This is a genomic window from Embleya sp. NPDC050493 (genome assembly GCF_044458105.1).
GTDB lineage: Bacteria > Actinomycetota > Actinomycetes > Streptomycetales > Streptomycetaceae > Embleya.
Genome location: NZ_JBITHP010000012.1, coordinates 184,270 through 241,940, shown reverse-complemented (window position 1 = coordinate 241,940; position 57,671 = coordinate 184,270). Strand labels below are relative to the sequence as shown.

The 57,671-nt window shown below is 70.8% G+C and carries 17 protein-coding genes and 2 pseudogenes (1 of these 19 running past the window's edge); 5 read left to right on the top strand and 14 right to left on the bottom strand.

Annotation, left to right across the window (positions count from 1 at the left end; all coding sequences use genetic code 11):
* A protein-coding gene (locus tag ACIBM5_RS23935; RefSeq protein WP_396008674.1) for an SDR family NAD(P)-dependent oxidoreductase crosses the window boundary here: on the bottom strand, positions 1-969 show its beginning. Its footprint begins 10,968 nt before the window's first position; 969 of the gene's 11,937 nt are visible here — the first part of the coding sequence; the start codon lies at positions 967-969; its stop codon lies beyond the left edge, outside the window.
* Positions 970-1,083: 114 nt separating this feature from the next.
* Positions 1,084-2,685: an AMP-binding protein gene (locus ACIBM5_RS23930; RefSeq protein ID WP_396008709.1), complete on the bottom strand. Its 1,602-nt coding sequence runs from the start codon at positions 2,683-2,685 to the stop codon at positions 1,084-1,086.
* A 205-nt stretch (positions 2,686-2,890) separates the two neighbouring features.
* On the opposite strand from ACIBM5_RS23930, the gene ACIBM5_RS23925 reads away from it, so the two are divergent.
* Complete coding sequence (locus ACIBM5_RS23925) at positions 2,891-3,838, top strand: ACP S-malonyltransferase (RefSeq protein WP_396008673.1); 948 nt, start codon at positions 2,891-2,893, stop codon at positions 3,836-3,838.
* Positions 3,839-3,845: 7 nt separating this feature from the next.
* On the opposite strand, the gene ACIBM5_RS23920 is transcribed toward ACIBM5_RS23925, so the two are convergent.
* Entirely contained in the window at positions 3,846-4,094 is a 249-nt protein-coding gene (locus ACIBM5_RS23920; protein WP_391586229.1) for an acyl carrier protein, read from the bottom strand.
* A 113-nt stretch (positions 4,095-4,207) separates the two neighbouring features.
* On the opposite strand from ACIBM5_RS23920, the gene ACIBM5_RS23915 reads away from it, so the two are divergent.
* Positions 4,208-5,758 carry an AMP-binding protein gene (locus ACIBM5_RS23915; RefSeq protein WP_396008672.1) on the top strand — a complete coding sequence of 517 codons (1,551 nt, stop codon included), beginning with the start codon at positions 4,208-4,210 and terminating at the stop codon, positions 5,756-5,758.
* Positions 5,759-5,788: 30 nt separating this feature from the next.
* Here the strand turns inward: ACIBM5_RS23915 and ACIBM5_RS23910 are convergent, their stop codons facing one another.
* Positions 5,789-6,511: a TetR/AcrR family transcriptional regulator gene (locus tag ACIBM5_RS23910; RefSeq protein ID WP_396008671.1), complete on the bottom strand. Its 723-nt coding sequence runs from the start codon at positions 6,509-6,511 to the stop codon at positions 5,789-5,791.
* A 639-nt stretch (positions 6,512-7,150) separates the two neighbouring features.
* On the opposite strand from ACIBM5_RS23910, the gene ACIBM5_RS23905 reads away from it, so the two are divergent.
* Complete coding sequence (locus ACIBM5_RS23905) at positions 7,151-8,389, top strand: cytochrome P450 (RefSeq protein ID WP_396008670.1); 1,239 nt, start codon at positions 7,151-7,153, stop codon at positions 8,387-8,389.
* A 157-nt stretch (positions 8,390-8,546) separates the two neighbouring features.
* Here ACIBM5_RS23905 and ACIBM5_RS23900 read toward each other — a convergent pair whose 3' ends face one another.
* The 9 genes and pseudogenes from ACIBM5_RS23900 to ACIBM5_RS23860 all read right to left on the bottom strand — a co-directional run bounded on the left by ACIBM5_RS23900 (position 8,547) and on the right by ACIBM5_RS23860 (position 50,394).
* On the bottom strand, positions 8,547-9,413 hold the full coding sequence (locus ACIBM5_RS23900) for a mycofactocin-coupled SDR family oxidoreductase (RefSeq protein ID WP_396008669.1): 867 nt from the start codon (positions 9,411-9,413) through the stop codon (positions 8,547-8,549).
* A gap of 194 nt (positions 9,414-9,607) precedes the next feature.
* A complete protein-coding gene (locus ACIBM5_RS23895) occupies positions 9,608-10,042 on the bottom strand; it encodes a cold shock domain-containing protein (RefSeq protein ID WP_396008668.1) in 435 nt (144 codons plus the stop codon).
* A gap of 104 nt (positions 10,043-10,146) precedes the next feature.
* On the bottom strand, positions 10,147-11,712 hold the full coding sequence (locus ACIBM5_RS23890; RefSeq protein ID WP_396008667.1) for an MFS transporter: 1,566 nt from the start codon (positions 11,710-11,712) through the stop codon (positions 10,147-10,149).
* 229 nt (positions 11,713-11,941) lie between these two features.
* Positions 11,942-21,874 (bottom strand): annotated as a pseudogene (locus tag ACIBM5_RS23885) (type I polyketide synthase); the annotation flags it as partial.
* Positions 21,875-21,985: 111 nt separating this feature from the next.
* Positions 21,986-22,885 (bottom strand): proline iminopeptidase-family hydrolase, encoded by a 900-nt coding sequence (locus ACIBM5_RS23880; protein ID WP_396008666.1) that lies wholly within the window; start codon positions 22,883-22,885, stop codon positions 21,986-21,988.
* A gap of 150 nt (positions 22,886-23,035) precedes the next feature.
* Entirely contained in the window at positions 23,036-29,029 is a 5,994-nt protein-coding gene (locus ACIBM5_RS23875) for a type I polyketide synthase (protein ID WP_396008708.1), read from the bottom strand.
* A gap of 28 nt (positions 29,030-29,057) precedes the next feature.
* Positions 29,058-44,597, bottom strand: coding sequence for an SDR family NAD(P)-dependent oxidoreductase (locus tag ACIBM5_RS23870; protein WP_396008665.1), 15,540 nt, complete (start codon positions 44,595-44,597; stop codon positions 29,058-29,060).
* A gap of 51 nt (positions 44,598-44,648) precedes the next feature.
* Positions 44,649-49,484: pseudogene (locus ACIBM5_RS23865) on the bottom strand (type I polyketide synthase); the annotation flags it as partial.
* 49 nt (positions 49,485-49,533) lie between these two features.
* On the bottom strand, positions 49,534-50,394 hold the full coding sequence (locus ACIBM5_RS23860; RefSeq protein WP_396008664.1) for a sugar phosphate isomerase/epimerase family protein: 861 nt from the start codon (positions 50,392-50,394) through the stop codon (positions 49,534-49,536).
* 263 nt (positions 50,395-50,657) lie between these two features.
* Here ACIBM5_RS23860 and ACIBM5_RS23855 point away from each other — a divergent pair, with 263 nt between their 5' ends.
* The gene (locus ACIBM5_RS23855) at positions 50,658-51,311 is read left to right on the top strand and encodes an O-methyltransferase (protein ID WP_391587419.1); all 654 of its coding nucleotides are present in this window, start codon (positions 50,658-50,660) and stop codon (positions 51,309-51,311) included.
* A gap of 79 nt (positions 51,312-51,390) precedes the next feature.
* Here the strand turns inward: ACIBM5_RS23855 and ACIBM5_RS23850 are convergent, their stop codons facing one another.
* Positions 51,391-54,075, bottom strand: a complete 2,685-nt coding sequence (locus ACIBM5_RS23850) for a LuxR C-terminal-related transcriptional regulator (protein ID WP_396008663.1) — start codon at positions 54,073-54,075, stop codon at positions 51,391-51,393.
* A 665-nt stretch (positions 54,076-54,740) separates the two neighbouring features.
* Here ACIBM5_RS23850 and ACIBM5_RS23845 point away from each other — a divergent pair.
* The gene (locus tag ACIBM5_RS23845; RefSeq protein WP_396008662.1) at positions 54,741-57,536 is read left to right on the top strand and encodes an AAA family ATPase; all 2,796 of its coding nucleotides are present in this window, start codon (positions 54,741-54,743) and stop codon (positions 57,534-57,536) included.
* The last annotated feature ends 135 nt before the right edge of the window (positions 57,537-57,671 follow it).

Here is a 57,671-nt window from a genome sequence, read left to right as displayed (position 1 = left end):
CTCGCCCCGGCGCAGCGACTGGACGGCCAGGTGCAGCGCCGCCAACGAGCCGGAGCACGCGGTGTCGACCGTCAGCGCGGGCCCTTCCAGGCCCAGCGTGTAGGCGATCCGGCCGGACACGATGCTCGGCGCGGTACCGGTCATCAGGTGGCCGTCCAGGCCGTCCGGCGCCTCGTGCACGCGCGGTCCGTACTCGTGTGGCTCGACCCCGATGAATACCCCGGATCGGGTGCCGCGCAGCGGGCCCGCGTCGATCCCGGCCCGCTCCAGCGCCTCCCAGCAGGTCTCCAGGAGCACCCGCTGCTGCGGGTCCATCGCGGTGGCCTCGCGCGGGCTGATCCCGAAGAATTCGGCGTCGAACTCGGCGGCGTCGGGCAGGAATCCGGCCTGCCGTACGTAACTCGTCCCGGGGGTATTCGGGTCCGGGTCGTACAGCGCGTCCAGGTCCCAGCCCCGATCGTCGGGGAAGGGGGCGATCACGTGCCGGCCGTCCGCCACCAGGCGCCACAGGTCCTGCGGTGACGCCACGTCCCCGGGGAAGCGGCAGCCGATGCCGACGATCGCGATCGGCTCGTCGTCGGCCCGTGCGGTGGGCGCCGGTTCGGGATCATCCTCGGCGATGCCGAGGAGTCGGGCACGCAGGTGGCGCGCGAGTTCGGCCGGCGTCGGATGGTCGAAGCCGACCGTCACCAACAACTCCAGGCCGGTCGCCCCGACCAGCCTGGCGTGCAGTTCGACCAGGCCGAGCGAGTCCAGGCCCAGCTCCCGAAAGGGTCGGTCGGGACCCACCGGATCGCCGGTCCCCGGCGGGGAGTCGGCGTCCTCGGGCCGGATCTTGCGCAGCACCGCGAGCGTGTGCTCGCGGACCAGGTCGAGCAGTACGCCGGTCTGCTCGGGCCTGGACAATTCGGCCAACCGTCGGGCGAGTTCGCCGCCCGAAATCGTCGCAGCGTTCCAGGACTCAGTCATCCGCGCACTCCACACCTATTCTGACGGCGGCCGATCCGGTCTGCCCGGGTCAGGCTCGTCCCGCAGGTCGTTCCAACAAAACCGGGGAATTCGGGCGGTCGCGAGAACCGCCGCTCAGGACGGGCCGGCCACCCGGGTGGCGAGACTGGCGCGATCCACTTTTCCATTCACGGTCAGCGGAATATCGTCGACCGCGACGATATTCGCCGGAATCATGTAGCCGGGCAGCGTATCCGCACAGAACGCGCGCACCTTCGCCTTGTCGAAGGCCGCGCCGCCGGGTTCGGCGACCACGAACGCGTGCAACACCGGGTCGTTTTCCGGACGCGGCACGAGCAGCGCGACCGCGGCCGAGATGCCGGGGAATTCCAGCAACCGGCGCTCCACCTCGCCCGGTTCGACGCGGTTCCCGCGGATCTGGACCTGGGCGTCGACGCGGCCGGCGAAGTACAGTTCTCCGCTTTCGCCGCGATAGGCGAGGTCGCCGCTGCGCAGCACCGTGCGTCCCGAGCGCGGGTCGAGCGGATCGGGCACCAGCACGCGCGCGGTGGCCTCCGGGTCGTCCCAGTAGCCGCTGAACATCGAAGGCGCGCGCAGATGGATCTGCCCGGCGACGCCGCTCCCCTCGACCGGTCGCCCGTCCTCGTCGAGCAGGCTCACGTCGAACCCGGGGAGCGGGAAGCCGATGGACAGCCGCTCCAGGCCGTCCGGGATCGGCCGCGGCACCTCGGTGAACGAGCAGGCCATCGACTCGGTGGCGCCGTATCCGTTGACGATCCGCGCGTGCGGCAGCAGCCCCTGCAGGTGCCGCAGTTCCGGCAGTGGGAAGTCCTCGCCCGTGAACAGGATGCCGCGCACCCGGTCGAGGCCGGCGAGCAGTTCGGGCTCGTGCCGCAGCACGGGGCGCCAGATCGAGGGGACGCCGTGCACCTGGGTGGCGCCGGTGTCGCCAAGGTAGGTCAGAAAGCGCCGCGGCCAGTTCAGTTCCTCGCGCGGTACGGGCACCAGGGCCGCGCCGGTGCCCAGCGCCAGGCCGATGTCGAACAGGGCGAAGTCGAATTGCAGCGGCGAGGTGGTGGCGATCCGGTCCTCGGGGGTGATCAGGCCCTGTTCGAGGATGGCGCGGTAGAGCGAGACGACCGAGCGGTGGCTCATCACCACGCCCTTGGGGCGACCGGTGGTGCCCGAGGTGAAGATGATGTACGCGGTATCGGTGCCGACGATCTCGCGCCGGTGTCGCACGCGCGCACGGGGCGCCCGCTCCACCCGCAGCCCGCCGGCGCCGAACCGCGCGGTGCCCACCGCCGCCGGCAAGTCCGCACGGCCGCCCCCCTCGGCCTGCGCGTAGAGCGCGGGCTCGGCGGTATCCAGGATCGACCGCAGCCGTCCGCTCGGCGTCTCGGGACTGACCGGGATGAACGGCAGGCCGAGCAGGGAGCAGGCCAGGAGCATCGCCACGGCATCCGGTGTGACGTTCGCTTCGAGCACCACCCGGTCGCCCACGTCCAGGCCCGGTTCCGCCAGTGCCGCGGCGAATTCGTCGACCCGGGTCCGCAACTCCCCATAGGAGAGCGTCCGTACCCCACCTTCGCCGTCACGGGTCACGAAAGCCGGCGTATCGGGAGCCGAATTCGCCGCCGCGAGCATGAACCAATAAAGGTTGTCCACCGATTCGCGCGCGCGGGCCGCGCGTCGCCCGTTCGAAATCACACGCATTCCTTCCCGACGGCTCGCGCCGCGCGGACTAGGGCTTCCCAGCCCATTTCCTAACACGGTCGGGCGACCCTCGCAAGATTGCCGGACGCGAACTCCGGGAGGTTAGGGGCAGTTAGGGGTACAGCGATATCTCCGGGGCGCACACACTTGTCGAGACACCGTATCCAGCTGACTCGAATTCCGGAATGGATTGGAAAACAGACACATGGGATCTCAGCTCGAAGCCGGTTCCGCGGTCGTGTTTCCCGGCATCAGCCCCTGCCGCTTCGACGACGTGGCGAAGTTCATGCTGATCAATCCCGCCGCCCGCGCCCTGGTGGCCGAGGCGGACGACCGGCTCGGCTACTCGCTGGTCGATCGATATCGCGAAGCACCGGGTGATTACTCGGAGTTCGCGCGCGTGGCGTTCCTGGTCAACTGCCTGGCACCGGCGTACTGGGCCGAGGACGCGCTGGACATGCGGCCGGACGTGATCCTGGGTGCCAGCTTCGGCGGGACACCAGCGGCGGTGTACTCGAGGTCGCTGGACTTCGCCGACGCCGTGTCGCTGACCGCCCGGTGGGGGCACGCGCTGGACGCGTACTTCGCCCGGGAGCACGGCGACGTGGTCACCCAGTCGTTCGCCCGGACCCCCGCCGACCGGCTGGCCCAGGTGCTGGGCGAGTTGGACGAACGAGGCGAGTGGCACGAGATCGCCTGCCACATCGACGAGGAATTCCACATGGTCTCGGTGCGCGAGGCCGGCCTGGACCGACTGAACGAGCGGGTACGCGCAGTGGGCGGCCTGCCGTTGTCCACCATGCGTCCGCCGATGCACTCGCGCCTGTTCGGCCCGCTGCGTCGGCACATCGAGGACACCGTCTTCGCGGACCTGCGCTTTCGCGACCCGAAGCTACCGGTGGTCTCGGACCACGACGGAAGCGTGCTGCGTACCGGCGAGCAGATCCGCACGCTGCTCCTGGACGGCATCGTCCGCGCGGTCCACTGGCCGACCGCGGTGGCCACGCTGCGCCGGGCCGGGGTGGTCAGGGCCTACGTGGCCGGGCCGGACAGCCTGTGGGGCCGGGTGCCATGCACGACCCGAAGCTTCGAGGTCGTCCCGCTGAAGCCGCAGACCGCGATGCGCCCCCGGCGCCGGCTCACCGCCGCGTAGCACCGGCTCACGCGGCAGACGTGATCATTCTGGACAGCGTCGCCCACAACGCGTCGGGGGTGGCGAAGTTCTCCATGTTCAGCGCGTCGTCCACGAACCGGGCGCCGTACGCCTGTTCCAGTGCGGCCAACAGCTCGACGGTGCTCATCGAGTCGAGGCCGAGGTCGCGTAGTTCCGACCCGCCGCCGAGCCGCTCGTCGGGCCCGAGGAACGGTACGTACCGTCGCACGATCGCTTCGAACTGGTCGTCCCACACGGCGAACCTCCACGTTTCGAGGACTGTTGTCCCGGTGTCTTCCTCGCCGACAACGTAGGTCGGTCCGCGAAGGCGCCCCAACCCGTAACGACCCCTCTTTCCTGGGAGAGACCATGTCCGAAGCACCTGCGCACGCACTGCACGCGCGCTTCCTGCGCGGGCTCGCCATCGCCCCGGAGGGAACCGCGTTCCGGGTCGGCGCCGAGGCCGTCGGGTACACACGCGCCCACGCGGAGGCGCTGCGGTGGGCGGGGGCGCTGACGGCCGGCGCGACGAAGCCACCGGGAGCGGTGGCCGTCTTGGCGAACAAGGGCTTCGAGAGTTATGTGGGGATCCTGGCCGCGCTGTACAGCGGGGCCACGGTGGTACCGCTGCATCCGGACTTCCCGGCGAGCCGCACCCGGCACATGCTCGCGGCGTCCGGCGCCGGCGCGGTGATCGCCGACGGCGCCGGCCTTGCCGCGTTGGCCCGGGCCGAGTCGGACCTGCCCGTGCTCGCGCCGGCCTGCAGCGACGACGGGCGGTCGCGCCGGATCGCGCTGCACGCGCGCGACGCGCTGGACGAACCGGTGTGGGCCGACCCGTCCGATGTCGCGTACACGCTGTTCACGTCCGGGTCCACCGGTCGCCCCAAGGGCGTGCCGATCACCCATGCCAATCTGCATCACTACTTCGAACTGATGGACCGGCGCTACGACTTCACCGCCGAGGATGTGTTCTCCCAAGCCACCGAGCTGAATTTCGACTGTGCCGCGTTCGACCTGTTCTGCGCGTGGGGCGCGGGCGCGAGCGTGCACGCGGTGCCCGCGCAGGCATACCTGGACCTGCCCGCGTTCGTGGCCGAGCGGAGGATGACCGTCTGGTTCTCCACCCCCAGCGGCATCGCCATGGTCCGCCGCCTGGGCGGTCTCGCCCCCGGCGCGCTGCCGTCGTTGCGCTGGAGCTTCTTCGCGGGCGAGGCGCTGCTGTGCGCCGACACCGCGGACTGGCAGGCCGCCGCCCCGGGTTCGGCGGTGGAGAACCTGTACGGCCCGACCGAGCTGACCATCACCATCACCGGCCACCGCTGGTCGCCCGAGGTGTCACCGCGGTTGAGCGTCAACGGCATCGTGCCGATCGGCGCGGTGCACGAGCGGCACGACCACGTGCTGCTCGGCGAGGACGGCGAACCTCGGGACACGGAAGGCGAGTTGTGCATCGCCGGCCCCCAGGCGACGGCCGGCTACCTGGATCCGGCCGACGACCCGGGGCGCTTCCTGTGCCGCGACGGGCAAACCTGGTATCGCACCGGCGATCGGGTCCGCCGCCTGGCCAACGGGGAGCTCGCCTATCTCGGCCGGCTGGACGCCCAGGTCCAGATCCAGGGGTGGCGGGTGGAACTCGCCGAGGTCGACAACGCCGTCCGGACCTGCCCGGGAGTGGTCGACGCGGCCACCGTGACCAGGCCGAGCGAGTCCGGCCTGGAGCTCGTCGTGTACTACACCGGAGCCCCCACCCCGCCCGCGGTCCTCGCCCGGCACCTGCGCACCACCCTGCCCAGCGGCCTGATCCCCAAGCACTATCACCATCTCGACGCGTTCCCGCTCAACCCCAACCGCAAGGTGGACCGGCGCAGACTCGCCGAACTGGCCGCCGACGCGGCGCGGGTCGGGGTCGGATCCTAGTGCCGCGCCCGGCGGATCCCGGCCCAGGGTTCAGGCGTTGGCCCGGGCGGCGGCGGCGGCTCGCTCCTTGATCAGCACCCCGATGCCGTCGAGCACACAGCGCAGGCCGAACTCCTCGCCGTCCCCCTCGGCGGGCTCGAACGCCCCCGAGGACATCGCCGCGAGCAGCGCCGGGTAGCGGTCACGGTGCGTGCGCACCAACTCCCCTACGTCCGAACCCCATTGCTCGGCCATGTCGGAGGTGATCGGCTGCTGCTCCTCCTCCTTGCTGACCGAGCGGTAGATCCAGCTTCGGATCAGGCCGGTCAGGGCGAACACGGCGTCCAGCTTCTCCGCGCCGGTGAGCCCGGTCCCGGACAACGAGTCGACCGCGGCTTCCAGCCAGCTCAACTGGTTGGGACCCATCGGACCGGGCGCGGCGAGTTCGAACATCCACGGGTGTCTGTGGTAGACGCCGCGCAGCCTTCTGGCCCACTCCTCCAGCTTCGGCCGCCAGTCGTCGGCGACGTCGTCCAGGCTCGGCGACACGTCGATCGCCGCGTCGATCATGAAGTCGATCAGCTGCGCCTTGCCCGGCAGGTACCGGTACAGCGACATGGTGGTGAAGCCGAACTCGCTGGCGATCCGCTGCATGGAGACGGCGGACAGCCCCTCGCGGTCGGCGACCTCGATGGCGACCTCGACGATCCGCGCGGTGGACAGCCCGGGCTTGGGACCGCGGCTGGGCCGCTCCCGCTCGCCCCCCCACAACATCTCGACACTCCGTGCTCGTCCCCGTGGTCCGCCGTCCGATCCCGCTGCCATCTCCACTCCCAGCACTCGATCGACCCAACTATGGCGCGCAGCCTAATCATATGCCTCGTTATGCAACAGGGTTACGGCGGAGATCCGCACATCGCCCCACCGCAATCCCCGAGCGACCCACAGGCGCCTGGAGCGATAGTCATCCTCATGAACATAAGATTTAGGCTTTCTCGGCTCTTTCACAACTACAGCGGGTAGTGAAGTCCATTCGAAATTGCAATCCCGAACGGGATCGACGAGACGCCGACCACCTGCAGAGGCGGCCGCGGGCCTCACGTTACCGGACAAACCAGCCGGATGATGATCCGCCACGACACGTGAACGTGCTTGTGTGCCAAGAGAGTTCCCGAATCCGATTTAGGGGCGGCTAGGGGTACGGGCGGCTCGCGTCGTGTCATAGCGTTTCGCGAGGAATCCGCCGCCTCCGAGGCTCGACCACTATTCGCGCATATGTCGATTTCGCCGGCGCGAGCGGCACATCCCATTGCCCCGGCACACGGGATCACCTTCCCGGCCCGCAGCGGCACTGAACTCGCTCCGTGGGACTGTTCCCGGCGGAGAATCTTCCCGCCCAGATGGGAGTTCGCGATGACTTTGGATATCACCGTGCAGGAGGCGGAAGCCGCGATCCAGCGACTGGCCACACCGCCGATGATCCCCGATCCGTATCCGCTCTACGACACCATTCGACGGGTCGGGCGGGTATTCGAGAGCACCACCCTGGGCGGCGCCTACGCCGTGACCGGGTACAAGGAGGTGGCCGCGGCCGCGAAGATGGGCGGCATGCGCAACGGTGTCCGCGCCGCGGCGATGCAGCGCCAGGACTGGCAGGAACACGAATCGCTGCGGCTGTTCCTGCGCGCCCTGGTCAATCTGGACGCTCCGGAGCACACCGCCATGCGCGAGGTGGCCGCCGCGATCTTCACCCCCAACGCCATCAGGGCGATGCGCGAATCGATCGAGCAGTTGGCCGACCGGTACCTCGACGACCTGGCCGAGCACGCGAGCGGCGGCAACGCGGTCGACCTGGTCGAGGTCGTGTCGAGTCCGTTCCCGGTCGCGGTGATCTCCGAGATGCTCGGCGTTCCGGCCAACCAGGGCATGCTCTTCTACAAGCTCGCCAACGACTGGACGCGCGTGTGGGGCGGCGGCAACTACAGCGACGAGGACCTCGCCCAGGCGGACGCCTCGGTGACCGAACTGCGCGGCTACTTCGACGAGTTGATCCGCGAGCGGCGCTCTCGGCGACGGGACGACCTGATCTCGGCGCTGGTCGACCAGCACGAGGCCGGGCGGCTGGACGATGAGGATCTGATGGCGCTGGCCACGTTCTTGTTCATCTCCGGGTTCGAGACCACCACCAACCTGATCAGCATGGGCCTGTACACGCTGTTGGAGAACCCGGATCAGCTGCGGCTGTGGCGGGAGAACCCGGACATCACCCCGAGCGCGGTCGAGGAACTGCTGCGCCACGGCACGCCGATTTCCGGCACCATCCGGCTCACCGCGGAGCCGATCGAGCTGGGCGGCCTGCAGATCCCGCCCGGCAAGATGCTGTTCCTGATGACGGCCGGGGCCAACCGCGACCCCGAGCAGTTCCCCGATCCCGACCGCCTGGACCTGACCCGCGCCGACGGCGCACACGTCAGCTTCGGCGGCGGCGCGCACTACTGCCTGGGCGCCAACCTCTCGCGAATGGAGGCCCAGGTGATCTTCCCCGCACTGCTCCGCCGGTTCCCCACCATCGAGGTCGGTGGGACGCCGGAGTTCCGCACCGCGATCGGCCTGCACGGCTTCGAGCGGCTGCCGGTCGTGCTCGGGAAGTGACTCGACCGAAATGATCTCGGGGTCGGCGGGCCCGAAGCACTGCGACGGGCCCGCGACCCCGGGATCATTTTTGTGTGTCGGCCGTGCCCGTGCGCACATGCCGATGGGGCGTGCGTACGGTTCGTCGACCGTGTGCACGCCCCCGGCGGATCGAGGCTCAGCCCCGCGGATCGAACCCGGCACCGAGCTTGGCGATCAGGCCGCCGTCGATCTTGAGCTGCGCGCCGGTGACGTACCGGGATTCGTCCGAGGCGAAGTAGACGACCGCGTGCGAGATGTCGACGGGTTCCAGGTAGGCGATCGGCATGCCGTGCATGGGCCGCATCACCGCCTCGACGTCGGCCAGGGTGGGGGCCTCCAGGTCCGGCCGGAACGTGCGGTAGGCGGCCTCGTTCTGGATCAGCTCGGTCGCCACGTTGGTCGGGTGCACCACGTTCACCCGACGCCCCGAGGGCGCCAGTTGCACCGAGAGCCACTCGGCGTATTCGGCCAGGATCCGCTTGGAGAAGCTGTAGCCCGCGGCGCCGGGACCGACACCGGCGTTCCCGTCGTAGCGGGGCATCAGCCCCGACACCGAACCCATCAGGATGATCGACGCGCCCTCGCCCAGGTGCGGCAGCGCCGCGTGCACGGTATTGAGCGCGCCCAGGAGGTTGACGTCGAGGGTCTCGGTGAAGGCCGCGATCGGCAGGTCCGCGCCGAGCGGGCTGATGCCGGCGTTGGGGATCACCACGTCCAGGCGGCCGAGCTCGGCCACGCCCTCGTCGAGCGCCGTCCGCAGCGCCTCGCGGTCGCGTACGTCGGCGCGCTTGGCCACCGCACGGCGGCCGGCCTTCTCGATCAGGCGGACCGTCTCGTCCAGATCGGAGACGGTCGCCCCCGCGTACCGAGCGGTCGCGGCGTCCGCGCAGACGTCCAGCGCGATGATGTCGGCGCCCTCCTCGGCCAATCGCACGGCGTGACTGCGGCCGAGCCCGCGGGCCGCGCCGGTGATCGCCACGACTTTGTCCAGTACACGTTGCATTTTGGGGCCTCCGCCGACTGTTTCGAAAACTGTCCCGGTGAAACCGCCACCCACCCGACGCGCATTGTCGGAAGGAAGTGTCGGCCAGGTCCCTTCCTATCGCCGGATGCCTGTTCGAGGACACGGCGTGCGACCCCTACATTCGGCTTTCCGGCCCTTAATCCGGAACACGATCCGCGGTTACCGCGGCGGTCTCAGGTGAGCACCCAGCCATGGTTTCGGGCGACTTCGCCGAGGCACTCGCGGATCTGCGCGATTTGTTGGCCTGTGGTGGTGGGAGCCCCTTCGATGATCGCCTCGGTCACCTCGTGCATGAACTCGAACGTGGTGACGGTACGTTCCGTACCCGCGTGCTCGGTCCGGCCGAATCGGGTCCGGGTCGGCGACTTCTCCAGCGTGGGGGCGGGTTTGCCGGCGCTCGGCGCCGGGCCCTCGACGGTGCGCACGGCAATGGCACGCAGCCCGCGATCACCGGTGGCCGTGTCGAATTCGACCAGCGTCCCCGGCTTCAGGAACTGCTTGTCGGAGAGGAACTCGTTGGCGTGCATGAAAACATCGCTGCCGCCGGCGTGAGGCGTGATGAAACCGTATCCGCGGGCCTCGTCGAAACGAACCAACCTACCCACCATCACAACATTGATCCTTTCTCGATCCGCGCCTGTGCGCTGTCGATTCCGAATCGGCCGAGCCGCCGATGGCCTCACCCGTCGGCGGCCCGCCGGCCACAGCACTCCTAAGCGTGAGCCGCGGTACCACTTGCTTCGGACGCACCCACAGCCGTTTCCTCGTCGCCGTGCGCGAAGACCCGGGGCAGACCCCGCAGGGTGATCAGCGTGAAGACGCAGATCACGCTCAGGATGATGCCGTTGGTCAACAGCGCGTAGTGCATGCCGTCCATGAACGCGTCCTTGCCGCTCGACACGAGGTCGGCGGCGATCGCGGGCGGCTGGTTGGCGGCCACCTCGATCGCTCCGCCCACCGAGTCTCCGGCGGTGGACGCCTCCTTGCCGCTCAGACCGCTCGGGAGGTCGACCGCGTGCCGGTAGCCGGCGTTCAGGATGGTGCCGATGACGGCCATGCCCATCGCCGCGCCGAGTTCACCGCCGGTGGTGGCGATACCCGAGGCGATGCCCGATTTCTCCTTGGGCGCGCTGTTGATGATGATCTCCACCGTGCAGGCGAAGATGCAGGCCGCCGCCACGCCGTGGACCAGGGTCGGGATCAGCAACGCGGAGTAGCCCGCGTCGACGTCGGTCATCTGGTACAGGAACATCGCCAGTGCCAGCAGGCCCAGGCCGAGGGCCACCACCCGCCCCTGACCGAGGCGGGGGATCAACAGGCCGACGAACGGCGCTGCGAACATGCCCATCACGGCCGGTGGCAGCAGCGCCAGGGCCGCCTTCATCGGCGACCAGTCGTGCACGAACTGCAGGTACTGGCTCACCAGGAGGAGCGACCCGACGGACGCGAACATGGTGAAGGTGTTCGCGGTGAACGCCCCCGAGAAGGCCCGGTTGCGGAAGAGCGACACCTCGATGATCGGGTGCTCGATCTGCGTCTGCCGCCAGATGAACAGGGCGAGCGCGATCAGGCCGAGGGCCCCCGCAATCAGGATGCGCGGCTCGTCGAGGCCGTCGCGCACCGACTCCTGGATCGCGTAGACGATGCCGAGGATGCCCATCGCCGAGAGCACCACGCTCGGCACGTCGAGCCGGCCGGGTTGCGGATTGCGCGATTCCGGCACCAGGAGCAGACCGCCGAGGAAGACGATCCCCATCAGCGGCAGGTTGATCAGGAAGACCGATCCCCACCAGAAGTTGTCCAGGAGCGGACCGCCGATGATCGGCCCGAGCGCGGTGCCGCCACTGACCATGCCGGTCCAGATACCGACCGCGATGGTCCGTTCCTTCGGGTCGGCGAACATGCTCCGGATGATCGACAGCGTGGTCGGGTAGATCGTGGCGCCCGCGATACCGAGCAGCGCGCGACCGGCGATCAGCCAGTTGGCGTCCGGCGCCCAGGCGATCAGGGCGGACGCGCCGGCGAAGCCGACCGAACCGAGCACGAGCAGCTTCTTGCGCCCGATCCGGTCCCCCACGACACCCATGGTGATCAACAGGCCGGCCATCGCCAGACCGTAGATGTCGGCGATCCACAGGATCTGACTGCCGGTCGGGGTCGGGTCCAGTTCCTTGGTCAGGGACGGGATGGCGAGCTGGAGGACGGTGAGGTCGACGCTGATGACGAGCGCGGCGACACACAGGACGGAGAGCGCCAGCCATCTGCGCGACGAACTCATTAAGGGTGCGTTGATATGGGTCGACTGCGACCCATCCGAGGGACTGGTCATGTTCGTTCTCCACATGATCTATCGGATCTATCGGGCAACTGTATACGCCATAGACGCTTGTGTTTATGTTATACGCAGATGCGGAGAGCGTGTCAACAGCCGCGGAATCCGCTGCCGAAGCGACGACGGGCACCCGCTCGCCGTGAGCGGGTGCCCGGATATCTTCGCGGCCGATGCCTCAGAGACCACCGAGTTCGTCGTCCAGGGCGTCGAACAACTCGTCGTCCGTGGCGGCGTGGAAATCCGGTTCCGGCCCGGGGTCCGACTCCGCCAGCGCGGCGGCGTCGTGCGCGGCGTGCCACTTGCGCACCAGGGCGTCCAGGCGCGCGGTGACCCGGGGGTGGGCCCCGGCTCCGGCCCCGGCGTGGGCCAGCGCCGCCTCCAGGCGGTCGAGCTCGGCGAGCAGCGGTCCGCTCTCGGCCGCGGCGGCGGGACTGATCAGCCCGTCCAGGTAGTCGGCGACGGCCCGCGAGGTCGGGTGGTCGAAGGCCAGCGTGGTGGAGAGCCGACGGCCGGCGACCACCCCGAGGCGGTTGCGCAGCTCCACCGCCGCGAGCGAGTCGAACCCCATTTCCTGGAAGGCCCGTTCGGGCTCGATCGCCTCGGCCGAACCGTGCCCCAGGACGGCGGCGACGTGCGTGCGCACCAGATCCAGGAGCATCCGCTCTCGTTCCTCGCCGAACAGTGCGGCCACCCGACGCTCGAACGCGGCGGCGACCGATTCCCCGTCGGCGCGCACCAGTTGCCGCATCGGTCCGCGGACCAGGCCGCGCAACAACACCGGGATGCCCTCCACCCGGCCCTGCGAGCGCACCACACCGGTGTCCAGTCGGGCCGCGACCACCGATGGCGCGGCGCAGGACAGCGCCTCGTCGAGGCGGGCCAGCCCCTCGGGTACGGACAGCGAGTCGAGTCCGTGCCGGCGCAGCCGCGCCCGGTCGACTTCGACCGCCCGGTCCCGAGCCGCCCACGGCCCGAAGGCCACCGACACCGCCGGCAGCCCCAGGGCCCGCCGGTGCGCGGCCAGCGCGTCCAGCGCCGCGTTCGCCGCCGCGTCGGCGGCCTGGCCGGCCGGGAACAGCATGCCGACGGCCGACGAGAACAGTACGAACGCGGCCAGGTCGAGGTCGCGGGTCAGGCGGTGCAGATGCCACGCGACGTCGGCGCGCGAACGCAGGGCCGCGGCGAACCGATCGGCGGCCGACGTGGCGACCATCCCGTCCTCCGCCGAGCCCGCGGTGTGCACCACTGCGGTCAGCGGATGGTCGGCGGGGATGGCGGCCGTCAGCGCGGACAGGGCGTCGAAGTCGGTCAGGGCACACTCGACGACGTGCACCCGGGGGTCGGGCTCGGGCGCGTCGGGACCTGCCGCCCCGGGTTCCACGGCCAACACCACGTGGCGTGCCCCCCGTTGCGTCGTCAGATGCCGGGCCACCAGCATGCCGAGCGCCCGATCGTCGGCGGTGACCAGGACCGTCCCCTCGCCATCCCAGGTCGGCGCGTCATCCGCCGGGTCCGCGAGCGGCACCCGGGCCAACCGGGGCACGAACGGCTCGCCCGCGCGGATCGCCGACTCCGGTTCGCCCGACGCCACCGCCGCGGGCAGCGCACGCCGCGACTCGGCCGAGCCGTCCAGATCGATCAGCACGAACCGGCCGGGATTCTCCGCCTCCGCCGCCCGTACCAGCCCCCACACCGGCGCGTGCCGAAGGTCGGCGCCGGTGGAGACGCCCTCGGTGACGACCACCAGTCGCGCGGCGGCGAACCTGTCCTCGGCCGACCAGAGTTGCACCGACCGGAGCACCTCGCCAAGGACCGTACGAGCGTCCGCCATCGGATCGTCGCCGGTGAGCACGGGGCAGGTGAGCAGCACCTGATCCGGGATGCGATCCGGTATCACGGCGGACAGCTCCGGGAGGTCCTGCGGTACGGGATGGCCCGCGTGGTCGCCGAGCGGCGTCCAGGTCAGCTGGAACAGCTCCTCCCGGGACCCGCCCGCGTCGACTTCGAGCGCGGCCGGCGAGACCGGCTCCCAACGAAGCGACGCCACGGTCGCCACCGGCCGACCGGCCTCGTCCGCCATGGTCACGGTCATGTCGTCGCCGGCGCCGGGCGTCGACCGCACGCGCAGGACAGCGGATCCGGCCGCGTGCAGGTGCACTCCGCTCCAGGCGGCGGCAGCCAGTGGTGCCTCCTCCCCGAACGTGACCAGGCCGACGTGCAGCACGGCGTCCAGGAGTGCGGGATGCAGCCCGTACCGACCGGCCTCGGCCTGCACCGACTCGGGCAACGCGACCTCGGCGAACACCTCGTCGCCGCGCCGCCAGGCCGCCCGCAGGCCCCGATGGGTCGGCCCGAGGCCGAGGCCGCGATCGGCCAACTCCGCGTATACCTCGCCCACGTCGATCACCGACGCCCCTACCGGCGGCCACGGCTCCGGATCGGTCGTGCCGGCGACCTGCGGTGTTCCTCGGTCCAGCAGGCCGGTCGCGTGCCGTGCCCAGGGGGCGTCCGGGTCGGTGTCGGGGCGCGAGTAGACGGTGAACGCGCGTCGTTCGCTCTCGTCGGCGCGACCGACCACCAGGTGCAGTTGTACGGAGCCGTCCTCGGGGAGGATCAGCGGCGTGTCCGGGGCCAGCTCCGCCAGGATGCCGCAGCCGACCTCGTCGCCTGCGCGAATCGCCAGGTCCACCAGAGCCGACGTGGAGAGCACGACGCGACCCTGCATGCGGTGATCGGCCACCCAGGCGTGGGTGCGGGCCGACAGCCGAGCCGTGAACGCGACGCCGTCGGACTCGGGCAGGGGAACCATCGCGCCCAGGAGCGGGTGTTCCGGCGAACCCAGGCCCATGGACGCCGGGTCGCCCCCGGTCGGGGCATCCAACCAGTAGCGCTCCCGTTGGAAGGCGTAGGTCGGCAGTGCGACGCGGCGGGCGCCGTGGCCGGCGAAGAACGCGTCCCAGTCGACGAAGACCCCGTTCACGTGCAACTCGGCCAGTGCGGACACCAACGACTCCGCCTCGGGACGACCCTTGCGCAGCGCCGGAAGCACCACGACATCCTCGTCCGCGACGCACCCGCGCACCATCGCCGACAACACGCCGTCCGGGCCGAGTTCGACAAACCGGGAGACCCCGCGCGACCGCAGGAATGCCACCCCGTCCGCGAAACGCACCGCCTCGCGCACATGCCGAACCCAATAATCCGCCGACACCGGCCCATCGAACAGTTCACCCGTCACGTTCGACACGACCGGAATGGACGGCGCCGCATACGACAACCCCTCGGCCACCGCCCGGAACTCGTCCAACATCGGGTCCATCAACGCCGAGTGGAACGCGTGCGACACCACCAGCCGACGCGTCCGCCGACCCTCACCCGCGAACTTCGCCGCCACCCGTTCCACGGCATCCTCGACACCCGAAAGCACCACCGAGTCCGGGCCGTTGATCGCCGCCAACCCCACCCCGTCACCCAGGAAGGGTCCGATCTCGGTCTCACTCGCCCGCACCGCAACCATCGCCCCACCCGACGGCAACGCCTGCATCAACCGCCCACGCGCCGCCACCAACCGCACCGCATCACCCAACGAGAACACCCCGGCCACATGCGCCGCCGCGATCTCACCGATCGAATGCCCCGCCACGAAATCCGGCCGCACACCCCACGACGACACCAACCGAAACAGCGCCACCTCCACCGCGAACAACGCGGCCTGCGTGAACACCGTCTCGTTCAGACCCTCACCCGAACACACCACACCCCGCAACGACCCACCCAACAGCGGATCGAACAAAGCACAAACCTCATCGAAAGCCGCCCGGAAAACCGGAAACGCCCCACACAACTCCACACCCATCCCGACCCGCTGCGCACCCTGACCCGAGAACACGAACGCAACCGGCCCGTCCGAGGCGACACCCCGCACCACGCCCGCCCCGACACCACCCTCGGCAACCACCGACAACCCACCGGCCACATCACCCGCAACCACCACCGCACGATGCGCCAACACCGCACGCGAGTTCGCCAACGAGAAACCGACATCGAGGATGCTCGGATCACCGCTACCCGCAACCGCCCGGACCCGCTCGGCCTGCGCACGCAACGCCGCCTCGCTCTTGGCCGACAAGAGCCAAGGCACCGGAACACCCTCCGGCCACTGCGGCTCCTCCTCCGCAACAACGAGAGGTTCGGGCTCTTCCAGGATCACGTGCGCGTTCGTGCCGCTGATCCCGAACGACGACACCGCCGCCCGCCGCGGCCGACCGACCTCGGGCCACGCCCGCGACTCGGTCAGCAACTCCACCGCGCCGGCGGACCAATCCACCTCCGGCGTCGGCTCGTCCACATGCAACGTCATCGGCAACACGCCGTGCCGCATCGCCTCCACCATCTTGATGACACTGGCCACACCCGCCGCGGCCTGCGTATGGCCGATGTTCGACTTGATCGACCCCAACCACAACGGCCGACCCTCCGGCCGATCCTGCCCATACGTCGCCAACAACGCCTGCGCCTCGATCGGATCACCGAGGGTGGTGCCGGTCCCGTGCGCCTCCACCGCGTCCACATCGCCCGACACCAGTCCGGCATTCATCAACGCCTGCCGAATCACCCGCTGCTGCGCCGGACCATTGGGCGCGGTCAAGCCGTTCGATGCCCCGTCCTGATTCACCGCCGAGCCGGCCACCACGGCGAGCACCTGATGCCCATTGCGCCGAGCATCCGACAGCCGCTCGACCAGCAACCAACCGACCCCCTCCGCCCACCCCGTACCATCCGCCGCCGCCGCGAACGACCGACACCGACCATCGGGAGACAGCCCCCGCTGCGCGCTGAAGTCGACGAACGTCTCGGCAGTGGACATCACGGTGACGCCGCCTGCCAGCGCCAGCGAGCACTCCCCCGACCGCAGCGCCTGGATCGCCAGGTGCAACGCCACCAAAGAGGACGAACACGCGGTATCCACCGTCACCGACGGCCCCTCCAGCCCGAGGGTGTACGACACCCGGCCGGACAGGACGCTGCTCGCCCGGCCGATGCTCGAATAGCCGGCCAGTTCCTCGGGCAGCCGAGTCAGGCCCGCACCGTAGTCGTAGTACGAACCGCCGGCGAACACTCCGGTCGCGCTGCCGCGCAGCGACGCGGGGTCGATGGCGGCCCGTTCGAGGGTCTCCCAGGCGGTCTCCAGGAACAGCCGCTGCTGCGGGTCCATCGCCAGCGCTTCCTTCGGGCTGATGCCGAAGAAATCCGCGTCGAAGTCGGCCGCGTCCGCCAGGAATCCGCCGTCCCGGGCATAGGTCGTCCCCGGGTGCCCCGGCTCCGGGTGGTACAACGACGCCAGGTCCCAGCCCCGGTCGGTCGGGAACGCGGAGATCGCGTCGGTGCCCTCGGCCACCAGGCGCCACAGGGTTTCCGGCGAGGTCACGCCGCCGGGGAAGCGGCACGCCATCGCCACGATCGCGATCTGCTCGTCGTCCGTCACCGCGACCGGCCGCGACCCGGTCGCCGCCGCCGCGTCGTCCGGTCCGTACATCTGCGCCCGGATGTACTCGGCGAGCCGCCCGGCCGTCGGGTAGTCGAAGACGGTGGTGGCGGGCAGCCGCAGCGCGGTGGCCCGGCCGAGGCGATCACGCAATTCGACGGCGGTCAGCGAGTCGAAGCCCAGCTCGCGGAACGCGCGGTCGGCGTCGACGGCGGCCGGCGAGGCGTGCCCGAGCACCGCGGCGGCCTGCTCCCGCACCAGATCGAGCAGGGCCACGCGCTGTTCGGCGGCGGCCCGGCCGTCGAGCAGGTCGCGGAGTTCGGCCGCGCCGGGCCCGGCCGCGGGGCTGTCCCGGGTCGTGGCGTGCAGCGCTGCGACCTCGGGCAGATCGCCGATCAGCGGACTCGGCCGCGCGGCGGTGAACGCGGGTGCGAACCGGGCCCAGTCCACGTCCACCACGGTCAGCGTGGTCTCGTCCGCGTCCAGGGCCCGACCGAGCGCGGCGATCGCGGACGCGGGCGTCATCGGCGCGAGGCCGTACCGGCGCAGGCGTTCCTCGTCGTCGCCCTGGGCGGCCATGCCCCCCTCCGCCCACGGTCCCCAGGCGACGGCCGTGGCGGTGACTCCGCGCGCTCGGCGGTGCTGGGCAAGCGCGTCCAGGTAGGCGTTCGCGGCAGAGTACGCCCCCTGCCCGCCGCTCCCCCACACGCCCGCGATCGAGGAGAACAGGACGAACGCGTCCAGGTCGTGGTCGGCGAACAGCTCGTCCAGGTTCGCCGCGCCGCCGACCTTCGCCCGGATCGCCTCGGCGACCTCGTCGAGCGTGGTGAGCGCCGCCGCGCCGGTACTGTCCACGCCCGCCGCGTGTACGACGGCCCGGATCGGCTTGCCCTCGGCGGCCATCCGCTCCACCAGGGCTGCCAGTTCAGTGCGCTCGGCGACGTCGCACGCTGCCATCGTGACCTCGACACCCAGTGCGGACAACTCGCCCGCCAGTTCCTCGGCGCCCGGCGCCGCGCCGCCCCGGCGGCTGGTCAGCACCAGGTGTTCGGCGCCGTTGCCGGCCAGCCAACGGGCCACGTGAGCACCGAGCGCGCCGGTCCCGCCGGTCACCAGTACGGTGCCGCGCGGGCGCCAGGTCCCGATGGCGGCGTCGCTCGGCGCCGCCCGCACCAGCCTGCGAACCAGAACGCCCGACGTACGGATGGCAACCTGATCCTCGCCGCCCGCCAGTACGCCCGCCAGGCGCGCCCCGGCGCGCTCGTCCAGCACCTGCGGTAGGTCGATCAGGCCGCCCCAGCGCTGCGGTTGTTCCAGGGCGAGCACCCGGCCGAGGCCCCAGGCGAGGGCCTGTCGGGGGTGCGGTAGCGACTCCGTCGGGGCGACCGCCACCGCACCGCGCGTGGTCGTCCACAAAGGCGCGTCGATGCCGGCGGCGGTGAGCGCCTGGGCCAGCGTCAGGGTCAGCGCGAGCGCGCCGGCGTCGCCTTCGGCCGGCAGCGACAGTACGCCCACGACCGACGCGTCACCGCCGACCGCTTCGGTCAGGCGGGCGGTCAGCGTATCGACGTGCGGTTCGGCGTCGACCACCGCCAGCGGTACGACCCGAGCGCCGTGTGCGCGCAGGGCCCGTACCTCGGCGTCCGCCTGTTCGGCCTGGTGGACCACCAGCCAGGTGCCCGCCAAGGCGGCGGGGCAACCGATCGCCCGGTCGGTCACCGGCTGCCATCCCACGCGATAGAGCCGCCGCTCGACGGCGGCCCGCTCGCGTCCCCGCCGTCGCCAGGCCGCGAGGGCGGGCAGCAGTCCACCGAGTGACTCGCCGACGTGGTCGGCCGACGGGTCACCGCCGGTCAACTGGGAGGCCGCGGATGCGACATCGCCGTTCTCGACGGCCTGCCAGAACGCTGCGTCGACGTCGGGCTCGCCCGCACCGGCCGGCGCGACGACCGGCTTCGTCCAGTAGGACTCGCGCTGGAAGGCATAGGTCGGCAACTCGACGCGCCGCGCGCCGGTGTCGGCGAACAGCGCGGCCCAGTCCACGGCCACGCCGCGGGCGTGCACTCGGGCCAGCGCCCTGAGCAGGGACTGCGGCTCGGCTCGGTCGCCGCGCAGTGTCGGGACGAACGCGGCCTCGGTCGCGGCCTCGCTCAGGCAGTCCGCTCCCATCGACGAAAGCACGCCGTCCGGGCCGAGTTCGACATAGGTGGTGACCCCCGCGCGTTCCAGCGCGCGCATCCCGTCCAGGAAGCGGACCGGCCGGCGGACGTGCCGGACCCAGTAGTCGGCGGAGCCCAGTTCGGCGGCGGACGCCGGTTCGCCGGTCAGGTTCGAGATGATCGGAATCCGAGGCTCGCCGAAGGACACGCTCTCCGCGACCCGCCGGAAGTCGTCCAGCATCGCCTCCATCCGGGGCGAGTGGAAGGCGCGCCCGACGTTCAGCCGCTTGGTCTTGTGTCCGCTCGCTCGGAGCGTGGCCACGATCGCCTCGACCGCGTCCTCGTCGCCGGCGATCACCGTCGAGGTGGGTCCGTTGACCGCCGCGACGGACACCCGCTCGGTGAGCAGCGGCAGCACCTCGTGCTCGGCGGCGCGCACCGCGACCATCGCGCCGCCGCTGGGCAGCGCGTGCATCAATCGGCCTCGGGCACCGACCAGTCGGGCCGCGTCGTCCAGGGAAAGCACGCCGGAGACATGCGCGGCGCTCAGCTCGCCGATCGAGTGTCCGACCAGGAAGTTCGGTCGCAGACCCCAGTGTTCGAGCAGGCGGAACAACGCCACCTCGACGGCGAACAGCGCGGCCTGGGTGAATCGGGTCTCGTGGACGGTTTCGGCGTCCGCCGATCCGGGGGCGGCAAAGAGCACCTCGCGCAGCGGACGGTCCAGGTGCGGGTCCAGACTCGTGCACACCGCGTCGAAGGCGGCCGTGAACACCGGATAGTCGCGGTGGAGTTCGCGGCCCATGCCGATCCGCTGACTGCCCTGTCCGGTGAAGAGGAAGGCGAGTTTGCCCTCGGTAACCGTCTCGCGGACCAGCCCCGGAGTGCTCTCACCGTTGGCCAACGCCTCGATGGCTGCGCCGAGTTCGTGCGGCTCGTCGATGACCAGGACGGCCCGATGCTCGAACGCGGTCCGGGAGGTGGCCAGCGAGTAGGCGAGGTCGAGCGGGGACTGGTCCGGGTGCGCGGCGAGGTGGGCGCGCAGCCGCAGGGCCTGATCCCGCAGCGCGGCGGCGCTCTTCGCCGAGATCGGCACGGGCAGCGGGCGGGGCGCGGCGCGCGGGGCCTCGATGCCCGTGCCGGCGGGTGGGGCCTGTTCGAGGATGACGTGCGCGTTGGTGCCGCTTGCTCCGAAGGAGGACACGCCCGCGCGGCGCGGGTGGTCGCTCTGCGGCCAGGGCCGGCCCCGGGTCAGCAGTTCCACCGCGCCCGCCGTCCAGTCGACGTGCGGCGTGGGTTCGTCGGCGTACAGGGACTGCGGCAGTACGCCGCGGCGCATCGCCTGGAGCATCTTGATCACGCCGGCGACGCCGGCGGCGGCCTGGGTGTGGCCGATGTTGGATTTCACCGACCCCAGCCACAGCGGCCGATCCGCCGGCCGATCCCGGCCGTACGTCGCCAACAACGCCTGTGCCTCGATCGGATCACCGAGCCGGGTGCCGGTACCGTGCGCCTCCACCGCGTCCACGTCTGCCGACACCAGTCCGGCACCGGCCAACGCCTGCCGGATCACCCGCTGTTGCGCCGGGCCGCTGGGCGCGGTCAGGCCGTTGGAGGCGCCGTCCTGGTTCACCGCGGAGCCGCGGATCAGACCCAGCACCTCGTGGCCGTTGCGCCGGGCGTCGGACAACCGTTCCAGCAGCAGTACGCCCGCGCCCTCGCCCCACGCGGTGCCGTCCGCCGCGGCCGAGAAGGGCTTGCAGCGGCCGTTCGGCGCCAGGCCGCGCAGCGCGCTGAACTCGACGAATGTCTGCGGGGTGGCCATCACCGTCACGCCGCCGGCCAATGCCATGGTGCACTCGTCGCGTTGCAGCGCCTGGATGGCCCAATGCATCGCCACCAGCGAGGAGGAGCAGGCCGTGTCCACCGAGACCGCGGGGCCTTCCAGACCCAGGCTGTAGGCGACGCGCCCGGAGACCAGACTGCCGTTGCCGGTGGTGGCGTCGTCCCCGGAGGCGGTGCCGTAGTCGTGGTAGATGACGCCGGCGAACACACCGGTACGGCTGCCGCGCAACTCGGCCGGATTGATCCCGGCCCGCTCGATCGCCTCCCACGAGATCTCCAGGAGGAGCCGCTGCTGCGGGTCCATCGCCGCCGCCTCGCGCGGGCTGACCCCGAAGAACCCGGAATCGAACTCGGCCGCGTCGTGGAGGAATCCGCCCTCGCGTACGTAGCTCTTGCCCGGCTTGCCGGGCTCCGCGTCGTACAGCCCCTCGACGTCCCAGCCACGGTCGGCCGGGAACGCGGAGACGGCGTCCGTCCCCTCGGCCACCAGACGCCACAGGTCGTCCGGCGACGCGACGCCGCCGGGGAAGCGGCAGGACATGCCGACGACGGCGATCGGCTCGGTGGCGGCCGCGGTCAGCCGATTGTTCTGCTGCCGCAGCCGTTCGTTCTCCACCAGCGAGTTGCGCAGCGCCTCGACGATCTCCTCGACCGATGCCTCCACGGTGACCTTTTCCTTCGTTCGACGGAATTTCGAGTGAATGGGTGGGGCGGGCCCGATCCGGTAACCTCAGTGCAGGCCCTTCAGGAAATCGACCATGACCTGGTGAAAGCGTTCCGGTTCCTCGAGATGCGGAACATGGCTCGACTCTTCGAAGATCTCCCAGCGCACGTCCGGGATGAGATCGTGAAACGGCTGCACCGCTGCGGGAGTCGCCTCGTCGTGCCGCCCCGAAATCAACAGGGTGGGCACCCTGATGTCCGCTACGCATTCCGCCACTCCCCAGTCGCGCAGGGTTCCGGTGACGTGGAATTCGGTGGGGCCGTTCATCGATTGGTACACGGTGGGGTCGTTGTGGATTTCCATGAATGTGGCCAGGTAGTCACGCGGCCACGGGTCGAGACGACAAACGTGCTTTTGGTAGAAGATCAGCGACGCCTCCAGATATTCGTCGCTGTCGGTGGTACCGGCGGTCTCGTGCCGAAGTAGCGTCTCGTCCACGCCGGGGGGCAGGAGATCGCGCAGCACCCGCATCTCCCGCAGCCACACCGGATAGGAGACGGGGGAATCGGCGATGACCAGTCCGCGGAGTCCCGCCGGCCCGGCCGCGGCGTGCTCGGCGGCCAGCAGGCCACCCCAGGAATGGCCGAACAGGACGTAGTCGTCCGCGATGCCGAGGCCGCGCAGCAGGTTGTCCAGCTCGTCGAGGAACAGCCCTACCGTCCAGAACTCGGCGCCCCGCTGCGGCAGATGGCTGGATCCGCCGTTGCCGAGCTGGTCGTAGTGGACCACCGGCCAGCCGGCCTCGACCAGGGAGGTGAGCCCGAGCAGGTAGTCGTGGGTGGCGCCGGGGCCGCCGTGCAGGGCGACCACGGCGGGTCGATCCGCGCCGACCTCGCCGGTGACGCGATACCAGGTCCGGTGTTCCCCGAAGGGCAACGTTCCCTTGGCGCTGGGGGTCGGCGACATTTCAACCACCTCGATCGGATCGTTCCTGCACCGACACGCACGCGCGCATGGGTGGTCGACGGGGCTCACCCGTATTCAGGACACCGCTGATATTGGCGACAGTACTGCGGGGGGCGGGGGCCCGAAGCCCCTAAGCTGGGGCGACGACCCCTACAAGCGCCGGTCGGTGGGAGCCGAGTCCGCGCCGACTTCCGCCAACCAGTCCTCGATGATCCGCGCGGTCGATTCCGCGTCCTCCTCGACCAGTCCGAAGTGGTTTCCCGGCGAGAGCCGCAAGGTGTGTGCGGCGTCCCAGGGTCGGGCTCGGAGGAATTCGCCGTCCCGCACGACGTCCCCGGTCTCCGGCTTGAAGGACTTCCCGGCGCCGACGAACAGGACGGGTGCGCCGACGCTTTCCCGGGTGAAATCCGGCAGCAGGTGGAAGTAGCGGGCCATGGCCGAGAGTTGGGCACTGTCGTACGGGCCGAAGGCCTCCTCCATCGCCAGCATTCGGTACGTCATGTGCTCGAAGCCCTCCGGCATCTCGTTGTCCACGACGGCGTACGAGTCCAACAGGACGACGCCCGCGGGTCGAATGCCCAGCGCCTGCTCCAGGTGGTGTGCCGCCGCATAGGCCAGGACGCCGCCGGAGGAATACCCGACCAGGACGAACGGCTCGCCTTCGGCCGCTTGGAGGACGCTCTCCGCGACCACCTGCGCGGCTGCGGCGGCTGTGGCGGGCAGCAGTTCCCCCCGGGCGAAGCCGACCAGCGGCAAGGCCCGTACCGGCCTGATGCCTCGGAAGTGCGCGGCCAGGCGGGCGTGTTGATGCACGCCCCCGGCGACCATCGGGGTCGACACGCAGATCAGTCGTGTTCCGCTCGTCCCGTCGGCGAGGCCGGCGGGCTCCGGGAGCCGTTCGAGTTCGGTATGTGCGCGGAACTGCGGTCGGATGTCGGCGATCGCCCGCAACATCGTGAACGTCCTGGGGATGTCGCCTGTCTCGACGCCCGCCCGGAACAACGCGGTCAGCGTGTCCGCCGAGCCGGCATCGTTGCTCGTCGATCCCTGCGGATCGCCGACTTCCGGGCTCGCGGCCAGCTCGGTCCGGACGAGCCGGGCGAGTTCGGCGGGGGTCTTGCTGTCGAAGACCACCATCGCGGGCAGTCGCAAACCCGTCGCGGCATTGAGGGCGGCGCGCAGTTGCGTCGCGCCGAGCGAGTCGAAGCCGGTCTCCAGGAAGGTCCGGTCCGGGTCCACCGCCGTGGGGTCGTCGTATCCGAGCACCTGTGCGGCGTGGACCAGCACCAGGTTCCGCGTCTCGCGCTCCTGTTCGGTCTCCGAGAGCCGGTCCAGGCGCCGGCGCAGCGAGCGGGGATCGGTCCGATGCCGGGCCGCCGTCCGGCGCCGGGTCGCAGGGACGAGGCCGCGAAGCAACTCGGGGACGTCGGCAAGGTTGGCGACATCCAGGCGAATGGGGGCCACGGTTGCCTGGTCGAGAGTTGCGGCGGTGTCGAAGAGCGCGAGCCCCTCCGCCACGGACAGCGGCAGGACCCCACCGCGCGCGAGGCGTGCGCGGTCGTCGGCGGCCAGGGAGCCCGTCATGCCGCCGTCGGTGTCCCACAGGCCCCAGGCCAGCGAGAGCGCAGGCAACCCGGCGCCCCGGCGGCGGGCGGCCAAGGCGTCCAGGAAGGCGTTTGCCGATGCGTAGTTGGCCTGTCCCGCGCCGCCCAGCACACCTGCCGCCGAGGAGAACAGGACGAATGCCGAGAGCTGCATGCCCCGGGTCAACTCGTGCAGGTTCCAGGCCGCGTCGACCTTCGGGCGAAGGACCGCGTCGAGGCGCTCGGGAGTCAGGGAGGAGATCACGCCGTCGTCCAGGACCCCCGCCGTATGCACGACACCGGACAGGGTGCGACCCGCCAACAGCGCTGCCAGCGCGTCGCGGTCGGCGGCGTCACAGGCCACGACCTCCACCTGGGCGCCCAGTTCGGACAGCTCGACGACCAACTCCGCCGCCCCCTCGGCCGCCGGGCCGCGGCGGCTCGTGAGCACCAGGCGACGGACGCCGTACCGGGTCACCAGGTGTCGCGCGAACAGAGCGCCCAGGGTGCCGGTGCCACCGGTGATCAGTACTTCGCCGTCCGAGTCGAACAGGGTTGTCGTCGCCGCCTGTTCGGCCATCGCGACGCGGGCAAGACGGGCCGCGTGCACCACGCCGGCACGGATCACGACCTGCGACTCACCCGAGTCCAGCGCGAGCGCGACATCCGCCCGGTCGCCATCGAGCAGCACGATCCGACCCGGCTCCTCGGACTGGGCCGATCGCACCAGGCCCCAGACCGCGGCACCCGCGAGATCGGTAACGGCCTCTTCCTCCAGCGCCATCGCGCCGTGCGTCAACACCACCAACGTGGCATCCGCGAAGCGGTCCTGGGACAACCACGACTGGACCACGTGCAAGGCTCGACGCACTTCCGCGCGTACGGCATCGGCCGTACATCCCCCGGCGAAGCGCACGACGACAACCGGCGGCACCGCACCTTCGGGCGTCAACGCCTCCCACTCGACCACCTCGCCGGACACCCCCGCCGTAGCGGGGACCTGCCGCCAGTCGATCCGGTACAGCGACTCGTGAAATCCAGTGGGGAGCACTCCCCCGGTGGTGATCTCGCGCAGGGTCAGCGAGGCAACCGACGCCACCGGCAAGCCTGCCGCGTCCGCGATCTCCAGAGACACCTCACCCGGACGAACCGGGGTCACCCGTACGCGCAGCGCCGAGGCCCCGGAGGCGTACAGCTCCACGCCGGACCACGAGAACGGCAACGCCGCCCGCTCACCGACCGCCGAGGTCAGCGTCACCGCGTGCAGGCTCGCGTCCAGCGCCGCGGGGTGCAGGCCGAAGCGGTCGGCGTCGCCATGCGCCGGTTCGGGGAGGACGACGTCGGCGAACACCTCGTCCCCGCGTCGCCAGGCGGCCCCGAGCCCCTGGAACACCGGGCCGTAGCCGAGCCCGGCGTCCGCCAACGCGTCGTACAGCCCGTCCACGTCGATCGGCACCGCTCCCGGCGGAGGCCATGCGGTCAAGTCGTCCGGACTGTCGTCCCGACCGGCGCCTTCCTCCAGGAGGCCGGACGCGTTCGTGGTCCAGGGGCCGTCCAGGGAGTCGTCGGGACGCGAGTACACGGTGAGCGCGCGTCGACCCGTCTCGTCGGGGCCGCCGACCACCACCTGAAGCTGCACCGGGCCTTCGTCGGGCAGCACCAATGGGGCCTGGAGCGTCAGCTCCGCCACCCGCCCACAGCCGACCTGGTCGCCGGCACGAACGGCCAGCTCCACCATCGCCGCACCCGGCAGCAGCACCACTCCGCCGACCTGGTGATCGGCAAGCCAGGCATGCGTGTGCACCGAGAGTCGGCCCGTGAACACGACGCCGTCGGACTCGGGCAGGGGAACCATCGCGCCCAGGAGCGGGTGTTCGGGTGAGCCGAGGCCCATGGACGCGGGGTCTGCCGCGTTCGGGGCATCCAGCCAGTAGTGCCTGCGTTGGAAGGCGTACGTCGGCAACTCCACGCGACGGGCGCCGTGGCCGGCGAAGAACGCGTCCCAGTCCATCGGCGCGCCGCTCACGTGCAGCTCGCCCAGCGCCGCGACCAGGGACTGCGCCTCGGGACGACCCTTGCGCAACACCGGCACCACCACGGTGCCGTCCTCGGGCACGTTCTCCCGCACCATCGCGGACAGGACGCCGTCCGGGCCGAGTTCGACGAAACGCGTCACACCACGCACGGTCAGGGCACGTACACCGTCCGCGAAACGCACCGCCTCGCGCACATGCCGAACCCAATAATCCGCCGACACCGGCCCATCGAACGGCTCACCCGTCACGTTCGACACGACCGGGACGGACGGCGCCGCATACGACAATCCCTCGGCCACCGCCCGGAACTCGTCCAACATCGGGTCCATCAACGCCGAGTGGAACGCGTGCGACACCACCAGCCGACGCGTCCGCCGACCCTCACCCGCGAACTTCGCCGCCACCCGTTCCACGGCATCCTCGACACCCGAAAGCACCACCGAGTCCGGGCCGTTGATCGCCGCCAACCCCACCCCGTCACCCAGGAAGGGTCCGACCTCGGCCTCACTCGCCCGCACCGCCACCATCGCCCCACCCGACGGCAACGCCTGCATCAACCGCCCACGCGCCGCCACCAACCGCACCGCATCACCCAACGAGAACACCCCGGCCACATGCGCCGCCGCAATCTCACCGATCGAATGCCCCGCCACGAAATCCGGCCGCACACCCCACGACGACACCAACCGAAACAGCGCCACCTCCACCGCGAACAACGCAGCCTGCGTGAACACCGTCTCGTTCAGACCCTCACCCGAACACACCACACCCCACAACGACCCACCCAACAACGGATCGAACAAACCACAAACCTCATCGAAAGCCGCCCGGAAAACCGGAAACGCCCCACACAACTCCACACCCATCCCGACCCGCTGCGCACCCTGACCCGAGAACACGAACGCGGTCCCCCCGGAACGCACCGCACCCACCGACGAACCCTCGGCCACCGCCGCCAAACCCCGCAACAACCCGTCCCGATCCGTCCCCGACACCACCGCACGATGCTCGAAGACCGCACGCGACGTCGCCAACGAAAAACCGACATCGAGCGCGCGCGGCCGAGCGTCGTCCAGGTACGAGCGCAGCGACTTCGCCTGTTCGCGCAACGCATCCGGGCTGCGCCCGGACAGCACCCACGGCACCGGGACATCATCGGGCCACGCCGGGACCCCGTCGTCCGGCCCGAGATCGGGCTCGACCTCGCCTTCCTCCAGGATCACGTGCGCGTTCGTGCCGCTGATCCCGAACGACGACACCGCCGCCCGACGCGGCCGACCCACCTCGGGCCACGCCCGCGACTCGGTCAGCAACTCCACCGCGCCGGCGGACCAATCCACCTCCGGTGTCGGCTCGTCCACATGCAACGTCATCGGCAACACGCCATGGCGCATCGCCTCCACCATCTTGATGATCCCCGCCACACCCGCGGCGGCCTGCGCATGCCCGATGTTCGACTTGATCGACCCCAACCACAACGGCCGACCCTCCGGCCGATCCTGCCCATACGTCGCCAACAACGCCTGCGCCTCGATCGGATCACCGAGCCTCGTACCGGTGCCGTGCGCCTCCACGACGTCCACATCGCCCGACACCAGTCCGGCATTCATCAACGCCTGCCGAATCACCCGCTGCTGCGCCGGACCATTGGGCGCGGTCAAGCCGTTCGATGCCCCGTCCTGATTCACCGCCGAACCCCGTACCGTCGCCAACACCCGGTGCCCGTTGCGGCGAGCGTCGGACAGCCGCTCGACCAGCAGCCAACCGACCCCCTCCGCCCACCCCGTACCATCCGCCGCCGCCGCGAACGACCGACACCGACCATCGGGAGACAGCCCCCGCTGCGCGCTGAAGTCGATGTAGGTCTCGGGGGTCGCCATCACCGCGACACCGCCCGCCAGCGCGAGCGAGCACTCCCCCGCCCGCAGCGCCTGCGCGGCCAGATGCAGCGCGACGAGCGACGACGAACACGCGGAGTCGACGGTGACCGCCGGTCCCTCGAACCCCAGGCTGTACGCGACTCGACCGGACGCGATGGCACCGGCACTGCTGTTGTGCGCGTAGTCGTGGTACATCATCCCGGCGAACACGCCCGTACGGCTCCCGCGCAACGAGGCCGGGTCGATGCCCGCTCGTTCCAGTGACTCCCACGCGGTTTCCAGCAGAAGCCGCTGTTGCGGGTCCATCAGCAGCGCCTCGTTGGGACCGATGCCGAAGAAGGCCGAGTCGAACTCCCCTGCGCTGTGCAGGAATCCGCCTTCCTTCACATACGTCGTATTCGGCCGCAGACCTTCCGGGTCATAGATCCGCTCGATGTCCCAGCCGCGGTCGGTCGGACACTCGGTGACCCCGTCCCGTCCTTCGGCGACCAGTTGCCAAAGACTTTCCGGCGAGGTGACACCCCCGGGAAAGCGGCAGGACATGCCGACGATCGCGATCGGTTCGCGGATCGTCGCCACGAGTTCCTGGTTGCGAGTGCGCAACAACTCGGTTTCCTTGAGCGACGCGCGAAGCGCCGCGACCAGCCTCGCGTCGGAACTGCTCATCGCCGAATCACGCTTCCTGAATCGCGTCGTCGGGGCCGAAGCCCTCGAGTGCCATGCTGATCAAGCTCTCGGCATCCATCTCGTCGATGGACTCCTTGTCCGCCGAGCCACCGGTGTCGAACCCGAGCCCCGGGTCGGCGACTCCGGCGAGCTCCAACAGCCGATCCAGCAGGCCGGCATCGCGAAGTCGCTGGAGCGGGATGTTCCGCAGAGCATCGTGGAACCGGTCCCGACCGGCCGCGAATTCGGCGTCGGCCTCCGGGTCGGGCGCGAGTTCGGTCCCGATGTGCTCGGCCAATACGAGCGGGTTCGCGTAATCGAAGACGAGCGTCGACGGAAGCCGCAGGCCGGTGGCCGCGTTCAAGCCGTTACGGAACTCCACCGCGGAGAGCGAGTCGAAGCCCAACTCGGCAAACGCCCGCTCGGGTTCGATCGCCTCCGCGTCGGCATGGCCCAGAGTCGCCGCCGCCTGACCGCGGACGACGTCCAGCAGGGCATTGTGGCGTTCGGCCGCCGACAACCCGTCCAGACGCCGACGCAGCGTAGCTCCCGCGTCCGAACGCACCATAACCGAACGCCGCGACGGGCCGCTGCGCCCGAGACCGCGTAGCAGGCTCGGCAGTTCCGTGCTCGACAGCGTGTCCGGGTCGAACCGAACCGGTGCCAGGGCGGCTCGGTCGAGTGTGGTCGCGGCGTCGAAGAGCGCGAGGCCCTCCGCCACGGACAGCGGCAGCACACCGCCACGTGCGAGCCGCGCCCGATCATCGGCGGCCAGGGAACCTGTCATCCCCCCGTCGGCGTCCCACAGTCCCCAGGCCAACGACAATGCCTGCCGCCCACCCGCCCGACGATGCACGGCCAAACCGTCCAGGAAGGCGTTCGCCGCCGCGTAGTTGCCCTGTCCGGCACCACCCAGCACACCCGCCGCCGAGGAGAACAGGACGAACGCGGAGAGGTCCATGTCCCGCGTCAACTCGTGCAGGTGCCAGGCCGCGTCCGCCTTCGGACGCAAGACGGTGTCCAGGCGCTCGGGAGTCAGCGAGGAGATCACCCCGTCGTCCAGGACCCCCGCCGCGTGCACGACACCGGTGAGCGAACGACCGGCCAACAGCTCGACGACCGCGGCCCGATCGGCGACGTCACACGCCACGACCTCCGCCTCGGCGCCCAGCTCCGACAGTTCCGCGACCAACTCCGCCGCCCCCTCGGCCGCCAAGCCGTGCCGACTGGTCAGCAACAGCCGGCGCACCCCGTATCGCGTGACCAGATGCCGTGCGAACAGGGCACCCAAGGTGCCGGTGCCACCGGTGATCAACACCTCGCCATCCGGATCGAACGGCACGGTGGCGTGCGGGACTTCCGCGACCGGCACCCGCACCAACCGCGCCGCGTGTGCCACACCGCCGCGCACGACGACCTGCGACTCGCCGGATCCCACGACGGCGAGAGCGTCGACGTCGGCACTTTCGTCGAAGTCCGCGAGCACGAACCTCCCCGGCTCCTCCGACTGGGCCGATCGCACCAGTCCCCAGACCGCGGCACCGGCGAGATCGGTGACGTCCTCCCCCTCCAACGCCACCGCGCCGCGCGTCACCACCACCAACGTCGCGTCCGCGAACCGCTCTTGCGTCGACCACGACTGCACTGCGTCCAGGACCCGAAGCAGGGCGGCACGGACGACGGCAGGCCCCGAACCACCCGACACGGGCAGCACCACCACCTCCGGAACGACCCCGCCGGAGTCGAGCTCGTCCCACCCGACCACGTGAGCGTCGCGAGGCTCGGAAGCGACCTTGGTCCAGGTCAGCTGATGCAGCGCGTCGTGGTGACGCGACGCGGTGGCGAGTCCCTCCGCTGCGACCTCGCGCAGAGTCAGCGACGCAACCGACGCCACGGGCAACCCGGCCGCGTCCGCGAGCCGCAGGGACACCGCGCCCGTGCGAACCGGGGTCACCCGTACGCGCAGTGCCGAGGCCCCGGAGGCGTACAGCTCCACGCCGGACCACGAGAACGGCAACGCCGCCCGCTCGCCCGCAGCCCCCGACAACGCGATCGCCTGCAACCCCGCGTCCAGCAACGCCGGATGCAACCCGAACCGCCCGGCATCGGCCCCCGCCCGCTCCGGCAACTCCACCTCGGCGAACACCTCGTCACCGAGCCGCCACGCCGCACGCAGACCCTGGAACACCGGACCGTAACCCAACCCCGCCGCCGCCAACTCCGGATAGAAATCGGCAAGATCGACCACCGCCGCACCCATCGGCGGCCAGGAGGTCGGTCCGAAGGAAGGCTCCTCGTGCTCGGCGGCCGACAGCACGCCCGTGGCGTTCCGCGTCCAGGTGGTTTCCGACGTCTGGTCGGGGTGCGAGTACACGGTGAGCGCACGTCGTCCGGTCTCGTCGGCACCGCCGACCACCACCTGGAGCTGCACCGCCTCCTGCTCCGACAGCACCAGCGGGGCCTGGAGCGTCAGCTCCTCCACCCGGCCACAGCCGACCTGGTCGCCCGCACGCACGGCCAGCTCCACCATCGCCGCACCCGGCAACAGCACCACCCCGCCGACCTGGTGATCGGCAAGCCAGGCATGCGTGCCCACCGAGAGTCGGCCCGTGAACACGACGCCGTCGGACTCGGGCAGGGGAACCATCGCGCCCAGGAGCGGGTGTTCGGGCGAACCCAGGCCCATCGAAGCGGCATCACCCCCGGCCGGGGCCTCCAACCAGTAACGCTCCCGTTGGAAGGCGTAGGTCGGCAGTGCGACGCGGCGGGCGCCGTGGCCGGCGAAGAACGCGTCCCAATCCACCGGCGCGCCGCTCACGTGCAACTCACCCACGGCCGACAGCAGGGTCGTCACCTCGGGCCGGTCCTTGCGCAGCGCGGGGACCACGACGACATCGTCGTCTGCGACGCACCCGCGCACCATCGCCGACAACACGCCGTCCGGGCCGAGTTCGACAAACCGGGAGACCCCGCGCGACCGCAGGAATGCCACCCCGTCCGCGAAACGCACCGCCTCACGCACATGCCGAACCCAATAATCCGCCGACACCGGCCCATCGAACAGTTCACCCGTCACATTCGACACCACCGGAATGGACGGCGCCGCATACGACAACCCCTCGGCCACCGCCCGGAACTCGTCCAACATCGGGTCCATCAACTCCGAGTGGAACGCATGCGACACCACCAGCCGACGCGTCCGCCGACCCTCACCCGCGAACTTCGCCGCCACGGCGGCGACGGCGTCCTCGGCGCCCGAAAGCACCACCGAGTCGGGGCCGTTGATCGCGGCCAACCCCACGCCGTCGCCCAACAGCGGCAACACCTCGGCCTCACTCGCCCGCACCGCCACCATCGCCCCACCCGACGGCAACGCCTGCATCAACCGCCCACGCGCCGCCACCAACCGCACCGCATCACCCAACGAGAACACCCCGGCCACATGCGCCGCCGCAATCTCACCGATCGAATGCCCCGCCACGAAATCCGGCCGCACACCCCACGACGACACCAACCGAAACAGCGCCACCTCCACCGCGAACAACGCAGCCTGCGTGAACACCGTCTCGTTCAAACCCTCACCCGAACACACCACACCCCACAACGACCCACCCAACAACGGATCGAACAAACCACAAACCTCATCGAAAGCCGCCCGGAAAACCGGAAACGCCCCACACAACTCCACACCCATCCCGACCCGCTGCGCACCCTGACCCGAGAACACGAACGCGGTCCCCCCGGAACGCACCGCGCCCACCGACGAACCCTCGGCCACCGCCGCCAAACCCCGGAGCAACCCGTCCCGATCCGTCCCCGACACCACCGCACGATGCTCGAAGACCGCACGCGACGTCGCCAACGAAAACCCGACATCCCATGGACGAAGCTCGGGACGTCCCCGCACATATGACGTCAACCGCTCGGCCTGAGCCCGCAGTGCCGGCCCGCTCTTGGCCGACAGGGCCCACACGGTCGGCGATACGACCTCGTCGTCCGCCGGCAGCGGGGCCGTGATGCTCTCGACCTGTTCCAGGATCACGTGCGCGTTCGTGCCGCTGATCCCGAACGACGACACCGCCGCCCGCCGCGGCCGACCCACCTCCGGCCACGCCCGCGACTCCGTCAACAACGCAACCGCACCGGCGGACCAATCCACCTCCGGCGTCGGCTCGTCCACATGCAACGTCATCGGCAACACGCCGTGCCGCATCGCCTCCACCATCTTGATCACCCCCGCCACACCCGCGGCGGCCTGCGCATGCCCGATGTTCGACTTGATCGACCCCAACCACAACGGCCGACCCTCCGGCCGATCCTGCCCATACGTCGCCAACAACGCCTGCGCCTCGATCGGATCACCGAGGGTGGTGCCCGTCCCGTGCGCCTCCACCACATCCACATCGGCCGCGACCAACCCGGCACTTCGCAACGCCTGCCGAATCACCCGACGCTGCGCCGGGCCATTGGGCGCGGTCAAGCCGTTCGATGCCCCATCCTGATTCACCGCCGAGCCGGCCACCACGGCGAGCACCTGATGCCCATTGCGCCGAGCATCCGACAGCCGCTCCACCAGAAGCATTCCCACGCCCTCGCCCAGCGCCGTGCCGTCGGCACCGCCGGCGAAGGACTTGCACCGCCCATCCCTGGAAAGCCCCTGCTGGGCGCTGAAGTAGACGAACGTGTCCGGTGAGGCCATCACCGTCACGCCGCCGACCAACGCCAGCGTGCACTCCCCCGACTGCAGCGCCTGGATCGCCCAGTGCAGCGCGACCAGCGATGACGAGCACGCCGTGTCCACCGTCACCGCCGGGCCCTCCAGGCCCAGGACGTATGAGACGCGACCGGAGGCGATGGCACCCGAGTTGCTGCTGTAGGCGTAGTCGTGGTGCATCATCCCGGTGAACACACCGGTGCTACTGCCGCGCAGGGTGGCCGGATCGATGCCGGCGCGTTCCAACACCTCCCACGAGGTTTCCAGCAGCAGCCGCTGCTGCGGGTCCATCGTCGACGCTTCGTTCGGACTGATCCCGAAGAAGTCGGCGTCGAACTCCGCCGCGTCGTAGAGGAATCCGCCCTCCTTCACATACACCGAGTCGACGCGTTCGGCCTGCGGATCGAAGAGCCGGCCGAGGTCCCAGCCGCGATCCGCGGGGAACTCGGAGATGGTGTCCCGTCCCTCGGCCAGCACCTGCCACAGGTCCTCCGGCGAGCGCACGCCGCCCGGATAGCGGCAGGCCATGCCGACGATCACGATCGGGTCGTCGGTCGCGCGCACCGACCCGGCCGCCGGCGCCGCCTCCCGTTCGTCGAGCCGACCGGAGAGTTCGGCCGCCAGATACCGCGCAAGCACAATCGGCGTCGGGTGGTCGAATACCAGCGTCGCCGGAAGCCGGAGTTCGGTGGCCTCGTTCAGCCTGTTTCGGAAGCCGACCGCGGCCAGCGAGTCGAAGCCCAGGTCGCGGAACGCCCGTTCGGGCTCGATCGCCTCGGGTCCGGCGTGCCCGAGGATCGACGCGGCCTGCGCGCGCACCATGTCGAGCAGCAGAGCCTCCTGCTCCGGGTGGGGCAACCGCGCCAGCCGGTCCCGGAGGCCGTCCGCCCACAGGGCGGTGGCCTCGACCGTGCGGCGCGCCACACCGCGGACCAGGCCGCGCAGGATCGGCGGAACCGCCTCGCCTACGCCCAGCGCACGTGGGTCGAGCCGGATCGGCACGAGCGCGGCGTCGGGGAGCCCGGCGCCGGCGTCGAACAGCGTCAGCCCGTCCTCGGTTGCGAGCGGCAGCACGCCGCCCCGGGAGATCCGGGCCCGATCGGTCGAGTCCAGCGTCCCGGTCATCCCGCTCGCCTGATCCCACAGGCCCCAGGCCAACGACGTGGCGGGCAGCCCGTGCGCCCGCCGATGGGTGGCCAGGGCGTCCAGGTACGTGTTCGCCGCCGCGTAGTTGCCCTGGCCGGGGGCGCCGAGAACGCCACCGGCGGACGAGAACAGGACGAACGCCGACAGGTCCATGTCCCGCGTCAACTCGTGCAGATTCCAGGCCGCGTCCACCTTCGGACGCAGCACCGTGTCCATCCGCTCGGGAGTGAGGGAAGCCAACAGTCCGTCGTCCAGGACGCCCGCCGCGTGCACGACGCCGGTCAGCGAACGACCTGCCAGCAACTCCGCCAGCGCCTCACGATCAGCGACATCACACGCCACCACCTCCGCCGTGGCGCCCAGGCCGGACAACTCCTCGATCAACTCCGCCGCACCGTCGGCCGCCACGCCACGCCGACTCGTCAGCAACAGTCGACGCACGCCGTACCGCGTGACCAGATGCCGCGCGAACAGGGCGCCCAGCGTGCCGGTACCACCGGTGATCAGCACGGTGGCATCCGAACCGAACGCGTCCGGGGTCTCCCCGATCGGCACCCGCGCCAACCGCGCCGCATGCGCCACGCCCTCACGCACCACGACCTGCGGTTCGCCCGACGCCAACGCCACCAGGAGGTCGTCGTCTCGACCATCCAGATCCGCCAGCACGATCCGCCCCGGCTCCTCCGACTGGGCCGATCGCATCAGACCCCACACCGCCGCACCGGCCAGATCGGTGACGTCCTCGCCCGGCAGGGCCATCGCACCACGCGTCACCACCAGCAACGTCGCGTGCGCGTACCGCTCGTCCATCGACCACGATTGCGCGATCCGCAACACCCGGTGCGTCTCCGCATGCACGGCGGCGGCATCACGCCCACCGCCGCAGCGCAGCACCACGCACGCGGGAACCACGCCGTCGGGCGCCAACGCGTCCCACTCCACGAAGTCCCCGGTCACCTCGGCCGTGCCGGAAACCACCGGCCACTCCACCCGGAACAGTGCATCGCGCAGCACGGACCGCCCCGCGGCCGGCGGCCCGACCGGCACCGGCCGCAGCGCCAACGACTCGACGGCGGCCACCGGCCGGCCGCTCACGTCGGCGATCGCCAGGGCGACCCCACCGTCGGCCGCGGCCCACACTCGCACCCGCAGCGCCGAGGCACCCGCCGCGTACAGTGCCACCTGCGACCAGGCGAACGGCAGCGAAGGCCCGGTCGGCAAGCCGTCGGTCAGCCCGATCGCGTGCAACGCGGCGTCCAGCAGGGCCGGGTGCAGACCGAAACGTTCCGCGTCCGCGTGCGCCGACTCGGGCAGCGCGACCTCGGCGTACACGTCGTCGCCGTGCCGCCAGGCCGCCCGCAGGCCCTGGAACACCGGCCCGTAGCCGAGCCCGCTCTCGGCCGCCTCCGAGTAGAAGCCGGCCAGGTCGATCGCGGTCGCGCCGGCCGGCGGCCACGCCGTGAGGTCGAACGCCGGCGGCGGCGCGCTCGCCGTCAGCAGACCGGTCGCGTGCCGCGTCCAGTCCAGGTCCGCGGCGGCGGACTCGTCCCGCGAGTACACCCCGAGCGGCCGCACACCGGACTCCTCGGCCGCGCCCAGGACCACCTGTACGCGGACCGCACCCCGTTCGGGCAGGAGCAACGGCGTCTCCAGGGTCAGCTCCGCCACGTTCGCATAGCCCACCCGGTCGCCGGCCTGGGTGGCGAATTCCACGAACGCCGTCCCCGGCAGCAGCACCGTGCCGCCCACCGCGTGCTCGGCGAGCCAGGTCTGGGTGCCCAGGGACAGCCGTCCCGACAGGACCACGCCATCCGAATCGGCCGCGGACATGGTGGCACCGAGCAGCGGGTGATCCGCCGCGTCCAGTCCGGCGGAGGCAATCCCGCCGGCGTCGGCGGGCGGCCGAAGCCAGAAGCTCTCACGCTGGAACGCGTACGTCGGCAGTTCGACCGGCCGCGGCGCGGCCTCGGCGAACAACGGCCGCCAATCCACGCCGGCGCCCTGCACGTACGCCTCCGACAGCGAGGTGACGAACCGGCGCAGCCCGCCCTCGTCCCGCCGCAGCGAACCCACCGTCGCCGCCGCCGCGCCGGCCGACTCGACGGTGTCCGCGAGTCCCACGAGCAGCCCCGGGTGCGGGCTCGCCTCGACGAACAGGCCGAAGCCGTCGGCCAGGAGCGCCCGGGTGGTCTCCTCGAAACGGACCGTGTTCCGCAGGTTGGTGTACCAGTATTCGGCGTCCAGTCCCGAGGTGTCGAAGAGTCCGCCGGTCACCGTCGAGTAGAAGGCGATCGATCCCGTACGCGGACGCACGTCCGCCAACGTGTGCAGGAGTTCGTCGCGGATCTCCTCCACGTACTTCGAGTGCGACGCGTAGTCCACCGGAATGATCCGGGCCCGGACCCCCTCCGACTCCAGTTGCGCGTGCAACTCGGCCAGCGCGTACGGGGCCCCGCAGACGACCACCGAGGTCGGACTGTTCACGACCGCGAGCTGTAGGTCGTCCCGACCCTCGATCCGCTCCAGGGCCCGCGATCGGGACAGTGCGACCGACATCATCCCGCCCCGCCCGGCCAGGCTCCGGCGAATGATCCGGCTGCGCAACGCGACGACGCGGGCACCGTCTTCGAGGGTCAGCGCGCCCGCGACACAGGCCGCCGCGATCTCGCCCTGCGAGTGACCGACCACGGCGGCCGGTTCGACCCCGAAGGCCCGCCACGCCTCGGCCAGCGAGACCATCACCGCCCACAACACCGGCTGTACGACGTCCACGTGCTCCAGCGTCGGCGCGTCCGGCTCGCCGCGTAGAACCGCGAACAGATCCCAGTCGACGAACGGTGCGAGCGCGGCGGCGCATTCATCCATGCGCTGGGCGAAAGCAGGTACTTCCGCCGACAGTTCGAGCGCCATACCCGACCACTGCGATCCCTGGCCGGGGAAGACGAAGACCGTCCTGGCCTCACCCGCCGCAATGCCGTGCACGACGTTGTCGGCAGGTTCGCCCGCCGCCAATGCCGCGAGGGCGGACAGGAGTTCGGCCGGGTCCGTACCGACCACCGCGCCACGGTGCTCGAAGGCGCCGCGCGATGTCAGCAGCGCGTGGCCCACGTCGACCGGGGTCCACTCGCTCCCGCGCAGGTACTCGCTCAGCCGGGCCGCCTGCCCGCGCATCGCCTCGCGTCCGCGCCCGGAGACGACGAGCGGTACGACGGGCGGTGCGGCAGGTGTGGCCCGCGCCGACGTTTCGACCTCGGCCGGCGCCTGCTCCAGGATGACGTGCGCGTTCGTACCGCTGATACCGAACGACGAGATGCCCGCCCGCCGGGCCCGCGAGGTCTCCGGCCACGGCTGAGGCTGCGTCAGCAACCGTACGTCGCCCGCCGACCAGTCGACCTGTGGCGTCGGCTCGTCTACATGCAGGGTCTGCGGCAGTACGCCGTGCCGCATCGCCTCGACCATCTTGATGATGCCGGCGACGCCGGCGGCGGCCTGGGTGTGGCCCATGTTCGACTTGATCGACCCCAGCCACAGCGGCAGGTCCTCGGGGCGATCCTGTCCGTACGTCGCCAACAACGCCTGTGCCTCGATCGGATCGCCGAGCGTCGTACCGGTGCCGTGCGCCTCCACCGCGTCCACATCGGCATAGGTCAGCCCGGCGTTCGCCAACGCCTGCCGGATCACCCGGCGCTGCGCCGGGCCGTTGGGCGCGGTGAGGCCGTTGCTCGCGCCGTCCTGGTTGATCGCGGTGCCGCGGACCAGGGCCAGCACCCGGTGACCGTTGCGGCGCGCGTCCGACAGCCGCTCGACGAGCAGCATGCCCGCGCCCTCGCCCCAGCCGGTGCCGTCGGCCGCCGCCGCGAACGACTTGCAGCGGCCGTCCCTCGAAAGGCCGCCCTGTCGGCTGAACTCGATGAAGGTCTCCGGGGTGGCCATCACCGCGACCCCGCCGGCCAATGCAAGGGAGCACTCCCCGGAACGCAGCGCCTGCACGGCCAAGTGCAGGGCGATCAGCGAGGACGAGCACGCGGTGTCCACCGTCACCGCCGGGCCTTCGAGGCCCAGGACATAGGAGACCCGCCCGGAGGCGATCGCGCCCGTGCTGCTGTTGTACGTGTAGTCGTGGTACATCATCCCGGCGAACACGCCGGTGCTGCTTCCTCGCAGGGTGGCCGGATCGATGCCGGCGTGCTCCAGCGCCTCCCACGAGGTTTCCAGGAGCAGGCGCTGTTGCGGGTCCATCATCAGCGCTTCGTTCGGGCTGATCCCGAAGAACCCGGGGTCGAACGAGGGCGCCTCGTGCAGGAAGCCACCCCGGTTGACGTAGCTGGTGTCCGGCCGCAGCCCCTCCGGGTCGTAGACGCGCTCGATGTCCCACCCTCGGTTCACCGGGAACTCCGAGCCGGCGTCCCGGCCTTCGAAGACCAGCCGCCACAGATCATCCGGCGACTCGATGCCGCCCGGGTAGCGGCAGCTCATCCCGACGATGGCGATCGGATCGCCGTCGAGCGCCGGCCCGGCGGCGGCGATCAGGCCGTCGTCGACGGAGCCGGAGACCTCCGCCAGCAGGAACTCGGCCAGTACCACCGAGTTGGGGTAGTCGAACACCAGCGTCGTCGGCAGCCGCAGCCCGGTTGCCTCGCGCAGCCCATTGCGCAACTCGACACCGGCCAACGAGTCGAAGCCCAGGTCGCGAAAGGCGCGATCCGGGGCGATCGCCTCGGGCCCGGCGTGGCCGAGGACCATGGCCGCACGCGTGCGCACGAGCAGCACCAGTGCGTCGTGCCACTCGGCCTCGGGCAGACTCGCCAGCCGTCGCCGCAGCGTGTCCGCATCGGCTCGAACCCCCGCGGCACTGCGGCGCGCCACCGGGACCAGGCCGCGGTACAACTCCGGCAGCGAGTCGCCCTGGGCGCGCAACGCGGCGAGATTCAGGGCGATCGGGAGCACGGCGGTCTCGCCGAGGGCCGTGTCGAACAGCGCGAGTCCGTGGTCCGCGGTCAGCGGCAGTACGCCGGCCTGCGCCATCCGGGACAGATCCGCCTGCGACATGGCTCCGTTCATGCCACCCGTCTGGTTCCACAGTCCCCAGGCCAGTGACAGCGCGGGCAGGCCGTCGGCGCGACGTCGCGCGGCCAAGCCGTCCAGGAAGGCGTTCGCCGCCGCGTAGTTGCCCTGACCGGGGGAACCCATCACACCGGATGCCGAGGAGAACAGGACGAACGCGGAGAGGTCCATGTCCCGGGTCAACTCATGCAGGTTCCACGCGGCTTCGGCCTTCGGGCGCATGACCGCGTCGATCCGCCCGGGGGTGAGGGAGGAGATCACGCCGTCGTCGAGGACACCCGCCGCGTGCACGACACCGGACAGGGTACGACCCGCCAACAGCTGGGCCAGCGCGGCCCGATCGGCGACGTCACACGCCACGACCTCCGCCTCCGCGCCCAGTTCCGACAGCTCCGCGACCAACTCCGCCGCACCCTCGGCCGCCGGACCACGCCGGCTCGTGAGCAACAGCCGGCGCACGCCGTGCCGAGTCACCAGATGACGCGCGAACAAGGCACCCAACGAACCGGTGCCGCCGGTGACCAACACCTCGCCGTCCGCGCCGAACCGGTCGGTCGGCTCGGCTTGCTCCGGCACCGCGACCCGGACCAGGCGCGCCGCGCGCACCACTCCATCACGCACCAGGACCTGCGGCTCGCCCGAGTCCAGCGCCAGACCCACATCCGCCCGGTCGCCGTCGACCAGTACGATCCGACCCGGCTCCTCCGACTGGGCCGATCGCACCAGACCCCACACGGCGGCACCCGCGAGGTCGGTGACGCCCTCCCCCTCCAACGCCATCGCGCCGCGGGTCAAGACCACCAACCTGGCGTCTGCGAAGCGGTCTTCGGACAGCCACGACTGCACCACGCCCAGGACCCGGTCCAAAGCCGTACGGACGGCCTCCGGCCCCGAGCCACCCGGTACGGGCAGCACCACAACCTCCGGTACCACCCCGCCCGAGTCGAGTTCGTCCCACGCCGGCGCGGTCACCACACGAGTGGTGGCGGCAACGGGGATCCAGTCGAGGCGGTACAGCGCATCGCGGCCCTCGGCCGTGACCGGACCATCCTCGGACAGTTCCCGCAGCGCGAGTTCGTCCACCGACGCCACCGGGCGACCGACCGCGTCGGCGATCCGCAGGGACACCGCGCCCGTGCGAACCGGGGTCACCCGTACGCGCAGTGCCGAGGCCCCGGAGGCGTACAACTCCACGCCGGACCACGAGAACGGCAACGCCGCCCGCTCGCCCGCAGCCCCGGACAACGCGATCGCCTGCAAACCCGCGTCCAGCAACGCCGGATGCAACCCGAACCGCCCGGCATCGGCCCCAGCCCGCTCCGGCAACTCCACCTCGGCGAACACCTCGTCACCGAGCCGCCACGCCGCACGCAGACCCTGGAACACCGGACCGTAACCCAACCCCGCCGCCGCCAACTCCGGATAGAAATCGGCAAGATCGACCACCGCCGCACCCACCGGCGGCCACTGTGCGGGTTCTTCCTCGCCTCGACCGGTCCCGGCCGTCAACACGCCGGCGGCATGGCGCGTCCATATGGGCGTGTCCGTGCGACGGGAGTACACGTGCACCGGTCGGTCACCCGACCGATCGGCGGCATCGACCACCACCCTTACCTGCACATGGCCCTGATCAGGCAACACCAGCGGTGCCTGGAGGGTCAGCTCCGCCAACCGCCCGCAGCCGACCTGGTCACCGGCACGCACGGCCAGTTCCACATGACCGGTACCGGGGAACAACACGGATCCGCCGACCACGTGATCGGCCAACCAGCGGTGCGACTCCACCGACAGCCGACCCGTGAACACGACTCCGTCGGACTCCGGCAGGGGCACCATCGCGCCCAGCAAGGGGTGTTCGGGCGAGTCCAGACCGGCGGAGGCGACATCACCGCCGTGCATCGAGGGCTCGACCCAGTAGCGCTCCCGCTGGAAGGCGTAGGTCGGCAGCGCGACGCGGCGGGCGCCGTGGCCGGCGAAGAACGCGTCCCAGTCGACGAAGACCCCGTTCACGTGCAACTCGGCCAGCGCGGACACCAACGACTCCGCCTCGGGACGACCCTTGCGCAGCGCCGGCACCACCACGGTGCCGTCCTCGGGCACGTTCTCCCGCACCATCGCGGACAGGACGCCGTCCGGGCCGAGTTCGACGAAACGTGTCACACCACGCGCGGTCAGGGCACGTACACCGTCCGCGAAACGCACCGCCTCGCGCACGTGCCGGACCCAATATTCCGCCGAGACTGTCGCATCGACCAGTTCACCCGTCACGTTCGACACGACCGGGATGGACGGTGCCGCATACGACAGCCCCTCGGCCACCGCCCGGAACTCGTCCAACATCGGGTCCATCAACGCCGAGTGGAACGCGTGCGACACCACCAGCCGACGCGTCCGCCGACCCTCACCCGCGAACTTCGCCGCCACCCGTTCCACGGCGTCCTCGACACCCGAAAGCACCACCGAGTCGGGTCCGTTGATCGCGGCCAACCCCACGCCGTCGCCCAACAGCGGCAACACCTCGGCCTCACTCGCGCGCACCGCCACCATCGCCCCACCCGACGGCAACGCCTGCATCAACCGCCCACGCGCCGCCACCAACCGCACCGCATCACCCAACGAGAACACCCCGGCCACATGCGCCGCCGCGATCTCACCGATCGAATGCCCCGCCACGAAATCCGGCCGCACACCCCACGACGACACCAACCGAAACAGCGCCACCTCCACCGCGAACAACGCGGCCTGCGTGAACACCGTCTCGTTCAGACCCTCACCGGAACACACCACATCCCGCAACGACCCACCCAACAGCGGATCGAACAAAGCACAGACCTCATCGAAAGCCGCCCGGAAAACCGGAAACGCCCCACACAACTCCACACCCATCCCGACCCGCTGCGCACCCTGACCCGAGAACACGAACGCAACCGGCCCGTCCGAGGCGACACCCCGCACCACGCCCGCCCCGACACCACCCTCGGCAACCACCGACAACCCACCGGCCACATCACCCGCAACCACCACCGCACGATGCGCCAACACCGCACGCGAGTTCGCCAACGAGAAACCGACATCCAGCGGACGAAGCTCGGGCAACTCCCGCACATGCGCCGCCAACCGCGCGGCCTGCGCACTCAACGCCGCCTCGCTCTTGGCCGACAAGAGCCAAGGCACCGGAACACCCTCCGGCCACTGCGGCTCCTCCTGCGCAACGGCGAGGGGCTCGCCCTCCTCCAGGATCACGTGCGCGTTGGTCCCACTCACGCCAAAGGAAGAAATGCCCGCCCGACGCGGATGCCCGTTCTCCGGCCAAGGCCGGGACTCGGTCAACAACCGCACGTTCCCCTGCGTCCAATCGACATACGTCGACGGCTCGCTGACGTGCAGCGTCTGCGGCAGCACGCCATGCCGCATCGCCTCGACCATCTTGATGATGCCGCTGACCCCCGCGGCGGCCTGCGCGTGGCCGATGTTCGACTTGATCGACCCCAACCACAACGGCCGACCCTCCGGCCGATCCTGCCCATACGTCGCCAACAACGCCTGCGCCTCGATCGGGTCACCGAGCGTGGTGCCCGTCCCGTGTCCCTCGACCGCGTCGACTTGCGCGGCCGGCACGCCGGCGTCGGCCAATGCCTGTCGGATGACGCGCTGTTGCGCGGGACCGTTGGGCACGGTCAGGCCGTTGGAGGCGCCGTCCTGGTTGATCGCGCTCCCCCGCACCACGGCCAGCACGGGATGTCCGTTGCGGCGGGCGTCGGAGAGTCGTTCGAGCAGCAGCATGCCCGCGCCCTCGGCCCAGCCCGTGCCGTCCGCGTCATCGGAGAACGCCTTGCACCGGCCGTCGGGCGCGAGTCCGCGCTGGCGGCTGAACGCGACGAACGGGGCCGGTGTCGCCATCACCATGACGCCGCCGGCGAGGGCGAGCGTACATTCCTGTCGGCGCAGCGACTGGGCGGCCAGATGCAGGGCGACCAGCGACGAGGAGCATGCCGTGTCCACCGTGAGCGTGGGGCCCTCCAGGCCGAGCGAGTACGCCACGCGGCCGGAGATGACCGCGGGCGAGACGGCCGTGGACATGTACGCCTCCGCGGCTTCCGGGGCGCGCAGCAACAGGTCGCCGTAGTCCTGGATGCCGGAACCGGCGAACACCCCGACCGGCGTGCCGCGCATCGCGTGCGGGTCGATGCCGGCTCGCTCGAAGACCTCCCAGGACGTCTCCAGCACCAGGCGCTGCTGCGGGTCGGTCGCGACCGCTTCGCGCGGCGACATGTCGAAGAAGGCGGCGTCGAACTCCCCGGCGTCGTGCACGAATCCGCCTTCGCGGACATAGCTCGTGCCGGCTTGGTCGGGGTCGTCGTGGTGCAGGTCGCCGAGGGGCCAGCCGCGATCGGTGGGGAAGGTGGTGATCGCGTCCCGGCCCTGTGAGACCAGGTGCCACAGGCCCTCGGGATCGCGCACGCCGCCGGGAAAGCGGCAGCTCATCCCGATGATCGCGATCGGTTCGTGCTCCTGGCCCTCCACCTCTTGGAGCCGCTGCCTGGTCTGTTGCAGGTCGGCGGTCACCCGCTTGAGGTACCGAAGCAGCTTGTCGTCGTTTCCCGTGCCGCTCTCGTTCGCCATCTCCGCCTCGTTCGCCATCCCAGCCTCACAACTGTCCGTGTGCGCGACCGGTCAGGCCGAGCCGAGTTCCTTGTCGATGAATGCGAAAACGTCTTCGGCGGAGGCGGTCTCCAACAGGTCCTCGGCGGCCGGCTCCGCCGATCCGCCGGAGCCTTCGGTCAACCTCGCCGCGAGCGCCCGCAGCCGGGCGGGGACGCGATGGCCGAGCAGCTCGGCGGGTGGCAGCAGCGTCAATGCGGCTTCGATCCGGTCGAGTTCGGCCGCGATGGACATCTCACCGGCACCCGTCTGCCGGTGCGCTTCCGCCGCCAGGTGGTCGGCGAGTGCCGCCGGGCTCGCGTGGTCGAAGACCGCAGTGGCGGGCAGCCGCAGGCCGGTGGCGCGGTTCAGCCGAGTCCGCAGTTCCACGGTGGCCACGGAGTCGAACCCGAGGTCCTGGAATGCCCGTTTGGCCGCCACCTCGTCCGCGGTGTCGTACCCGAGCACGGCGGCCACGTGTGTCCGGACCAAGTCAAGGAAGGCACGGCCCTGTTGCGCGGCGGGCAGCGCGAGCAGCTCGGCCAACGGCGCGGGTCCGGCTTCCGGTTCGGCCCCGTCCTCGCCGTTCAGCGCCTGACGCACCTCGGGAATCGCGTCCAGGAGTGGGCGCGGCCGAGCGAGCGTGTACGTCGGCGCGAAGCGGGACCAATCGAATTCCGCGACGACCAGGTGACTTTCGTCCTGCTCGATCGCCTGGCTCAGTGCGCCGACGGCGAGCGCGGTGTCCATCGCGGGCGCGCCGATGCGACGCATGAACGCGCTGATCTCCGCGTCCACCATGCCGCTGTCCAGCGGCCCCCAGGCAATCGAGGTCGCGGTGAGTCCGCGGGCCCGGCGGCGCTGGGCGAGCGTGTCCAGGAAGGCGTTGGCGTTGCCGTAGGCGGCCTGCCCCGAGCTGCCCCAGACGGCGGCGCCCGAGGAGAACAGTACGAACGCGTCGAGCGGGTGGTCGGCGAGCAGTTCGTCCAGGAGCAGCGCGCCGCCGATCTTCGCGTGGCCGACCTCGGCGAACTCGGCCAGGGTGCTTCCCGCGAGGGGCGTGTCCCGCCCGGACGCGCCGGCGGCGTGTACGACGGCGGTCAGCGGCAGTTCGTCCGGTATGGAGTCCAGGAGCGCGCGCAGGGCCGCCCGGTCGGTGACGTCGCAGGCCGCGATCGACACCAGGGCGCCCAGGGCCACCAGTTCGGCCGCGAGCTCGGTCATCCCGGGTGCCGCGGAGCCGCGTCGACTGGTCAGCACCAGGTGTTCGGCTCCGGCGCGGGCGAAGTGCCGGGCGACATGGGCGCCGACGCCGCCGGTTCCGCCGGTGATCAGTACGGTGCCGCGCGGGCGGTAGGAGCGCCCGGCGAGCGCGCCGTTCAGCGGCGCCCGGATCAGCCGACGGACGTGCACGCCGTCGGCGCGGATCGCGATCCGGTCCTCGGCGGTGCCCGCGCACAGGATCCGGTACAGCACGTCCACCGCGGTGTCGTCCACGTCGGCCGGTACGTCGATCATGCCGCCCCAGAAGCCCGGGTGGTCCAGGGCGAGTGCGGCGGCGGCACCCCACAGGGCGCCCTGGTACGCATCGGCGGGTTCGTCGAGGGGGGCGACCGCGACGGCGTTCGCGGTGACGCACCACAGGGGGACGGTCAGGCCCACGTCGGCGGCGGCCTGGACCAGGGCCACCGTGCCGGCGGTGCCTCGGGACAGCGTCGGGTGTTGGGGGTGTTCGCGTGAGTCGAGGGCGAGCAGCGACAGTACGCCGACGGTCGGTTCCTCGCCGGCCTTGTCGAGCAGGCTCCGGGTGAGCTCGGCGCGGTCGGCGTCGTGGTCCGGGATCAGCACGACGCGGGCGCCCTGGCGGGCGAGTCCTTCGGTGATCGCGATGACCCGCTTGTCGTCGCCGTGGTCGGCGGGGACCACGAGCAGCCATCGGCCGGTCGGTGCGGGAGCGTCGGGGTCGGTGATCGGAGTCCAGTGCAGGCGGTAGCGCCAGGTGTCCCGAAGCTCCAGGTCGCGGCTGCTGCGCCGCCAGGCGGACAGCGCGGGCAACACCCGATCCAGGGCCTCGGCGTCGACGTCCAGGCGCGCGGACAACTCGGCGGTGTCCCGCTGTTCGACGTCGTCCCAGAACCCCGCATCGCTCGGGTCGTTCGCATGCGGCCCGGTGGCCGTGGGCGTCGGCTCCCAGTAGTGCCGGCGGTGGAACGCGTAGGTGGGCAGTTCGACGACACTCGGGCCGGATCCGCCGGCGAAGTACGCCGGCCAGTCCACCCGGGCTCCCTGCGCGTACGCCGTGCCGAGTGCGAGCACCATCTCGCGTGCCTCGCCGCGGCCCCGGCGCAGGGTGGCCGCGAACGCGACGTCGTCCGCGTCGGCTGCGCAGTCGGGGCCCAGCGCGGTCAGCGCGGCGTCCGGTCCGAGTTCGAGGAACGTCGTGACGCCCTTGGCTCGGAGCGCACGGATCGCGTCGTGAAAGCGTACGGGCGCGGAAACGTGCCGCACCCAGTGGTCCGCGTCGAGCCGTTCGGCGAGCGCGCCGGTCACGGTGGACAGGATCGGGATCGACGGGGTCCCGTACTCGATGCTTTCGGCGATTTCCCGGAATCGGGCGAGCATCGGCTGCATCAGCGGCGAGTGGAACGCGTGCGACACCGTCAGCCGGTGGGTCTTACGGCCCTGTGCGGCGAACCGGTCGGCGATCGACCGGACTTCGTCCTCGGCGCCGGAGACCACCACCGACTCGGGCCCGTTGACGGCGGCGATCCCGGTCCGCTCGGTCAGCAGCGGGGCCACCTCATGCTCGCCGGCCCGCACGGCGATCATCGCCCCGCCGCCCGGCAGGGCGTACATGAGTCGACCGCGCGCGGCCACCAGTCGGGCCGCGTCGGCCAACGAGAGCACTCCCGTCACGTGTGCGGCGCTCAGCTCGCCGATCGAGTGGCCGGCCACGAATGCCGGGCGCACTCCCCACGATTCGAGGAGTCGGTACAGCGCCACCTCGATCGCGAACACCGCCCCCTGGGTGTACATCGTCAGGTCGAGGGCGGTCCCGGTCGTCCACATCACGTTGCGCAGCGGACGGTCGAGGTGTTGGTTGATCTCCGCGCACACGGCGTCCAGTGCTTCGCGGAACACCGGGAAGGTCTTGGCGAGTTCGCGGCCCATGCCGACGTGTTGGGCACCTTGGCCGGTGAACAGGAAGGCGACCGGGCCGTGCGGCCGGGCCGCGGCACGTACGGTCGCGGCCGTGGGCGTGTCCTGGATGAGTCCCGCCAACCCGCGGCGGAGGTCCTCGCGGGTCTCCCCGACGACCACCGCGCGGTGGTCGAGTGCCGCGCGCGTGGTGGCGAGCGAGAACGCCAGGTCGACCGGGTTCACCTCGGGACGCGCGTCCAGGTGGGCGAGCAACCGGCCCGCCTGCTCGCGCAGTGCGGGTTCGGTCCGGGCGGACAGGGTCCACGGGACCGGCCGGCCGGCGACGGCCGGCTCGTCCGTCACCGGCGCCGGTTCGACGGCCGGCGCCTCTTCGATGATCACGTGCGCATTGGTGCCGCTGACGCCGAAGGAGGACACGCCGGCCCGCCGCGGCCGGCCGTCGCTCGACCACGGCCGCGCCTCGGTGAGCAGGCTCACCCGGCCCGCCGACCAGTCCACATGCGGCGTCGGCTCGTCGACGTGCAGCGTCTTGGGCAGCACGCGGTGCCGCATCGCCATCACCATCTTGGCGATCCCGCCGACGCCCGCGGCGGCCTGGGCGTGGCCGATGTTCGACTTCAGCGAACCCAGCCACAGCGGGCGGCCGGCGGGCCGATCCTGTCCGTAGGTCTCCAGGAGCGCCTGGGCCTCGATCGGGTCGCCCAGCCGGGTGCCGGTGCCGTGTGCCTCCACCACGTCCACGTCGGTGGCCGCCAGACCCGCGTTGGCCAGGGCTTGTTCGATCACCCGTCGCTGGGCGGGGCCGTTGGGTGCGGTGAGGCCGTTGGACGCGCCGTCCTGATTGACCGCCGTACCGCGGACCAGCGCCAGTACGGGATGCCCGTTGCGCCGGGCGTCCGAGAGGCGTTCCACCAGCAACCAGCCGACGCCCTCACCCCAGCCTGTGCCGTCGGCCGAGGCCGCGAACGCCTTGCACCGCCCGTCGGCGGACAGCCCGCGCTGGCCGCTGAAGCCGATGAAGGCGTCCGGGGTGGCCATCACGTTCACTCCGCCCGCCAGCGCGAGCGAGCACTCCCCCGCGCGCAGCGCGTGCACGGCCCAGTGCAGCGCCACGAGCGAGGACGAGCACGCGGTGTCGACGGTCACCGCGGGCCCCTCCAGACCGAGGCTGTAGGCCACTCGGCCGGAAGCCAGCGAACCCGTGCTCTGGTTCTCCGCGTAATCGTGGTAGACCATTCCGGCGAATACTCCGGTCCGACTTCCACGCAGCGCGGTCGGGTCGATTCCGGCCCGTTCCAGGACCTCCCACGCGGTTTCCAGGACCAACCGCTGTTGCGGATCCATCTCCTTGGCCTCGCGTGGGCCGATCTTGAAGAATTCGGCGTCGAATTCGCCGGCCTCGTGCAGGAATCCGCCGTGCCTGGTATAGCTCTTTCCGGGTTTCCCCGGCTCCGGGTCATAGATTCCGGCGGTGTCCCAGCCGCGATTCTCCGGGAAGGCGGAGATCGCGTCCCGGCCGGTCGCCACGAGGTCCCACAGGTCTTCCGGGGAGGCGACCGATCCGGGAAAGCGGCAGCTGATGGCGACAATGGCGATCGGCTCTCTGGCCCGCGCTTCGATCTCGTGCAGTCGGCGCCGGGTCTCCTTCAATTCGACCGTGGCGCGCTTGAGGTAGTCGCGGAGCTTGTCGTCGTTCACCAACAACACCAACCCATCTCACCGCAGGACCTGACATCGTCTCGCCGGATATTCGCAATCAGCGCGCGCGGGCCGCGTCCATCAACACGGCCACCGAGTCCACCGTGCGCGCCACGTTCTCCGCCGCGGTGAGCGCGCGCAGGTCCGCGGACAGCACCTCCGCGGAGATCGGGATGTCCACGCCCTTGGCGTCGAGCGTGCGGATCAGTCGCACCAGGTCGAAGTCGCCCTCGCCGGGCATCAGGTTGTGGTGCAGGCAGTCGTCGAGCCGGGAGCCCTTGGGTTCGGCCGCGGCGTCGCGCAGTTCGAGGTTGAAGATGGACGCGGCCGGGAGGCGGTCGATCTGGGTGAAGGCGTCGGGGTCGCGGAAGAAGTGCCAGGCGTCCACCACCAGGCCGCCGTTGGGCCGGTTCGCGGCGAGCAGCATGTCGACGGTGTCCGCGTAGTCGAACCCGGGATTGACCGACTGGGGTTCCATCGCCACCGAGATCCCGCGCGCCGCGGCCCGGTCGCAGACCCCGGCGAAACGCTCGACGAGCAGGTCTGGTCCGGGGAGTTCGGTGGGTGTCATGATGACCGTCTTGATCCGGGGGATGCCGAACAGGTCGCACAGGTCGTACATGTGCTCCTCGCGCTCGCGCGCCATCTTCTGGTAATCCCCGCCGAAGTGCCAGGCGAAGAGAATCTGCAGTTCGCCGATCGTCACCCCGTACTGATCGAGGATGCCGCGCAGGTCCTCCACCGAATTGTTCTCGAGCAGCTTGTCGAATTCGTCCGCGTCGAAACCGATGCCGAGGACGTCGTCCCGGGAGGCGGCGGAAACCCGCTCTTCGAACGAATAGCCCGGGGGCTCGTCATAGGATGCGCCGAGCAGGTGAAGATATGGCAGGAACACACCCTGTCGGTCGAGCAGGCCCATCTCGCCACTCCATTCGTCGAAACGTGCGCGCAGTCTGCACCCCATTCAATCCGGGGCTGCGCGGGCAGCACCACACGGACCACCCCCTAAGCTCGACGGCAACCCCCTATATACGAACTCGTGGCCGTCGCTCGGGTCTCTTCGGCCGACCGAACGCGTAACATCTCGGCCGTGCACAGTGACCGCGCCCGAGAGTTGATCCTCGGCTGCGCGTGTGGTGCCGTCCCGAATCCTCCCCGCACTTTCGGCCCGAAAGGCTCAGAATGAGTACGCTCTCGTCTGACCGCGTTCGCGCGGCCCTCGATGCCCTCTATGCCGACGAGGAGGTGAAGGACGAACCGGTGGTCGCGGCCGTGATGGCCAAGAACCGCCCGCTCGGCTCCTTCAGCCATCAGGAACAGACCGAGATGCTCGCCGAGGCGTACATCTCGATCCCGCGCGAGGTCGGCGATCTCGTCTACCTGATGGCCCGTAGCCGCGGTGCCAAGCGGATCGTCGAGTTCGGCACCTCGTTCGGCATCTCCACGCTGTTCCTCGCGGCGGCCGCGCGGGACAACGGCGGCGAGGTCATCACCACCGAATGGCACGCCGGCAAGGCCGAGATCGCGTCGAAGAACATCGCCGACGCGGGCTTCGACGACATCGTCGACGTCCGGGTGGGCGACGCCCTGGAGACGCTCAAGGACCTGCCCGGCCCGATCGACATGGTCTTCCTGGACGGCTGGAAGGACATCTACCTTCCGGTGCTCAGGCTGATCGAGTCGTCGCTCGCCCCGAACGCCGTGGTGATCGCCGACGACATGGGCACCCTGCCCGAGCAGCCCTACTTCGATCACGTCCGCACCGGCGGCGGCTACCACTCGGTGCACGTGCCGATCGGTGACGGACTGGAGGTCTCCCTGCGGGTGGCCCCGTAGCGGCCTACCCGCCGCGACGCCTAACGTCGCGCCGGTCGGCCTTTCGGTCGACCGGCGCGACGTCGGCGTTCTCCCGGGATCAGGCCGTGTCGGCGGCGTACACCCGGATATCCATGGGCAGTTCCTCCCGCCGGCGAATGCCGAGCTTGCGATACACCCGGGTCAGATGCTGCTCGACCGTGCTGACGGTGACGTAGATCCGGCCCGCGATCTCCCGGTTCGAGTAGCCCGCCGCGGCCAGCACCGCCACCCGCCGCTCCGAGTCACTGAGCCGGGCGAACTGGTCGTCCCGGTCCGCCCGTTGCGCCTCGCCCGGCTCCGCAGCGGTGGCCTGGGCGGGCGCCGTCGCGGCCACCGGCTCCTCCCCGTGACAGATCTTGGCGATCCGCCGCGCCCGGCGCGCGGCGGTCCGGGCGTGCGTGTCGTTCCCCAACGCCTGATAGGTCTCGCTCAGATCCGCCAGAACCCCGGCGCTCTCGTAGCGGTCGTTGCCGATCTGGAGCATCCCCAGCGCCTTCTCCAGGAGGGGCAGCCGAGCGTCGACCGGCTTGGTCGCCGCCAGGCAACGCAGGGTCAGTCCGTACGCACGGGGCAACTCCGGCCCCAGCCCCGCCGCCTGCTCCTCGGCCAGGGCCGCCGCGCGATCGCGCCGGCCCAGGCGCAACCACCCGCGCGCGGCGCCCAGCCGCCACGGCACCAGCGCGGGGGTGTCGATGTTCCACAGGGCCATTCGCTCCCCGCACGCGGTGAAGTCGGCCAGTGCGGCATGGGGGCAATCCGCCGCCAAATGGTGTCTGCCACGCGCGTAGAGGTAGTGCAGGCCCGAGCGGGTCTCGAACAGCGCGGGGTGGACGGGGCGGCCGAGGCACTCGGCGGCGGCGGCGTGGTTCCCGGTCGCGGTGTGCGCCTCGACCAGGGTGGCCAGCGCCAGGCCGACCTGGGCGTTCCACCCGTGGCCGGACATGAACGCGAGGAATTCCTCGGCCTGTTCGATCGCCGAGTCCAGTTGTCCCTTCCGCAGCGCGACGAGGGCCCCGAGACTGCCCAACCACGCGGTGCGTACCGTTTCCTCGCGCTCGCGCGCCTCGGCGACGAGTCGGTCGCACCACGCGGCGGCGGAGTCGATCAGGTCGGCGTAGACCAGCGCCAGGATCGCGTCGGAGACCGCCTCGAACGGCCCGTCGCCGCCTCGGCTTTCCTCCCGCAGGATTTGCTCGGCCTGGGCGACGACGTCCCGATCGACCCGCTGCCCCAGCGCGGCGGTCAACGCTTCGGCGGCGCGCAGTTCGGCCGAGCGGGGCCCGTCGACGACCGCGGAATCGCCGCTCCGCGGTGCCGGTGCCGTGAGGCCCAGCGGGGACATGAGCCCCGGAGAGCCGGCCGCGACGCGCAACCTGGTCAGCTGCCACGCCTCGCCGAGTCGGTCGGCGTCGTGCTCGGCGGCGACATGGCCGACGATCTCGACCGCGTCGGCGCTCCGCAGCGACCAGAGCAGGGCATCGGCCACCCGCAGGGCCTCTTCCGGAGCCACCTTCCCGGCCAGAATCGGTCCCTTGAGCGCGAGGAATCGTGCGTCGGCCGCCGCGGGGTCGACGTAGCGGAGCAGCTCGGCGATCCGGATCTTGAGCGCGTAGCGGCGACTCGGGTCGGCGCAGCATTCGCCCGCGAACTGCAGGTACTCGACGGCGAGGGTGCTTCGCCGGTGCGCCGGCAGCTGCCGGGCCGCGTCCTGGAGCGCGGACAGTGCCCACTCCTCGGGCAGCGGGCCGGCCGCCATCAACAGGTTCGCCACTGTGTGCGACCGCGCGCCGGACTCGTACAGCAGTCGCGCGGCCCGGTGCCGCTGGAATACCGCTTCGTCAACGGGCAGTTCGTCCAGGATGGCCGACCGGATCTCCTCGTGCCGAAAGCGGGTGCCATGCAGCACCCCGGCCGCGTTCAGCTCGCGCACCAGGTGTCGCGACGTCTTCGGGTCGATCCGGCACAGCCGGCTCAGCAGGCCGATGTCGGTCGCCTCGCCCAGCACGGCGGCGCCTTGGACCACGCGGGTGGCCGGCAGGCCCATACGGTGTAAGCAGCCGGCGATCGCCTGCCGGAACCCGGGCCGCGCCGATCCTCCCGCGGCGGCGTCCGGGATCGGCTCGATCGAGGCCGGGCGCCCACCGGCCGGCGCGTGCCGAATCGCCGCCTCGCGTGCCCCGCAGGCGGGTTCGGATCGGGGTGCCGGCACCGGCTCGACGCCTTCGCGGGGCTGGGATTCGAGGCGGATACGCCGTACCCGCCGCCCGTCGATCAGCTCGCGCAGCGCGGCGGATGCCGCCCGGCCCGGCCGCGGCTCCCCACCGAGCACGATCACGAGCGGCCGGCCGGGCACGGCCTCGGCCATGCGGGGCAGTTCACGCAGCGATTCGACATCGGCGAACTCCACGTCGACGAGGGCGACGAGTACCGGAGCGCCCGCGGTCGCCTCGGTGTGCCCGGCGTTTCCGGCGTTCCCGGTCGCCCTCAACGAGTGCCGCAGCCGCGCCGACATGGCGTAGGGCACATGTTGTTCACCCGGAGAGCCGGTGACGTCGAGCACCGTGGCCCCGGCCTGGGCGGCCCGCCGACCCAGCGCCCACAGCGCCGATTCCGTGGCCGACGCCCGGGCCCCGTCGAGCACCGCCACCAGGCTTTCGCCTGCGGCGGCCTCCTCCAGAACGCCATCCAGTTGTCCGAATATGTCCTGGTATTCCATCAACAACGACATCAGCAAATCCCCCATGCGCCGAGTGTGTCTGACGTTGAAACCACGGCCGATCCCGCGCCCCTGGCGCCACCGCCGGGACGTGACGATCCGGACCACGCCGTCCGGCGCCGCCTCGTCCCCGAAACGCGTTCGACCGATCCCCGCGATTCGCCTCGTTCGATACCGGAGGGCAGTCGCCCGAAAGCCTTAATGCGCACTAGTACGGAGTCGGGCGACCGACTGCTGTTTGACGCACCTCCGGTGAGTAACGAATCCCCCGACCGAGCCCGCAGCATCGGACGGGAACCGTATGCCCCGCATACAGTGCGAAGGTACTGGCGTTCCATAGGGTCTGCAAGCCCGTCACGCAGAGGCCGATGCGGAGCCCCTACATACTTACCGAGCCGGACTCCAACGCGTTAGTAGTGCAGGTCACCGAACGGCTTGCGGGTACACCCCCGGCAAGCATCGCGGTCCGTGTTTTGGCCAAGGCATTACCGAAGACTCTTGACCACTACGTGCACAGACACCTAGCGTGCCCGTGATACACAGTTGCGATTCCAAACAAGATCTGAACAAGAGATGGGGCGCCGGGCAATCCCGCGGAACGGCCGTCATTAGCAACGACGGTCGCTCGTATGATGGCCGAATTGTAAACCTTTCGTGAACTCGCTGTTGTCGAACTCGGGGGAATGTCGACGGTGTTGTTGGTAGAGCGGAATCAGGAGAACAATCGGCTCGACGGACTACTGGCCGGTGACGACTCGGGGTGCTTTGTCGTCGCGGTCGTCAGCGGATCCACCGGCATGGAGAAGACCGACCTCCTGCGGGCTTTCCGCAAACGGGCGGCGGCAGCCGGAGTCACCGTGCTCAGTGCCAGGAGCTCACCCGAGTGCCGCGATCGTCCCTATTCCACCGTGCGCGAGCTCCTGGATTCGGCCGTTCTCGGCGTGCTCACAGCAAGCTCGGCTCGCATTTCAGCGCCCCCCGATGCCGCCGATCCGGGGCCGGCACAGGCCGCCCGCGAGCTGATCCGGACGGTATCCGAACTGTCCGCACACGGCCCTGTCCTGGTGGCCGTCGACGACATCGAATACGCCGATCCATCGTCCCTGCGCTGCCTGCGCCACCTGGCCCAGCACCCGGCCGCAAATCCCGTCGCCGTCGTGCTGACCTGGGATCGCAAACTCGGCCGGCGTACGCACCCGGCGCTCGAAGAGTTGCTCTATTGCCCGAGCGTACGGCACATCCGTATCGGTCCGCCTTCCTCGCGTGGCGGCGGACCGGTGATTTCCGAATTACGTACCGGAACGCCGGATCACCAGCTCGCGCAAGCGCACCTCGAACCGTTCGTCGGAAATCCATCAACCCTCGGCGTGATACTCACCGGGATGGACGGCGACAATGGCGGGCCGGCGGAATCAAAGGGCGCGTCGAATTCTCCCACCGAAAGCACCGAAACGATTTTCCGCGATGCGCTGGTGACCTGCCTGCATCGACTCGGCCCGATCGCGGTGACCATTGCCCGCGGCGTGGCACTACTCGACGAGTGCACCGATATCCACCTGCTGAGCCGATTCGGAAACGTCAGCACGATGACGGCCGGAAGCGCCCTGCGCAAACTCGCGGAGATCGGCGTCGTGCGCGATTTTCGATTCCGGCACGAGGCCGCCCGTTCGGCCGTGCTCGACGACATCCCACCACACGAGGCCGTACGCCTTCGACATCGCGCGAGTCGCCTGCTGCGCGAGGAGGGGGCACCGGCGGAGGCCGTCGCGGCCCATCTGCTGGTCGCCGGACCGCTGCGCCAGGACTGGGTGGTGCCCGTTCTTCTCGACGCGTCCCAGGCCGCCCTGCTCGCCGGTCGCACGTCGACGGCGATCCACTGCCTCGAACTCGCCGCCGAGTGCTGCGCCGACGAGGCCCGGCGGTACGTGGTCGAGGTTCGGGCGGCCGGGCTGCAGTGGCTGCGCGAGCCGGCCGGGTCCCGGGATCGGTTCCTCGCGCTCGGCTCGCCGCCGCGCGAGGGCACGCCGACGCTCGGACCGGCCATGTCGGTGGCCGAGGGCCTGCTGTGGCACCTGCGCTTCGACGAGGCGCTGGACCTCGTCGACCGCTTCGACACCCGGGATCGAATACCGGCCGCGCGGCCCGCGGTCGGCTCCGCCGTGCCGCGCACCCGGCTGCTGGTGGCGTCCACGTATCCGGGCCTGGTGTCCAGACTCCCCGGTCCGGCCGCCGCCGAGGCGCCGCAATCGGGCGCGGTCACGCCGGCCACCTCCGCACCCGGTCACCGCGCGGTGCACGCCCTGTCCGCCGTACTCACCGGCGGCGCCGACGAGCACACCATCGCCCAGGCCGAACAGGTCTTGCAGGACGGCGGTTTCGCGCACGGGTCGTACCGGGTGATCGCCCCCGCGCTGCTCTCCCTGGTCTACGCCGATCTGATCGACTCGGCCGCCATCTGGTGCACGCGCTTCCTGACCGGGGCCGGCAGTCACGAGACTCCCGGCTGGCAGGGGGTGTTGGGCACCATCGGTGCCTTGGTCTCGTTCCGCGAGGGGCGCCTGGACATCGCCGTGGACAAGGCTCGAGCGGCGCTGGCGCACATCAAGGGCGCCACCTGGAACGAGAGTTCGGTGCTGGCGACGGCGACCCTCGCCGAGGCGTACACCGCGATCGGCAACCACGAGGCCGCCGCCCGGGAGTTCGCCCGCCCGGCGCCCGGGGACCTGTTCGAAACCCGCGCGGGGTTGCACTACCTGTACGCCCGCGGCAGGCACCGCCTGGCCACCGGCCGGGCCCGCGCGGCACTGGCCGACTTCACCGACTGCGGGGCCAGGATGATGCGTTGGGACATCGACACGGCCACACTCGCGCCCTGGCGCGCCGGTGCGGTCGAGGCATCGCTGGCGCTGGGCGACGACGCGGGCGCGGCCCGCTGGGCCGAGCAGAAGGCTTCTCCCTCGGGGATCGCCCTGCCCCGGGCCCGGGGCATCGAGTTGCGCTCACTGGCGGCCACCCGCCCCGTCGGGGACCGACCCGGCCTGCTCGAAGAGGCGCTCCAACTGCTCCAGCACAGCGGTGACCGCTATCAGAGCGCACACGCGCTCGCCGACCTGGGCGAGGCGTACCAGGTGTTGGGCGACCGGGCCAAGGCCCGTACCGCGGCCCGCCGGGCCCGCCGGATCGCGGAGAGCTGCCACGCCGAACTCCTGTGCCGCAGGCTCGTGTCCACGCATCCGTCGACTGCGAAGCCGAACGACGCCCAGGGCCCCCCGACCGAGGGGGACCGGTTCGCGATCCTGAGTGACTCCGAGCGTCGGGTGGCGATCCTGGCCGCGCAGGGCTATGCCAACCGGGAGATCTCCGACCGCCTGCACGTCACGATCAGCACCGTCGAGCAGCACCTGACCCGGGTCTATCGGAAGATGAGCATCCGCAACCGCGAGGAACTTCCCACCGAATTCCGGATCGGCGCGAGCAGCGACGGCTGACCGCCACCGGCCGGCCGGGGGGGGGGGGGGCGCCCCCCCACCCCCAGCGCCCCCCAACAACACAACCCCAGACTCTGAAAAAAACGGCCGCCCCGCAAAACCGCAAACAACCGAAAAGTTAGATTCGTGCCCCAA

What these genes read in the sequence shown, in the direction of transcription:
- ACIBM5_RS23930 (WP_396008709.1), bottom strand. Translation starts at nt 2,685, where the DNA reads ATGCGTGTGATTTCGAACGGGCGACGCGCGGCCCGCGCGCGCGAATCG.
- ACIBM5_RS23925 (WP_396008673.1), top strand. Translation starts at nt 2,891, where the DNA reads ATGGGATCTCAGCTCGAAGCCGGTTCCGCGGTCGTGTTTCCCGGCATC.
- ACIBM5_RS23915 (WP_396008672.1), top strand. Translation starts at nt 4,208, where the DNA reads ATGTCCGAAGCACCTGCGCACGCACTGCACGCGCGCTTCCTGCGCGGG.
- ACIBM5_RS23910 (WP_396008671.1), bottom strand. Translation starts at nt 6,511, where the DNA reads ATGTTGTGGGGGGGCGAGCGGGAGCGGCCCAGCCGCGGTCCCAAGCCC.
- ACIBM5_RS23905 (WP_396008670.1), top strand. Translation starts at nt 7,151, where the DNA reads ATGACTTTGGATATCACCGTGCAGGAGGCGGAAGCCGCGATCCAGCGA.
- ACIBM5_RS23900 (WP_396008669.1), bottom strand. Translation starts at nt 9,413, where the DNA reads ATGCAACGTGTACTGGACAAAGTCGTGGCGATCACCGGCGCGGCCCGC.
- ACIBM5_RS23895 (WP_396008668.1), bottom strand. Translation starts at nt 10,042, where the DNA reads ATGGTGGGTAGGTTGGTTCGTTTCGACGAGGCCCGCGGATACGGTTTC.
- ACIBM5_RS23890 (WP_396008667.1), bottom strand. Translation starts at nt 11,712, where the DNA reads ATGAGTTCGTCGCGCAGATGGCTGGCGCTCTCCGTCCTGTGTGTCGCC.
- ACIBM5_RS23880 (WP_396008666.1), bottom strand. Translation starts at nt 22,885, where the DNA reads ATGTCGCCGACCCCCAGCGCCAAGGGAACGTTGCCCTTCGGGGAACAC.
- ACIBM5_RS23870 (WP_396008665.1), bottom strand. Translation starts at nt 44,597, where the DNA reads ATGGCGAACGAGAGCGGCACGGGAAACGACGACAAGCTGCTTCGGTAC.
- ACIBM5_RS23860 (WP_396008664.1), bottom strand. Translation starts at nt 50,394, where the DNA reads ATGGGCCTGCTCGACCGACAGGGTGTGTTCCTGCCATATCTTCACCTG.
- ACIBM5_RS23855 (WP_391587419.1), top strand. Translation starts at nt 50,658, where the DNA reads ATGAGTACGCTCTCGTCTGACCGCGTTCGCGCGGCCCTCGATGCCCTC.
- ACIBM5_RS23850 (WP_396008663.1), bottom strand. Translation starts at nt 54,075, where the DNA reads ATGGGGGATTTGCTGATGTCGTTGTTGATGGAATACCAGGACATATTC.